Genomic DNA, 57671 nt, shown 5'->3' with positions numbered 1-57671 from the left:
AAATCCACCAGCTAAATCTAACATTCCCTTTTTTGGTTCTTTATTACGAACAGTAAACAAGATTTTGTCATCTTTTTTAAGAATAACCGCCACCGCAGCAGCTACGTTTTGATAATAGACCAAATCGCAATTGTTGCATGTCATTTTTCTAAAGTCAAAGTGATCGATCGTATGTCCACAATTGGGACAAAACTTGAATGATTTTATCATTTCTTTTCTATTTAATGTAAAATCTGAAACAGATTCAGGATGATTAAACTATTTATTTCTCGGGTGAAATTTGATAATCGCATCTCGAATAAATTCTTGATCAACATGCGTATAAATTTCAGTCGTCGTAATACTTTCGTGTCCCAACATTAACTGAATTGCACGAAGATCTGCTCCATTTTTCAATAAATGAGTCGCAAAAGAATGACGAAATGTATGCGGACTAATTGTTTTTTTAACTCCAGCAATTATCGATAATTCTTTCACGATTGTAAAAATCATCACACGTGTCAGGTTTTTACCTCTTCTATTTAAGAACAAAAAATCTTCGAAACCAGCTTGTATAGGAAGATGAATACGAATACTTTCTTTGTACAAGTTAATATATTTTATCGTATAATCGCTAATCGGAACAAGTCTTTGTTTGTTTCCTTTCCCAATGACACGAATAAAACCATCATCAAAAAAGAGATCAGAAATTTTGAGATTTATCAATTCCGAAACACGCAAACCACAACCATAAAGCACTTCTATAATCGCACGATTGCGCTGTCCTTCTGGTTTTGATAAATCAATTACTTCAATCATTTTATCAATTTCTTTTTCAGAAAGTACATCAGGAAGTTTCATCCCAATTTTTGGAGTTTCGAGCAAAGAAGTTGGATTATCTTCTCTAAAATCTTCGAGTTGTAAGTACCCAAAAAAGCTTTTCAAGCCAGAAATAACACGCGCTTGCGAACGCACGCTATATTCACTCGATGCAAAATCGTGTACAAAATCCCTTAAATCATCTTGTGAATAATCTAAAGGTTGTTTATCAGAATAATTAATTAATTTTTGAATATCGCGTAGATAACCTTCAATTGTATTGGCAGAAACTCTTTTTTCTAATTTCAGATACATTTGATAGTCATACAAAGCATCTTTCCACAGCATTTACTTCGTTATTTTTTCAAGTTCAAAAATACGCTTTATCATTTCATCTTCGGGCATCCAAACTTGATAAAATGCACGAGAACCATATAAAGTTCCAGCAATTGTGGCTTTCATGTAGTTATCAACAGTTGTTGAAAAGACAGGGTTAAACTCATTTGAAGGAATTCCTAAAACACCTAAAAACTCATTTCTATACATCCCAGCACTAAAATATTTTAGATAAATTGCTTCGTTATGAAACATGAAAAAATCGTGAATTGAATAAATTTTCTTGAATAAAAAGTCATTAAAATAATTTGCATCTTGATTATAATACAACCAGTTCGAAACCGAATTTGTATCTAATGCAACAAACTCATCAGGAATAATTCCACCACCACCGTACACTTTTTTACCTGAAGGCGCTGTAAACTCTAAATCTTTATTGATTTTAATTGAGTCTTTACTATATAATTCACCCGATTTTAAACGTTTGTATAAATCGTCGCTGTATTTTGCCGTTTTTTTATCAAAAGGTTTTTGAATAGATCGTCCAGAAGGTGTGTAATAGTTTGCAACAGTCAAACGTACCTTAGTACCATCTCCTAAACTAATTTCGCGTTGCACCAAACCTTTACCAAACGAACGACGACCAACGATAATTCCACGTCCGTAATCTTGCAAAGCTCCCGCAACAATCTCACTCGAGGAAGCAGAATTTTCGTCCATTAAAACATAAATTTTCCCTTGCTCGAAAAGACCTCTATTTGTAGCGTAAATATATTTTTTACGTTTTTGTTTGTCTTGTGTGTAAACTATCAATTCGTTTTTCGTCAAAAATTCATCTGCAATTTCTTCTGCAATATGCATGATTCCTCCAGGATTTCCGCGTAAATCGAACACCAAAGTTTTCATGCCTTGATCCAATAAATTTTGTAAACCTTCGTGAACTTCATTTGCAGAATTTTCAGAAAAACGAGTCAATTTAAGATAACCAATATCTTTCGTTAACATATGTTTTCCAGTAACCGTAGGAATTGGAACAATAGTTCGATTTAGCGTAACAGAAACTGGTTTTCGATCGCGAATAACAGATAGTTTAACTTCCGATCCTTTCTTACCTTTCAATAAACCTTCTATTGTTTTATTATCTTTTGCAACCAAAGATTGATTATCTGCAGCAACTAATTGATCTCCAAACTCTAGTTTACCATAATTTTTCGTTCCAGGTAATGTACGTTCAACAACAATGGTGTCATTCATTGTACGAAATTGAATACCAATTCCAACAAATTCACCTTTCAATTGTTCTTCTGCCTTTTGTACAGAAGCTTTGTCGATATATGTGCTATGTGGATCTAGCTTGGCAACCATATAATGAATCGCATCATCAACCAAACTATCCGAATTAACATCGTTCACATATTCATTGTCAATCAAAGAAACTAATCGACGAATTTTTTGTTCGTTATCCGAATATTGCAAACCTACAATATCCTTGTTTTCATCGAACGCAAAGTCGTATTTTTTCCCAACCATAAAACCGATTAAGAAAATAATCATCACAACTAATACGATATTAATAACCTTGAAAAAACTTCTCATTAAAATGCTAACTGTATAATTCTTCTTCTGTAATTTGTCGAATTGTAATTCCTGATTTTTCTAAAAACTCTAACCCAGAAAGATCTTTGTATTGTTGAATGTAAACGATGCGCTTTATACCTGCTTGCAGAATAAGTTTGCTACAATCTGTACAAGGCGAAAGTGTAATATACAATGTCGCTCCTTCTGCAGATTGTGTAGACGTTGCACATTTTAGGATTGCATTTGCTTCGGCGTGCAAAACATGCCATTTTGTATTCCCTGCTTCGTCCTCGCATTTGTTCTCAAAACCACTTGGCGTACCATTGTAACCATCAGAAATAATCATTCGATTTTTAACAATAATTGCACCAACTTTTTTGCGTTCACAATAGGATAGATTCGCCCATTCAAAAGCCATTTTAAGATAAGCTTTATCGTAACGTAATAGTTTTTCAAAGTTTGTTTCCATTTGTAACTAAGCTTCTTCTTTGTTTTTTGTCCATAAAGGCGGAATAAAAAATGGTAATGGATTTCGGAAAAATGCTTTTAATGTATGTGAAATCATCGTAAAAATCTTATAAAAAGGAATATTATTAGATCGCATTGCCATTAATAATGATAAGATAAAACTAACTAAGAAGTTGCTCCAACCAACCATGAAAATTGCAATAAAACCTATAATCATTGGTCCAATATCAAAATGATAGCCCATTCCTCCAATACCAATCGCGAAGTTTCCTGAAACGAAAGTAATATGTCGAATATCGAAAGGTTGACCTGTAAAATCCCCAATCAAAAAGGCACATCCCATCATAAAACCGAATGCAACATTACCGACAACTCCTCCCATATTTTTCTCAAACCAATTCGAAATTCTTCTTCTTCTACGTTCTGAAAATGATTTCTTCAAAATTGGATGATTATAAATACGTTCTGGAATATTATGAAAACGTTGATTATTAATTGTAATTCCCGAAATTAATCCTGAAAGGAATAAGAAGACTCCAGCAATTGCTCCGAAGTAAAAAATATGCCAATCCATTGTCACCACTTCTTCCCAATAATGATAAGCTTTAGAATATTTTAAAACTTCTAATCCTAAGATTTCGTTGAGTAAATAAAATATTCCTAATGAAACCACAAAACCCGCAACAACATTTCCTAAAAAAGCAATCATTTGGCTTCTTACTAATTGCGCAAATAAAGTTGTAAAATCTTTCACATTCAGTTCAGAACCAGAAGTTGGCACAAGCGAACGAGCTAAACGAGCCGCTGTCATAGAAGGCTGTTTTGTAGCAAGCGTCATATGTGTCAAATAAATCGTACAGAAACCAACAGCGTAATTAATACTAAAGAAAAAAGCTTTAAACAATGGCGATGTATCATGTATATTTCCAATTCCGGTTTTGATAAAACACAAAAAAGAAACAATAAAGCCACCTCCACAAGCTGTCCAAAACATCTTATTATACTCTTTGGCTGTCTGCGTAATATATTTTTCGCCCGTTTTACCATTATGATAAGTCACTAAGAAAGTGATTAAATAAACCGTAGAACCTAACTGATTACTCATAAAATTCTTTGGTGCATAAAATTCAACCCATTTCTTTGTTGCAAGACTATAGAAAGAAATTATTCCGTGTAATCTTAGTTCATTATAACTATTTAAAATTGTTTGCAAACGAACTAATTGTTGTTGCAAACGATTGATTTTTGATGCAACTTTCAATGAAATTCCTTTGTAATCTTTTTGTGTTAAAATATCGTTTAACAAATGTTTACATTTCGAAATACTTTCTTTAATTTCTAACATATCAAAGCCAGCTTGTGGATTTTCGATAATGTTACTAATCTGCATCGAAAGTTTAGAGAATGGATTATCAAGATAATTAACCTCGTTACTATAACGCATCATTTCTTTGTCCGAAAACCCACCAGTAATACGAACCGTCAAAATAGAAATTGCTTGTAAAAGCTGATTTTGAATATTATTAACGTTTCCTTTAAAATTATCTGGTTCGATATCTTGATACAATACTTCGAAAAATTTTCGCCAACGATCTCTTGGAATAATTCGGATTGCTGATAAGTTTTTCGAATTATAAAAAATCTCATTTACCACAGAAGTTAATTCATTATTATCTTCAATATCCGGTAAAAGAGAATCCATTATTTTCTTTCTAAAAATGGATAATAAATTATCTTCCAGATGAATTCCACTATCTACTAAATAGCTAACGAAATTGATTTTCCCGAATGTATTTTGAAGTTCTTCGCGAAAAATTAATCGATATGTAGGGTTATTTTGAAGTTTAGAAATTAGATCATCTATAAAAGAAATTGAATCTGGATAATCTTTTCTTGCTTTCTCTAATAATCTTAGAAAAAAGCTCTTCTCGTATTTTTTATTTTGATCAAATATAGAGTCTAAAGCCATATTTTAATTTCTTCATTCAGAGTACAAAAGTAAAAAACTTATACTACCTAAGCAGTATAAATCAACAGAAATAAAAAAGTGATTCTTGATGAACCACTTTTTATATATTTAGAATTTAAAATTTTTCTTATCTATTGCTGGGTTGATTTTTATGTCATTAAATTTAATCACATATTCTCCTCCATCAACTGGTTTTCCTACCACTTTTGTGGCAAAAGATAATCCGTTATACGTCTTGAAATTAGAGTAATAAAGTGTTTCGTCTTTATTTTTTTCCATTACAATTTCGTACGAATTTTTATCAAAACAATATATTGTAGAATTTGTATTTTTTGTTAATTCTATTTTGTAACAGCTATTATTTTGATCGTATTTATCTACACCTAAGTATTTTACTTTAAATCCTTTTTGTTTATATTTCAAAATATCCGAATCAAAAGAGTCTGGTTTATAATCTTTTACAGCTACATTTTTCTTAGCAACTTCACTGTATGTCCATCCCATTCTACCATCATATCCTTCGTTCAAGATTTCTTTTCCATTCATCACAAACACTACTTTTTTGTTGTAAGGGCGTTGATGATAAACAATCATTGGATAAGAATCTCCAACATTTATAATGGCTTCTCCTTTTAGGATAATACTGTTCAAATTATTCCAAGCTGCTTCTCCTCCTGTTTTTTGAATATGAGTTTCGATTATTTTCTCTGCATTTTGTGCAAATGTAGTCACAGAAAATAATGAAATCATAAGCGCGCTAAACGTCAATTTCGACATAAGAACTTTTTTAATTTTTAACAATCTGTCGAACAAGATATAAAAACTAATTTAAAGTTCTGTAAAGAAATATTGTCTTTTAGTCTTTTTTAACTTCTATATGAGCCCAATTTTCACCTCTTAAAATACGGTAAACCTGACCTTGAGAAATATTAAATTGTTTTGCTAGTGTAGAAATTTTTGTTTTTCTATTTGGATCAATTAATTTCTTTTTCAGACGAATAACTTGTGCTTCTGTCAACTTACTATTTGGAATACTGTCTAAACGAGAACGTCCTTTCATCATTCTAAATAAATCCTTGTTGTGCTCTTTCCATTCGTCCAATGTTGCCCATTTCAAATTATCCATTGCGTTGTTTAATTTGTTATGATCCAAATGCACTACATATTCTTTATTGTCTTTATTTGGTAAAAAAGTTTCGGCAACCATTTTATGTACATATTTAGCTGTACGTTTTCCGTCTGCTTTTGTTACCCAAATCGCACGATAACCATTGTTAATCGCTCCTTCTAAGATTTTGTATTTATCTTGTCCTGTGTATAATTTTTTTACAAGACCATCTTTTGAAACTAAAAAGGATCTTTTTTCAATTAATCCTTCTGCTTCGTATTCTTTCCATGAATCACTCATAATCACTATTTTACTTATTTACTCCATTTTACAACAACATTCATACCGAAATATTTTTTTAAGTATTAATTAACTTAATTATTTCATTTCCACGTCAAGTATAGCTGATTTTAGGGCAAATATAAATCATAAAAAGTTTAAAGATTATTTTTTAACAATAGTGGATAAGTACTTTTTTGCACGCTCTAAATCTTCTGGTGTATCAATTCCTACTCCTATCGATTCGGTTTCAATCACTTTAATCTTCATTCCATATTCCAAATAACGTAATTGTTCTAATTTTTCTGCACGCTCATTTTGACGCATTTCAAGTGTTGAAAACTTCAACAAAGCTTCTTTTCTAAACGCATAAATCCCTAAATGACGAAAATAATTTGGTGTAAAATTAGTTTCACGTGCAAATGGAATTGCTGAACGCGAAAAATAAAATGCAAAATCGTTAATATCAGTGACCACTTTTACAAAATTAGGATTGTTAATATCTTCTTCCTTTGTAATGGATTCTTTTAAAGTCACCACATCTACAGTTTTTCCCAATTCTCCATCAAAAGAGGATAAAATATCTGCCAAAGCTTTTTCGTTCACAAATGGTTCATCGCCTTGCACATTCAAGATAATATCACATTCTATATCTTGTATAGCTTCAGCAATTCTATCACTTCCTGTTTCGTGATCTTTGATACTCATGATTGCTTTTCCGTTGTGCGAAACAATTTCATCAAAAATTAAATCAGAATCTGTCACCACAAAAACATCGTCAAACAAATTAGTAGCGACAACATTTTCGTACGTCATTCTTATCACAGTTTTATCGCCCAATTGTTGCATCAATTTACCTGGAAAACGTGTTGCTGCATAACGAGCTGGAATTACGGCTATTTTTTTCACAATTTTTAATTTCAAATTTCTGTAAATTTAAAATAGATTCGGCTGAAATGCTTCTTTAATCAACAAAATAATTATAGTATCTTTGCTAAAATAAATTTTCTGTATGAAGATTGCTTTCAAAATTTTGTTATTTTTGATTTCTTTAGGATTAATATATATCTTAATCAACGAGTTAAAAATTCAAGGATAAAGAAAAATTTATGTCAAAAACAACTCAACATTCGTTAGCGATTTTACTATCTCACGATATGCTTAGTTATATTACCAAAACAACCGACGGAGAAACGACTTCGTACTCGGATGTGTATGACTATTCGGTAGATTTTACAAATCTTAACAAAACGGAAATTGAGATTGAACATGAATTGCGTTCTAATTTGACTTTGCTACAAGAATATGATTATGTGCATATTTGTTTTTTGTCGACAACTGTAAATGTTGTTCCAAATCACTTTGCGCACAAACCTTTTGAGGAATTGTTATCACTTTCTAACTATAGTCCTGTAAAATTAGCGATCGATTGTCCTTTGGAAAATGTAGATGCATCAATTATCTACAATATTCATTATCCACTAAAAGATATTTTGCTTTCATTACCGAATTTGCAAAATGCGCGTTTGTATCATTCGGGCAAATTCTTGGTAGATTATGGAATGATTAATTCTAAAAACGATGAAATTTATATCAATTTAATGCATCAAAAATTAGAAGTTTGCGTGTTGAGCAATGGAGAATTTATTTTTTATAATCTATTTGAAACAAAAACGAAAGAAGACTTTTTGTTTTACATTTTGTATACATTAAATCAATTAAATATTAGTCCAAATACCGTTTCATTGTATGCTTTTGGCGATATCTTAAATTCGCCAGATTTTTACGAAACTTTACAAAAATATGTGCGTCATATTTCGTTTAACGAAGCAGACAAACAACTTGGGCAATATTTTACATTATATAAATTATTCGAATGCGAATCATTTCAGGAACATTAAAAGGAAAAAGAATCACAGCACCAACCAACTTGCCGGTGCGTCCAACAACAGACTTCGCGAAAGAAGCTTTATTTAATATCTTAAACAACGAATGGTATTTCGACGAAATTACCGTTTTAGATTTATTCTCTGGAATTGGAAGTATTTCATTAGAATTTGCTTCACGTGGAGCAAAAAAAGTAACTTCGGTTGATAATTTCTACGGTTGTGTAAAATTTTTGGACGAAACAGCGAAACAATTAAAATTAGATGATATTATTTCTACTGTAAAAAGTGATGTCATTAAATATTTGGACAAGCAACCAATCAAAAAGTTTGATATTATTTTTGCTGATCCTCCTTACGATTTGGATGTAGAAACTTACAAAAAAATCCCAAATTTGGTTATCGATAATCAATGGTTAGAAGAAGGTGGAAATTTTGTTTTAGAACACCCATCAAGCATTTCTTTTGAAGAGCATCCAAACTTTGTACAACACAAAAAATACGGAAACGTACACTTCTCTTTTTTCGAGTAAACATCCATTTTCTTAAAATATTTAACAAAATCGACTGATAGATGATATCTATCAGTCGATTTCTTTTTTTTATTTATACTAAGTCTAATTAAATTTGCACTATTAATTTTATTTAGAATAAATATATATAACATATGAAACGAAATAATCTTCTACTTGCGTCAATTACTCTGCTTAGTTTTTCTACGGCATTTGCTCAAGAAACAACGAAAGAGAAAAAAGATTCAATTAGCAATCTACAAGAAGTTGAAATTTTTGGAGATCGTAACAAGAATCAAAGAGGTTTAGAAACAATTACACGTTTTCCTGCAAATCCTCAAAATCAAGTTCAATCTATTTCAATTATTTCTGAAAAGTTAATTGAAGAACAAGGTGCACAAACAATTACAGATGCTACTCGTAATGTACCAGGTGTTACGTTATTTGGAAGTTATGGAGGTATTCGCGAGTCGATGTCTATTCGTGGATATAGAGGAGTTCCTGTCTTAAAAAATGGTGTTCGTATGGACTCTGATTTCCGTACAGGATCTGCTGTTATTGATATGGCTGGTGTAGAATCTATTCAAGTTATTCGTGGTTCTGCTGCGGTTACACAAGGAATTGGAAATGGATTAGGTTCTGCTGGAGGTGTAATTAACGTTACAACAAAAACGCCACGTTACATCAACCAAGGACATATTTCTGCTCAATATGGAAGCTGGAATACTTTCCGTTCTACATATGATATTCAACGAACAGTTACAGAAGATAAAAATTTAGCTTTCCGTTTAACAGGTTCATATAACAATGGAGATAGTTATAGAGATGTTATTAACAGTAATTCTTTCTATGTAAATCCATCTATGGCTTGGAAAATTGATGATAAAACTGAATTTGTTGCTGAGTTTGATTATTACAAAGGAGATAAAACGCCAGATCGTGGAACTATCAATTTAGGAGATAATTTTACTGAAGCTTTATACGATATCGGTGATAAATTTATGGGATATGATATCGATAATACCGAAATCAAAAACTATTCTTACGCTGCTCGTATTACAAGACAGTTAACAAATAATATTAGTGCTAGAGTTGCTTACTTTAGTAACTTCTACAACAGTGACCAATTAGGAGCAACGTTAGCTTCACCAAAAGGAAGTACAGAATATAACATTCGTAATCGTGGATTAGGTCGTTCTTTTAGAGATGATAGAAACTCGACTTTACAAATTGACTTGATTGGTAAAGATATGAGATTTGGTGATTTCAAATGGAATTGGCAAGCTGGATATGATTATACAATCAACCGTTTAGAAACAAGAACTGCAGATGGTATCGGAACTATTGATCAAATTGATGTTTTCAAAGATATTAACCATTCGATCAACTTAACTCCTGAGCAAGAAGCTAAATTAGCTTGGAACAAAGACAAAACAAATCTATCAAGAGGTTATTCTTACGGATTTATGACACAACATCATTTCTCTTATAAAGATTTAATCACATTTGTTGGAGGTTTACGTTATAGCTATTTAATCGATAACCACGATGGTGTTGTAGATCCTGTTGTTGGTTTAGTTGTTTCTCCTTGGAGAAATGTAAATGCTTACATTACTTATGCAACAAACACAAGTTTACGCTCTGCTTTAAACATTATGACTGATGGAAGCAAAGCTGGACCTTCTGTTACAGATCAAGTAGAAGTTGGTGTTAAAACACAATGGTTCAACGACCGTTTACGTGCAAACGTAGTTTACTTCAACATGAACAACGATAACTTAACATTCGAAACATACGAAAATCAAACAGCAACTGGTTTATACGAAAAAGCTGGTAATTTGAGACGTAAAGGTATCGAGTTTGAAGTTGCTGGTCGTCCATTACCAAACTTACAAGTTATGTTAGGATATGCATACTTAGATGCTGGTTACCACGATTCTCCTCAATATGTAGAAGATTCAAGACCATCTAATGCGCCTTACAATACAGCAAATGCTTGGGTTCAATATAAATTTATTGAAAATAATTTCTTGAATGGTTTCACTGTTTCTGCTGGTGTTTACTACGTAGGTTCAAGACCATCTAACGAACAAAGTTTAGATCGTGATGCTCATGGTAATTTCTACGGAGGAAGCAAACCTTTCTTATTGCCAGATTATTATACATTAAATGCGCAAGTTGGATATTCTATGAAAAGATTTGACTTCCGTTTATTCTTTAATAACATTACAGATCAGTTAGGATACAATTCTTACTTCCGTGGAGGTTACATCAACCAAATCGATCCATTTAATATGGCTGCACAAGTAAATTTCAAATTCTAATTTTCTCAGAGTTAAACATATTTTTAGCATTTATTTAATAGGAAAACGACAGTTTTATAAACTGTCGTTTTTATTTTGGATAGAATTGACTAACTTTCGTCAAAATTTTTCTTAAAACATGAAAACAAAAATTACTGCTTTATTGATATTCTTTTGTTCGATTTTTACATTTGCACAAACAGAAAATACGCTAAAATCTATTCCAGAATTTTCTTTTGTAAAAATGCAATCCGAAGGAATTTTCAGTTCAAAAGATATCAAAAAAGGAAAACAAACGTTAATCGTTTTATATTCGCCAACATGTATTCACTGCCAATTAGCCTTGAATCATTTTAGCAATAATTACGAAGAACATTTAAAAAACACTCAGATTATTTTGGTTTCTGAATACGAAGCAAAAGACGCTATCCCTTTCCTAAAAGAGCACGCATCTAATTTTGTAAACAATAAAAATGTAGAATTATTATATGATTCTAATTACGAATTTGGTCCAATTTTTCAACCAACTTCTATTCCTACATTTTATTTATTCGACAAGGATAAAAATCTTGTTACAATCAAAAAAGGTTCTGTAGAAGCAAATCAAATTTTTAAATATTTGAAATAATTTAAAAATTAATCCATAAAAAAAATCCACTCAATTGAGTGGATTTTTTTGTTATATCTAATCGATGATTATTTACCTTGTTGTGCTTGAGCTTCGAATTGTTTTTGTAATTCTTTAATTTGCTCTTCAGATAAACCTTGTCCTCCTTGCGCACCTGGTTGACCTTGTGGCGCTGGTTGACCTTCTTTAAAGTCTACTAATTCTACTTCGAACTCTAATGCTTGGTTTGGTCCAATTTGTCCTCCAGGAGCTCCCATTTCACCGTAACCTAAGTTAGCTGGAATATAGAATTTGTATTTAGATCCTTTAGACATTAATTGTAAACCTTCTGACCATCCTGGAATAACTTGGTTCAAAGGAAATTCTACACCTCCTTTAGCTTCAGGGTTTTTATCTGTACTGTCAAAAGTTTTACCAGTAGCTAAAATTTTACCAGTATATTTTACTTTAACAATACTATTAATGTTTGGTTTAGCACCTGTTCCTTCTTTTTCTACAACATAAACTAATCCAGAAGCAGTTGTTTTAGCACCAGAAGTTTTTTTCTTCTCGTCTACTAATTTTTTAGACTCGTCTGCATTTTTCTTAACCAAGTTTTGTTGGTGATTTTTTGCATACGTATCTAAAATTCCCATTCCCGCTTCTTGTGTAATCAACAATTTTTTGTGACGTACAACATCCATAATCCCTTGAACAATAATATCCTTGTCCATTTGATCTAATTGTTGTTGGTTAATAACCGTCTCAATTTGCTGACCAACTTGTTGACCAATCGCGTAAGATTCTCTACCTTCTTTACCTGCTTTTAAGTAATCGCGGATCCCTTTTTCTAATTGATCGTAGTTGATACTATCAGTTTCAACTAAACGTCCTCCAAGACCTTTGATTTGCTCACCAAGACCAGTTCCGAAAGCATAAGAAGCTTTTTGATCTTCGCTTTCTAATTTGTCTACAGATTTTCCTTTGTTACAAGACACTAACGACGCAACAACAAAAATCCCTAAAAGAACTTTTTTCATTATTTATAAAAATTTATTGCAAGTTTAATAAGAAACTTTCATTAATCATACAAATCTAAACCAAATTCTTCTTTTAATTTTAACAAAATCGGGTTTTTATCTGATAATTTCTCAAATTTTTCTTTGTTTGATAAGATATGATTCGTTGCTTCCTTCTCAGAAAACTTAATTTGAATACTAAAATAGTGATTCTTAAGGAATGCTCTCAAACTATTTCTGATTCGATCACGGTATTCCTCAAATTCTTGTTCCGATGAATGAGAAGTAAATTCGAAAATAATTTCATCACCTTCCAAGCCAAGTTCAGTTGTCATCAAAGCATTATAGGACGGAATATTATGTTCGATTTTTAATCGATCCAAAAATCTTTTCCAGCCTTCTTTTACTTGATCCAATGTAAACTTTTCTCGAGGCAAATCATTTCGTAAAATCTCCTCTTGATGTTCTTCTACTTTTGCTCCAGGCAAAGCCATCTTAAGACTAAACGACGAATTACCATTTGTTCTAATCGGTTTTGAAGCACGCGTATATTCTTTGACTTCTTCTGAAATCGAAGTTTTAACGTGTTGCGTATTTACCTGTTGTGAAGTTTGTCCATTTTGAGGAATAGAATTATTTTGCTGAATTTGAAGAACTTCAATTTTAGAAGTTTGTTGTTCAGAAAAATAAAACGTTGGCGGAACTATCCTATACTTTTTTTTTTAAGCCCGTTTTCTTCTGCCGTTAACGAAGCCAATTGCATCAATGCAATTTCAACTGTTAAACGAGGATTCTTACTCGATTTGTAGTTTAAATCGGCCTCATTACAAATTTCAATTGCTCCAAATAAAAACGTTGCTGAACATTTTTGTGCATGCTCCAAATATTTTGCTTTTATACGCTCACCAACTTCCAACAAACTTACTGTATTAGCTGTTTTCGCCATCAATAAATCTCGGAAATGAGCGCCCAAACCGCAAATAAATAAATGTGCATCAAAACCTTTGTTCAAAATATCATTCAATTGCAACATCGCTTGCGGAATATCATTTTCCAAACACGCGTCTGTCATCTTGAAGTAATAATCGTAATCTAATACATTCAAGTTTTCTGCTACTGAAGAATAGGTCAAATTTTTATTGGTAAAAGTTGACATTCTATCAAAGATTGATAAAGAATCGCGTAACGCACCATCTGCTTTTTGAGCAATCAAATGCAATGCATCATCTTCAAAAGTTACTTGTTCTTTTTCAGCAACATTTTTCAAATGCCCTTTGATGTCTTCAACTCCAATTCGTTTGAAATCATAAATCTGACAACGAGAAAGAATAGTAGGAATAATTTTATGTTTTTCTGTAGTTGCCAAAATGAAAATAGCGTGCGCTGGTGGCTCTTCTAAGGTTTTCAGAAACGCATTGAAAGCAGCTGTTGACAACATATGAACCTCATCAATAATGTAGACACGATATTTCCCAATTTGAGGAACAATACGTACTTGATCGATTAAATTTCTGATATCATCAACCGAATTATTAGATGCCGCATCCAACTCAAAAATATTGAAAGCAAAATCTTGATCGCCTTCTACTCCATTTTCTTCGTTGATTTTACGTGCTAAAATTCGAGCACATGTTGTTTTTCCAACACCTCTTGGTCCACAAAATAAAAGAGCTTGTGGCAATTGATTTGACTTTATCGCTTGCTCCAAAGTATTTGTAATAGACGCTTGTCCAACTACATCTTCAAAATTTAACGGGCGATATTTTCTGGCTGAAACAACAAAATTTTCCATACTATTGGCAAATATAATGGTTATAATTTTAAGAATTAAATCTATTCATTTTTTTTAATTTTTTTTCTGTCAAAACGAATGTTAAAAAACAAAAGGTAGTCATACAACCTAGTGAAATAATTGAAGCAAAGATGTAATTTATTTCAAATAAAAGTCCTGATAAGGCAATTAATAAAAAAATTACTCCAAAATAAAACATAATTTTTCTGGAATATTTTTGTGCAAAATTCCAATTCTCAATATTTTTCATTGATAAGTTTGACCTATAACCATATAATGGATTAATATTTTTTGCAGGAAAAATTAATTGTACAATTCCCATAATTATAAATATTAGACCAAATAATAAGGATAAAATAAAAAAAGGGCTTTCTGTATTCATCATAAAAAAAAATTAAATCATCTTAGTCTTTATCATTTTATATAAAATTAAATACTTTTCGTTAGATTCGTACTTTTAGATTTATTATTTTTGCTTCAATTATACTCAACCTTAAAATGGCTATAAAAAACACACAGGAAACACCAAAAACTCCTAAAAAACAAATCGTCAAAACAATTATAGGTATACTGTTTTTAGTAATCGGTTTATTACTATTAGCTTCGTTTATTTCTTATTTTTTTAATGGTTTTATGGATCAGAGCCAAATCTCTGATTTATTAGATAAAAGTCAAACCGCCGAAAATATTTTCGGGAAGTTTGGCGCATTATTAGGTGAAACATTCATTTTGCAAGGAATCGGAATTGTTTCATTTTTTGTCCCAGTCTTCTTTATTCTCTTAGGAGTTAAAGTTGCTACAAATTGGAAAAAAATTAAGCCTTTCACAACGCTTTATCAAAGCATTTTCTTCATGATTTGGTTGCCAATATTTTTTGGTTGTATTTTACCAACTCAACACATGTTTTCTGGCGTAATGGGATTTGAAATTAATGATTTCCTAAATAGCTTTATTGGTAAATGGGGTGTAATTTTATTGCTTTTCGTTAGTTTATTGATTTATTGTGTCATTCATTTCCGAATGACGTATCAATCTATCCAAGAAAAAATGGAAGAACGTGCGAAACAAAAAGAAATTGAGCGCATAGAAAAAGAGCAAGAAAAAATCAAGAGAGAACAGCTTGAATTAAGAAAACGTAAGGAAAAAGAAGAACAAGAAAAGATAAATAAATTCAATCAAGATGCTGAAAAGCAACAAGAAGATAGTTTATCGCAAGAATTAGAATTGATAGAACAACAAGAGAAAGAAGCAATTCAATCTCATAAAGTAAATCCAAACGAAGCATTTCATCAAGAATTTAAAATTAATCAACCAAAAGAGGAAGAAACAATCGAAGAAACTCCACTTAATATTACAGAATTAGTGGTTGAAGATTTGGCAGATGATGAGGAAGAAAATAATCAAGTAGATTTTTTATCAATTAATGATGAAGAAAATTTAGAAACAGAAATTCAACCAACTCAAAACTCTTCTGAAAATGGATTAGAATTAAAAGTTCAACACGTTGATGAAGAAGAAGAATTTGAAGCGACTTCTGCTCGATTGGTACAAGAGCAAGGTGAATACAATCAACGTTTAGATTTACCAAATTATCAATTTCCTCCTATTTCATTGTTAAAAAAATATGACAACGGAAATACCTTAATTGATCAAAAAGAATTAGAAACGAACAAAAATAGAATTGTCGAAACCTTAGGAAACTATGGAATCGGAATCGATGAAATTTCTGCAACAATCGGTCCTACAGTTACATTGTACGAAATTGTACCAAAAGCTGGTGTTCGTATTTCTAAAATCAAAAATCTTGAGGACGATATTGCCTTAAGTTTGGCTGCGCTTGGTATTCGTATTATTGCACCGATTCCTGGAAAAGGAACAATTGGTATTGAGGTTCCAAATTCTAATCCTTCGATGGTTTCCATGCATTCGGTAATTGCTTCTCAAAAGTTCCAAAATGCTGATATGGAATTGCCAATTGCTTTCGGGAAAACAATTACGAACGAAACCTTTGTTGCCGATTTAGCAAAAATGCCTCATTTGTTGATGGCTGGTGCAACGGGACAAGGTAAATCGGTTGGTTTGAATGCAATTATCGCTTCGTTAATCTATAAAAAACATCCATCTGAATTAAAATTTGTGATGGTCGATCCAAAGAAAGTTGAGCTTACTTTATATTCTAAAATCGAGCGTCATTATTTAGCAAAATTACCAGATTCGGAAGAAGCAATTATCACAGATAATACAAAAGTAATTAACACGTTAAATTCACTTTGTATTGAAATGGATGATCGTTACGAATTATTGAAAAATGCTTTCGTTCGAAATATCAAAGAATATAACGCGAAGTTCAAACAACGTAAATTAAATCCAGAAGCTGGTCACAGATTCTTACCATATATTGTATTAATCGTGGATGAGTTTGCAGATTTGATTATGACAGCTGGTAAAGAAGTTGAATTACCGATTGCTCGTTTAGCTCAGTTGGCTCGTGCTGTTGGTATTCACTTGATTGTTGCAACTCAACGTCCGTCTGTAAATGTGATTACAGGAACAATTAAAGCCAATTTCCCAGGACGTGTCGCTTTCCGTGTAACGTCAAAAATCGATTCGAGAACGATTTTAGATTCGCAAGGAGCCGATCAATTAATTGGTAAAGGTGATATGTTGTACACCACTGGAAACGAATTAATTCGCTTACAATGTGCGTTTGTTGATACACCAGAAGTCGATAAAATCACCGAATTTATTGGTGAACAACGTGGTTATCCAGATGCAATGCATTTACCAGAATATGTTGGTGAAGAAGGTGGATCTAATTTAGATATTGATTTATCTGATCGTGATGTACTTTTTGAAGATGCTGCACGATTAATTGTAATGAATCAACAAGGTTCCGCGTCTTTATTACAACGAAAATTAAAATTAGGATATAATCGCGCCGGACGATTAATTGATCAATTGGAAGCTGCTGGAATTGTTGGTCCTTTCGAAGGAAGTAAAGCAAGACAGGTATTGATACAAGATGACATGAGTTTGGAACAGTTGTTGAATAATTTGAACTAAAATTTATTAAAAACAGATAGAAAATTAAATTGTATGAAAAAGATAATCTATTCTTTCATACTCTTATTAGTAGGGGTTGGAACATTAAACGCTCAATCAGCAAAACAAATCTTAGACAAAGTTTACGCTAAATATACCAACGCAAACTCGTATTACATCAAATTTGATTTTAGCCATAATGCAAATGGAAAATCAACAAGTCGTTCGGGAGAAGTTTTTGCAATGAAGCAAAAATTTAACTTGAATGTAGGCGATATCAACCAAATTTTTACAGGAACAAAATTATATACAATTGCAAAAGATGACAAAGAAGTAACTATTTCTGATGCATCTAACACAGATGATTTCTTAACACCAACTAAAGTTTTGAACACGTATCGTACTAATTTCACCTACGCTTTAACAGATAAAAAAACGGTTGGAGGAAAAACAATTCAGTATATAAAATTAACTCCAACTAAAACTTCAACAATCAAATATTCGGTTTTAGGAGTCAATACAGCGAATAATGAAATCTACGATTACAAGGAATATGGTAAAAATGGTGATACAACATCAATCATTGTAAAAGATTACGTTCAAAATTTACTTATTCACAAAAGTTACTTTAACTTTGACCAAAAGAAATATAAGTCGCAAGGCTATATGATTACTCAATTATAATCAATGTTAAAAAAACTTGACTGGTATATAATCAAGACCTTTTTAGGTCCATTTTTTTTCATATTTAGTGTTCTATTTTTCATCTTTATCGTGCAATTTGCATGGCAACAAATGGAAAAATTTGTTGGAAAAGGTTTAGAATGGTACACTATTACCGAATTACTTTTTTGGTTAGGAATTAACGTTATTCAGCTTGTATTACCGCTTACAATCCTTTTGGGGTCTATCATGACCATGGGAGGTTTTGGAGAACGATACGAATTAGCTGCAATGAAAGCGTCTGGAATTTCACTTACCAGAATCCTTGCACCATTGTTTACGTTAGTTGCTTTAATGTCTGTCGGATTGTATTTTTTCGGGGACAAAGTAATGCCTTATTCCCAACAAAAAGCGCGAACAATGTACTTCAATATCTTACAAACCAAACCAACGGTAAGTATGAAAGAAGGCGTTTTTATCGAAACCGTTCCAGGATTTCAAATGAAAATAAATAAAGTTTCGGGTGAAAATTCAGAAAAATTAGAAGATGTTTTTGTTCATCAAAATGCACCGTTTGGTGAAAATACGATGACAATTATTTCTAAAAGAGGAAATCTTGCGCCAGACAAAAACGATAATCATTATCTAAAAATGGAACTTTTTGATGGAATTGCTTATACCGATAATATCAAAAATAAAAACTTTGATCAACGCAAACGTCAAGAAAATCAATATACTAAATTTGATACATTAAACTATTATATTGACATTTCGGATATTTTAAATTCTGGTAAAGACGAAGACCCAGGAAACTCTTATAAATATTTGGACGGAAAAGGTTTAAGACATCTTATCGATTCATTAAACACAGATTATAAGAAGTATTACAAAGATTTGAAAACGAATATGTTTAATCAAAACTATTTCTATTCAATCAAAATAAAAGATATTGATACGGTAAAAACAAATATGATTTTTGACTTGAAAGAGCGAAATCGTCAAGAACAAGATCAAGTGCTTAATCAAGCTATACAAATGGTAAATCGTGATCAAGAAAATATGACGTTTTCTGAACAAGAAATTGTAAACAGAGAAAAGTTATATTCAAAAGTAAATATTCATTACCAACGAAATTTCTCGTATGCAGTAACATGTATTATTTTCTTTTTGATTGGATCATCATTAGGTGCAATCGTAAAAAAAGGAGGAATTGGAATGCCAGTTGTCATCTCAATTATCATTTTCGTTATTTATTTCATTCTTAATTTCTCGGCAGAAAATATGGCGAAAAACGGAAAATTAGATCCAACTTTTGCCGCTTGGGCAGCTAATATTATTGCGCTTCCGTTCTCTATTTTGTTTAGTTACAAAGCCAATCAAGATTCTGGATTATTTGATATCAGTATTTACGTTGATCCAATTGTAAAATACTTTAATAAGTTTAAGAAAACAAACAAAAACGAGGAGCATTCTCGTTATCAATAACATAAAACAATGGAAAATAGATCATCTCAATTAAACACAATTGAAGAAGCTTTAGAAGATTTAAAACAAGGAAAAGTTATCATTGTAGTTGACGATGAAGATCGTGAAAATGAAGGAGATTTCCTATGTATCGCCGAATTTGCAACGCCAGAAGTTATTAACTTTATGGTTACGCACGGACGCGGATTAGTTTGTACACCACTTACACAACAAAGATGTAAAGCATTAGGTTTGGACCTTATGGTTGGGCACAATACTGCAATTTACGAAACTAATTTTACGGTTTCTGTGGATCTACAAGGTCACGGATGTACGACAGGAATTTCGGCTTCTGATCGTTCTAAAACTATTCAAGCTTTAATTGACGAAAATACAAATCCAGATGATTTAGGAAAACCAGGACATATTTTCCCATTAATTGCAAAAGATGGTGGAGTTTTGGTTCGAATGGGACATACAGAAGCTGCTGTTGATTTGGCACGCATGGCAGGATATTATCCTGCTGGATGTATTGTCGAAATCTTGAAAGAAGATGGAGAAATGGCTCGCTTGCCAGAATTGTTAGAGATTGCAAAGAAATTTGATCTTAAAATTGTTTCGATTGAAGATTTGATTGCTTACCGATTAGAAAATGAATCCTTGGTAAAACGTATCGAGCAATTTCCTGCAAAAACAAGATTCGGAGAATATGAATTAATCGCTTATCAACAAACAACAAATAATCAAGTTCACTTCGCTTTGAAAAAAGGAAAATGGACAAAAGATGATGTAGTTCCAGTTCGTGTAAAATCGACAAATAGCTACTATGATTTGTTTAGCGCTTTACAAAACGGCGAAACACCATTGTTAGAAAAAACAATGAACATCATCAATGAAGAAGAAAAAGGTGTTGTAATTTTTATTAATAACATTCAAAGTTCTGAGTTGATTGAACAAAAATTAGAGATTTTCAAAAGTTTTTCTGAAGGAAAATCTAAATCAGGTGTTTTACCAGCCGATGAAAAAGATCACGGAATTGGCTCTCAAATCATCAAAGATTTAGGCATCCAAAAAATGAATTTGATTACACGCACTTTAGAAGAACCACATACGACGCAATACGGTTTGGAAATTGTAAAATGTACTAAATTGTAAGAAATAATTCATCACAATATACAAAAGCAGTTCTGAGAAGAGCTGCTTTTTTTTTTGAATCATTTTGTAACTTTTTGATTAAATTGACATCTCATATAAAAACACAATATGCAAAATAAAACTTTAGCTTTAATATTTTTTATTCTTACGAGTATTTCATTTGGACAAAATTCAATAGCTAATAAAATTTACACTTCTGATATAGATAATTTCTGGATAGCTTTTGATAGTATTCAAACTACAAATAATTATTCACAAAAAATAAAATTCATTAATACTTTATACATTGATAAAGGGACAAAAGGTTTAAAATCCTTTATGAAAGTAAGAGATTATAATGATACTCTTTATATTAAACTTATTGATAATTATCCTAAGTTTTGGAATTCTATTAGACCTAATACACTTACCATAAAAAATAAAACAAAAGAATTAACTAAAGCTGTAAAAAAACTAAAAAAACTATATCCTGAGCTAAAAGAAGGAGAAATGTATTTTACAATTGGTGGCTTGCGTTCAGGTGGAACTTTATATGAAAATATGGTTTTAGTTGGTTCTGAAATCGCTACAGGAATTCCAAAAACAGATGTTTCAGAATTTGAAAATGATTGGCTAAAAAATGTTTTTGCGAAGCAATCACTTGATAATATTATTTCACTAAATATTCATGAATATGTACACACACAACAAAAACCAAATGAAAACAACTCATTATTACACCATACCCTAAAAGAAGGTTCGTGCGATTTTATTACAGAGCTTGTTTTAGGAGAACCAATTGAAAAACAATATATTTTTTATGGAAAACAGCACTTCGATGATTTGAAAAAACAATTTAAAGAAGAGATGTTTATAGATGATTTTTCAAATTGGTTATACAATGGAGGACAAAAGGGTGAAGCTGCTGATCTGGGATATTTTATTGGATATGAAATATGTAAATCATATTACAATCAAGCTAAAAATAAAAAACAAGCGATAAAAGATATTATTGAACTGAATTATCAAGATGAAAAAGAAGTTGAAAATTTTCTAAGAAAATCTGGTTTTTACGAAGAAGGTTTTGATAAAGATCAATTAATAAAAGAATACGAAAAAAAACAACCTTATATCATAAAAATTGAGCCTTTCGAAAATGGTTCAACAAATATAGATTCATCTATCAAAGAATTTAAAATTATATTTTCTAAACCAATGAATCCAAAAGAATATTCAATAAGATTCTCAAAAAAAGGAAAAGAGTATAGTCCTAAGTTTACAAAAATCAATTTCTCTAATGATAACACTACATTCGTAATAACTATGGAATTAACTCCAACTAAAGAATATGAATTTGTAATTTCAAATGGTTTCAAATCAGAAGATGGCTACCCATTAAAATTAGACAACAATGAATTAATTATTAATTTTAAAACTCAATAATACAAAAAAAGCTTCTCGAAATCGAGAAGCTTTCTTATTAATAATCATCATAATATTTAATGCGCATAATGTTTACGAGAAACAAAATGCAGAATTTTTTGAACTAATTTCGTGTTTTTATAAAGATTCCAGTTCATTAATAAAACACTGAACAAAATTACTGCCAAACCGTAAATTTGCAAATGAGTTACGACATCATCTGTAAAAAAATAACTCAATGCAACGGCTACAATAGGGTTTACATACGCATAAGTAGAAACTTCCACAGCTGGTCGATATTGCAACAACCAAACGTAAGAACCAAAAGCAAGAATAGAGCCAAAAGTTGTTAAATAAACCATTGCCAACCAATCTTCTGTCACTACATTCGCAAAATTGAAATTAGCATATTCTCCATTGAAGATTGCAACTGTATTAAACAAAACACCAGCAGTAATCATTTGCCAAGCCGTTTTGACCATGATGTTCAAATCTTCTTTTGGCTTTGTAACTTCTTTTTTCTGCTTTTCTGTTACATATTTTGAATACAAAGAACCTAACGTCCAAGCAATCGAACAAAAGATCAGAACAATCAACCCAATCATATTTAAGAACTGCTGATCTGCATCTGCGTGCACAGTGATTGTTTGTTCATAGAATAACATCAAAACTCCAACAAAACCTAACAAAACACCTAAAATCGTAGGAATACTTGAAAAATTTTGTTTCCATTTCGGTTTATCTAACACAATAAACCAAATTGCTGCCGATGCTGCCATAATTGCAACAATTCCACTTGGTAAAAATTGTTCGGACCAAATAATCCCAGCCATATCAATAAACAACAACATAAAACCTGTAAACATACATTGTTTCACTATTTGTTTATCCCACAGCTTGTAACCTTTCAATTTACAATATCCCATCAACATTGTGCTCGCCGCAATAAAGCGAAACGAACCCAAAATAAACGGACTAAAACCATGCAAAGCCTTATCTATAAAAAAATAAGTTGATCCCCAAACTACATAAACCACGAAATACGCTGCAATAATCAGTCACTTACTTGGTTGATTCCCTTTCATTCAATCTCTATTTTTTAAATCGTTGGTATAACGATATTTTGTTCTTCTTTTATTGTTTGTAAAACTATAGTTGTACGCGTAGAAGTGATTCCGCCAATTTTACTCAAATGTTTGCGCATCAATTCCACCAAACCTTCGTTATCAGAAGTTCTCACTTTGATTAGATAACCATCTTCTCCAGCAATATCATGAACCTCTAAAACTTCTGGAATTTCGGCAAGTTGTCTTCCTACTGTTTCATCGCCGATAATATCTACGGTCTTGATAAACATATACGAAAGTAATTTTTGTCCAACTGCCACTGGATTTATTTTTGCGTGATAAGCCAAAATAACTTGCTTATTTTCAAGCTTTTTCACACGTTCTAATATTCCAGAAGGTGCCATTCCCAATTCTCTTGCGATATCTGCATTGTTAATGCGTGCATTATCTTGCATTAATCGCATGATTTTCAAATCAGTAGCATCTAAATTAAATTCTATCTTTTCCATTTCGACTGCAAAATTAAGATTATTTTGAATAATATTCAAAAAATATATTAAAAATTGTATCTTATTCTTGATATTATTTTAAACTGTAAATTAAATTCATTTTAAATTCCAGAAAAAACATCTTTATTCAAAAGAAAAGGCTGCTCAAAATTGAGCAGCCTTTCTATTATTTTAAAAAATTTCGGTTAGAGAATTAGTTTCCTCCTTCTTCCATTTTCTTTTTCAATGCAGCTAATTCATCGATATCTCCTAAAGTAGAAGTTTCGATTGTATTAGATGAATTGTTGTTGTTATTGTTGTTAGATGATCTCTCAGCTTTAACTTCTTCCTCACGGAAAGTTGCTGTATGAGAAACTACTACACGACGGAATTCTTTGTTGAACTCGATAACTTTGAAAGATGTTTCTTCACCTTTTTTGATACGAGATCCGTCTTCTTTCTCTAATGTACGAGCTGGAGCGAAAGCTTCAACGTCAGCATCTTCGAATTGAACTGTAGCACCTTTGTCAAATACATCAACTGCAACTCCTGTGTGAACTGTACCTACTGCATATTTAGCTTCGTACTGATCCCATGGGTTTTCAGTTAATTGTTTGTGACCTAAAGATAAACGACGAGCTTCTACGTCTAATTCTAAAACTACTACGTCTAAGATATCATCAACTGCACAGAATTCTGATGGGTGTTTGATTTTCTTAGTCCAAGATAAGTCAGAAATGTAGATTAATCCGTCAACACCTTCTTCTAATTCTACGAATACACCGAAGTTAGTGAAATTACGAACTTTACCTTTGTGAGTAGAACCTACTGGGTATTTAGTTGTAATATCTGTCCAAGGATCTGGAGTTAATTGTTTGATACCTAAAGACATTTTTCTTTCTTCTCTATCTAAAGTTAAAACTACTGCTTCAACCTCATCACCTACTTTTACGAAATCTTGAGCAGAACGTAAGTGAGTAGACCATGACATTTCAGAAACGTGGATTAAACCTTCTACACCTGGAGCAACCTCAACGAATGCACCGTAGTCAGCTAAAACAACTACTTTTCCTTTAACTTTATCACCAACTTTGATATCAGCATCTAAAGCATCCCATGGATGAGCTTCTAATTGTTTAATACCTAATTGGATACGAGATTTATCTTCGTCGAAATCTAAGATTACAACGTTGATTTTTTGTCCATCTTCTAAGATTTCAGATGGGTGGTTGATACGAGACCAAGATAAGTCAGTAATGTGGATTAAACCGTCAACACCTCCTAAGTCTACGAATACACCGTAAGATGTGATGTTTTTAACTTCACCTTCTAATACTTGTCCTTTCTCTAATTGAGCAACGATTTCTTTTTTCTGAACCTCGATATCAGCCTCGATTAACGCTTTGTGAGAAACTACTACGTTTTTGAATTCTGGGTTGATTTTAACAACTTTGAACTCCATAGTTTTTCCTACGAATTGTTCGTAATCACGGATTGGTTTAACATCGATTTGAGAACCTGGTAAGAAAGCTTCAATTCCGAATACGTCAACGATCATACCACCTTTAGTACGAGCTTTGATGTAACCGTTAACGATTTCTTGAGAATCGTGTGCTTTATTAACAGCATCCCATGCATTTAATGTACGAGCTTTTTTGTGAGATAAAATTAATTGACCATTTTTATCTTCACGTTGATCAACCATTACTTCAACGATATCCCCTACTTTCAAGTCTGAGTTGTAACGGAATTCGTTTAATGAAATAACACCTTCTGATTTGAAGTTGATATCTACGATAGCTTCTTTATCTGTAATACGTACAACTTGTCCTTTGAATACTTCATTCTCATGTAAGTCTTCTAAAGTTGTATCGTACATTTGCTCTAATTCAGCTTTTTCTTTACGATCTTCTTCGTTTAATCCTGATTCGAAAGATTCCCAATCAAATGATTCTGGCGCTACGTTTGCATTAGCAGACGCATCTAATACTGGAGTGTTTAATACAACTTCTTGTACCTCCTCTTGTTTTGTTTCTTTAGACATAATTCTAAAAATTTGTATCTCAATCTATTTTATTTCGGAATCTTCAAATGCAAATAAATGACCGAGAGATGTTTAACTTAATAATTAATCGCTTGATTCCTAAACCATTTTAGCGAGTGCAAAGATAAACAATTATATTTTAATATTTGGAATAATTTTAGATTCAACTCAAAGAAATTTAAGATTTTATAAAGAAATTACACACTTGTTTATTCGTAACTTGTAATCGAATCTCAACTTTATGGATAGTCTAAAGAAAATAAAACGATTTTCTAAAATCGTAAAAGTCGTTTCTAAATATGGTTTTGAAGAAATTCTTTCTCGCGGAAACGATTTATTTCATTCTGACCAAAACAACGAATTTTTCAACCAATCATTCAATCAACGTTTCCGAATGGCTTTGGAAGAACTTGGTCCGACCTATATAAAATTTGGACAATTATTGAGTAATCGAAAAGATTTGGTTCCCGAATCTTTGGTTGAAGAACTAAAAAAATTACAAGATAATGTTCCGCCAGAAGAAATTGACATCAAACAAAAAATTAGAGACGAATTTGGAATAGAACCTGACGAACATTTTCTTTTTATAGAAGAACAACCTTTTGCTGCAGCAAGTATTTCGCAAGTTTATCGCGCAACTTTATTAAATGGTGAAAAAGTTGTTTTCAAAGTAAAACGATCTAATATTCAGAAAATAATTGAATCTGATTTAGCCCTGATTCGAGATATTGTTCATTTTTTGGAAAAAAAATATGAGAAACTTCAAAAATTATTCATTTCTGAAATCGAAAAATCATTTGAAAATTCAATTCTGAAAGAACTTTCATTAACTAATGAATTTCAAAATATTGAACGATTCAGGAAAAACTTCGAGAATAGTAAAGATGTTTATGTGCCAAAAACGTACGAAGATTATTCGAACAACAATTTTCTTTGCATGGAATTCATAGAAGGTTTCAAGGTAAATGATGTTGAACAGTTAGAAGCTTTAGGAGTTGACCCGAAAAAAATCGTACAGAAAGGTTTTGATGTTTATTTGAAACAATTACTTGATGATGGATTTTTTCATGCTGATCCACATCCCGGAAATATTTTTATTTTAAAAGATGGACGTTTAGCTTTTATAGATTTTGGTTCGATGGGAATTTTAGCCATCAACGAAAAAGAAGCTTTAGAAAATGTAGTGATTGATTTTGGATTAAAAAATCCGAAACGAATTGTTCGTTCACTCAAAAAAATGGCAATTAAACATTATATCGAAAACGAAAAACAATTAGAACGTGATATTGCAGATATTTTCGATTATTTAGAATACAATACTGTTGATACGATAGAAGTTCAAATCATCATCAAAAAATTCAATCATATTCTGCAACGAAATCATGTTTTATTACCCGAATATGTTTACATTTTACTACGCGGAATTGCACTTATAGAAGGAATTGGACAACAATTACATGCTGATCTTAATGTACAACGTTCAATGCGTCCGTATGCGGTAAAATTGGCTCGACAAAAATTTCATCCAAAATATTTGAGTAAAAAAGCAATTGATAATTTCAAAGATATTCAAGATTTAATCAACGATTTACCAGAAGACACCTTAAAATTAATTGAAAAAGTAAACAATGATAAATTGGCTTTAAACTTCAAGATTGACCAAATAGATAATATTCAGAAATTAATAAAAGATAGTATCAATAAACTTGTTTTAGCTATTCTTACTTTAGCTTTTGGAATTGGAGCAAGTATGCTTGCGAATACGACTGTTCGTCCCATAGTTTTGGATATGCCGTTACTTTCTTGGATTGGCTATTTGTTATCTATTTTTACAGCTGGTTGCATCATTATATTGGTTTTTAGAAAGAAATAATTTTAATCCTAATTTCATAAAAATAAAATAGCCTCCTCAATGAGGTGGCTATTTCTATTGTAAGCTATTCAAGAATTATTTTTTCTTTTTTGTAGCTGGTTTTACAACTTTAGTTTCTGTAACTACCGCTGTTTTTGGTAATACCTCAACACGTCTGTTTTTTTGGTAACACTCTTCAGTGTTTTCAGTACATAATAATTGAGATTTTCCTAATCCACGAGGAGTTAAACGAGCTTTATCAACTCCACCTCTTTCAGCTAAAATATTAACTAACGCTTGAGCACGTTTTAAAGATAATGTTTTGTTGTAAGCATCTTTACCTCTTTGATCAGCATGTCCGTCAATGTAGAAGTTTTTCGCTTTTAAATCATCAGAATTTAAAATTTGAGCTGCTACACGTACGTCTTCGTAAGAAGAAGGAACAATTTTATCAGAGTTGTACTCGAATAAGATGTTAGATAAACGTTTTGCTACGTGAACTTCTGTCCATGGACATCCGTTATTTTCTTTTGGTCCTTTTTCTGTTGGACAAGCATCATCTTTATCTGGAATACCATCTCCATCTGTATCTGGACAACCTTGGAATTCAGCTAAACCATATTCGTTTGGACAAGCATCATCTTTATCTAAGATTCCGTCTCCATCTGTATCTGGCCAAGGACATCCATTGTTTTCTACTGGACCAGCAACTTCTGGACAAGCATCATCTTTATCTGGAACTCCGTCACCATCTGTATCTGGACAACCTTGGAATTCAGCTAAACCAAATTCTGTTGGACAAGCATCATCTTTATCAAAGATTCCGTCTCCATCTGTATCTGGACATCCGTTTGTTGCAGGATCTCCTGTAGCGATACCTGGAGTATCTGGACATGCATCTTCGTCATCAGGAATACCATCATTATCTCTATCTTGTTTTCCGAAACGGAAAGTAACACCTACTGTGTGTTGGAAGAAATCGAAATAATTGTTTCCTCCGTAAGCTGGTAACCAGTTGTAATCAGAAGCAACATTTAAACCGAAGTTCTTAGTAAACCAAAAGTTAATACCACCTCCTAAAGAAGCTACAAAGTGATTTTTCTCTAAATCTTCTGCTTCAGTAATTTGGTATGTACCTCCATTTTCGTTACCGTAGTAAGCTGTCAATGGAAATTGTAATCCTGTGTAATCGTATCTGTGGTAACCAGCACCTACACGGATATATGGATCAAACCAAGAATCTTCTTTTAAGATATAACCATTAGCTAACTTATAACGTAAACCTAAACCAGCGTTAATGAATAACTCATCTTTAATAGCTAATCTGTTGTTATCAACTTCACCTACAGAAGCAGTTAAATCAACATCAAAAGATCTGTTTAAGTTACGAATAATAGATAATTTAGATAAAGGAGGAACGATATCCCAATTATCTGTTTTGAAATACTGGTTGAATGGTCCAGTCACTGAGTTGTGATCAACTGCGTGAGCACCAACTGTAATTGCCCAAGGATTCTTAGAATTCTGAGCATCTACAAAAGAATTACCCGCTAGGAATAATACTACTGCAGATAATAATAGATTAAACTTTTTCATTATCAAATATTTAGCGTTTTAAATATATTAAATTTTACTTAATTTTATACAATTATAAGACAAATTTAAGAATTCTTTATCATTCTATCCAAATCTCTTTTCAAATCTTTTCCTTTTATTGTGTTTCTTTTGTCAAAAAGTTTCTTCCCTTTTGCCAAATATATCTTCAATTTTGCCAACCCTTTATTGTTTATAAATAGCGTGGTTGCTACAATCGTTAATCCAGTCTCTTTCGTTTTGCGTTCTAATTTTCTCAACTCAGATTTTTGTAATAAAAGTTTTCTGTCTCGTCTAGTTTTATGATTAAAGTATGTTCCCCAATCATATTCGTCAATAAACATATTGACAATATAGAGTTCTCCATCCTTCATTTGACAAAAACTTTCGGTAATCGAAGCTTTTCCCATTCGGATAGATTTTATTTCAGTCCCAAATAATTGGATGCCGGCTTCGTAAGAATCTAATAATTCATACTCAAACCTTGCACGTTTATTCTTAATCGTAACTTCTTTCTGCACTTTATTTTATTCCAATTAAAATTTGTAACTTTGCCGGAAGGTCAAACAAACATCATACCAAAAATTATGTTAAATGTTTCTAATTTATCGCTTCAATTCGGCAAGCGTGTACTTTTCGACGAAGTTAATATAAAATTTACAAATGGCAACTGTTACGGGATAATTGGTGCCAATGGAGCAGGAAAATCTACTTTCTTAAAAATATTATCAGGTGAAATCGATCCAACTTCAGGACAAGTTAGTCTTGAAAAAGGAAAACGTATGTCTGTTTTAGAACAGAATCACTTCAAATATGACGAATATACAGTATTGGATACTGTTTTACGTGGAAATAAAGTATTATACGATATTAAAGAACGTATGGATGCTTTATATGCTAAACCAGATTTTTCTGAAGAAGATGGTATCAAAGCAGGAGAATTAGGTGTCGTTTATGAAGAAATGAACGGATGGAATGCAGAATCTGATGCTGCTACATTATTATCGAATGTAGGAATTGATTCGGATATGCATTATACATTAATGGGAGATTTAGATAATAAAGCGAAAGTTCGTATTTTGATTGCTCAAGCTTTATTTGGAAATCCTGACGTGTTAATCTTAGATGAGCCTACCAACGAATTGGACGTTAATACAATTCAATGGTTAGAGGATTTCTTAGGTAATTTCGAGAATACTGTAATCGTTGTATCGCACGACCGTCACTTCTTAGACGCAGTTTGTACGCATATTTGTGATTTAGATTTCTCTAAATTAAACCTATATTCTGGTAACTATACATTCTGGTACGAGTCTTCTCAGTTAGCTGCAAAACAACGTGCGCAACAAAACAAAAAAGCAGAAGAAAAGAAAAAGGAATTACAAGATTTCATTGCTCGTTTCTCTTCTAACGTTGCTAAAGCAAAACAAACGACTTCTCGTAAAAAAATGATCGAGAAATTAAATATCGAAGATATCAAACCTTCTTCTCGTCGATATCCAGCACTTATCTGGGAACAATCGCGTGAGGCTGGTGATCAAATCTTAGAAGTAAACAATTTATCTGCTTCTGTAGATGGAGAAGTTTTATTTAAAGATGCGAACATCAACTTGAAAAAAGGTGATAAAATTGGTATTTTCTCTCGTAACTCGAAAGCAGTTTCTCAATTTTTCGAAATTCTTTCAGGAAAAGCTCAGCCAGATTCTGGAGATTTTACTTGGGGAATTACAACAACACAAGCGTATTTACCTTTAGATAATACAGATTTCTTCAAAGAAGATATCAACTTGGTTGATTGGTTACGTCAATATACAGAATCAGACGATGAACGTCACGAAGAATTTATGCGTGGTTTCTTAGGGAAAATGTTATTCTCTGGAGACGAAGCTCTTAAAAAATCTTCTGTTTTATCAGGAGGTGAAAAAATGCGTTGTATGTTCTCTCGCATGATGTTATTACGTGCAAACGTATTATTGTTAGACGAGCCAACAGGTCACTTAGACTTAGAATCGATTACAGCATTGAATAATTCTTTGGTTAATTTCAAAGGAACAATTTTAATGGGTTCTCATGACCACGAATTGATTCAAACAACTTGTAACCGTATTATCGAGTTAACTCCAAACGGAATCATCGATCGTTATATGACGTATGATGAATTCTTAGATGATCCAAAAGTAAAAGAATTAAAAGCAAAATATTACGCTTAATAATTTCTTTCACCATATTTCTAAAAATCCAGAAGGTTCTACTTTCTGGATTTTTTTATTCATAAATTATTCTATCTTTGAGTTAGAATTTTTCGCATGATTCAACTTCCTACCATATTACTTTATCTCGTTATTGCATTGATTATTTTTCTAATCATTATGATTACATATTTAATCCATTCATTAAAATCTGAGAAAAAAATAAGTCATGAGCAAACGCAACGTTTAGACAATTTATCTACAAAAGTTGATGAGTTAAAATTGGAGTCATACGAAGCAAAATTGAATCCACATTTGTTCAAAATATTCTCAATTCGATTCAATCCAATGCGTACCAAACCTATTATACGATTGATAAATTAGCTAATTTATTGGATTATATTTTGTACGAAAGCAAAGACAATTTTGTGACGATAAAAGATGAAATAGATTTCACTAAAAACTTTATTGAAATTAATAAAGTAAAAGTTTCGCCTTTGTTTGATTTTCAAGTTAAAACGAAAATTGATGAAACTTCACCTTACTATCAAGAAAAAATTATTTTACCTTTATTAAGTATTGATTTTATTGAAAATGCTTTCAAACATACCGATTTTCAACAAGCCAATTCATTTATAAAAATTATGCTTGAACTGAATAATAAATCATTTCAAATTCAGGTAATGAATAAAATTTCTCCAAAAAATAGTTTGAAAAAAGAAACTGGCGGACATGGAAGTCAATCATTAGAACACCGCTTGAAAATGGTTTACGACGACGATTTCTTACTTTCTAAAACTATTGAACAGGATATTTTTGTAGCCAACTTAAAAATAAATTTACATGAGTTTTACACTAAAATGCATACTAATTGACGACGAAATTCTTGGGTTAAAGTACCTGAAAATGTTGTGTGAACAAATGGAAGACATCGAAGTTGTGAAAGCTTATGTTGATCCTGAATTATTCATTAACGAAATCGAAAATCTTGATTTTGACTTTTGTATTTTAGATATCGAAATGCCTAAAATAAATGGTTTACAAATCGCTAATTTATTAAAAGAAAAACCGTTTATTTTTTCCACTGCTTATAAGGAATATGCTGTTGATGCTTTTGATTTAGACGCGACAGATTATATTCAAAAACCAATCAAAAAAGAGCGTTTACAACAAGCTGTTGACAAAGTAAAAAAACGTTTACAAAATAATTTTTCGACACCAAATAATTTTGTACAATTAAATTCAGACAAAGGAAAAATTTTGTTGCAGTTTAATCAAATTTTGTACATTACAACTTCTAGTGTTGACAGCCGTGATAAAGTGGTTTATTATCAAGATTTATCGTTCTTAATTTTGAAAAATATCACACTCGATGCATTATCAGAAATGTTACCCGAAAAAGATTTTGTCCGCATCAATAAACGAGAAATAATTAGCTTGCATCATATTAAATATTTTCACTCAGACAATGTTACTTTAGATGTTTTATCAAAAGAAAATAAAGAAATTAATTTGGTGTTAAGTGAAGTTTACAAAGCTAATTTTATTGCTCAAATTTCAATTTGATTACAAAAAAAATCCATTTCATTACATTTTACTCAAGTTTAAAAAATATTGATATTTTTCTGTAAATTAATTTCTGACTTTTGTTAAAAATTAACGCCATGAAAAAATCGACAAGAAATTCTATTTTTTATATAATAACCATTCTACTTTGTTCAATCATGATGTATTTTATTGTGATTAAAGCAGAAGAAATGGAAGCTGGGAAACATGTTGTTCATGCTGCAAATGGAAGCAATTACTTCAATGATTTCATCAACAGTATTACACATAATATTGGACACCCTCTTGCTATTTTATTAGCACAAATTGTGACCATTATATTTACCGCAAGAGTTTTTGGATGGATATTTAATAAAATTGGACAACCAACTGTAATTGGAGAAATTATTGCAGGTATTTTCCTTGGTCCTTCTTTCATTGGAATGCATTTCCCAGAATTTTTCGGAGATCTTTTCCCAAAAGAATCATTAAGAAACTTAGAATTTATCAGTCAAATCGGTTTGATTCTATTCATGTATGTCATCGGAATGGAATTAGACCTTAAAGTGCTAAAGAAAAATGCACAAGACGCCATAGTTATTAGTCACGCGAGTATCATTATTCCATTTACACTTGGTTTAGCTCTAGCTGGATTAATTTATATGGAATTTGCTCCAGAAGGAATTAACTTTCTATCATTTGCCCTTTTTATCGGAATTTCGATGAGTATTACAGCCTTTCCCGTTCTGGCTCGTATTGTACAAGAACGCGGGATTAGCAAAACTCGTTTAGGTTCTATTGTAATTACTTGCGCTGCTGCCGACGATATCACGGCTTGGTGTTTATTAGCCGCGGTTATCGCAATTGTAAAAGCTGGCTCATTCATCAGTTCATTGTATGTTATTTTACTAGCAATTGTTTACGTTATCGCGATGGTTCGTTTCGTTCGTCCTTTCCTAAAGAGAATTGCAGACGTACATTCGAGCAAAACAACGCTTACAAAACCTATCATTGGAATCTTTTTCTTGGTCTTAATTATTTCTTCATACTTAAGTGAAATCATAGGAATTCATGCATTATTTGGAGCTTTTTTAGCTGGAACAATTATGCCTGAAAATGTGAAATTTAGAAATTTATTCATCGAAAAAATAGAAGATGTTTCATTGGTTTTATTACTTCCGCTGTTCTTTGTTTTTACAGGTTTAAGAACACAAATTGGATTATTAGATAGTCCACATTTATGGCAAACTGCGGGAATGATTATTTTGGTAGCTGTAACAGGAAAATTTGTTGGAAGTGCAGTAGCCGCTAAATTTGTTGGGCAAAACTGGAGAGACAGTTTGACCATTGGTGCCTTAATGAATACACGAGGTTTGATGGAATTAGTCGTGTTAAACATTGGATATGATTTAGGTGTCTTAACACCAGAAGTTTTCGCTATGATGGTGATAATGGCTTTGGTCACAACTTTTATGACAGGTCCAGCTTTAGATTTAATCAATTGGATTTTTCGAAAACAAAAGACAGAAAATGAACTTTCTGAAATTAGTCAAAGTCAGAAATATAAAATATTAATTGATTTTCAAACACCTGAAAAAGGTGCTGAATTGTTACGAATAGCTAATAGCTTTATCAAAAAACAAGACGAAAACTCACTTGTTTCCGCAATTCATGTGATGAAAAGTAGCGAAGTGCAACATTTCAATCTTGAAGATAGAGAAGCAGAAATTTTTGAACCGATTATTGAGGTTTCCGAAGAATTACATCAAGATGTAACAACCATGTTCAAAGTTTCTACAGATATGGTTTTTGAGACAATTGATATTGCACAAAAAGGTGATTACGATTTGATGTTGATGGGTGTTAGAAATTCTATTTATTCAGGTTCGTTATTAGGAAATATTTTAGGATTTACGACAAAAATTATCGATCCAGATATTTTGATTGGTCAAGTTACTGGAAAAGAAAACATGTTTGATCATTCAATTTTCAACGAAAGAACGAAACAATTATTGAACAAATCAACAGTTCCTGTTGGTGTTGTTTTGGATAAAAATTTCACAAAAGCTGAAAAAGTTTTTCTTCCTCTTTTCGGAAATAAAGATGCCGATTTACTGAAATATGCACAACGTTTAATCTCGAATAGCGAATCTCAAATTATTATTGTAGACGTGAGCGGTTACACAAAACGTCATTCAGAAGTAAAAGAAATTATTCGTAGTATCGAAAATATTGCTCCAAATCATATTAGTCTTTCGTACAAACAACAACTGGATAAAGAGTTTTTAGATGAAATGGATTTGATGATGATTAGTATGAAAAGTTGGAAAAACTTAATCGAAACAAAAAGTATTTGGATTTCCAATGTACCAACAACATTGATTATTTCGGAGTAAATCTTCTTCATTCAAGATTTATATATTCAATTACAAAAAATAAATCCAGCTTAAAAGCTGGATTTATTACTTTATATTATTCAAATCGATTAAACATCAATTTTTGCATAGTGTGCATTTTTCTCGATAAACTCACGACGAGGCGGTACATCATCACCCATCAACATAGAGAACACGCGATCTGCTTCTGTTGCATTGTCAATCGTTACTTTACGCAACGTTCTGTGCTCTGGATTAAGAGTTGTATCCCATAATTGCTCTGCGTTCATTTCCCCAAGACCTTTGTATCGTTGAATTGTAACTCCTTTACCAGAACCATCTGTAGAAAATTCTGCAGTTAAACGTTCACGATCTTTTTCATCCCAAGCATATTCTGCTTTCGCTCCTTTTTTGATTAAATATAAAGGTGGCGTTGCAATGTAAATATGTCCTTGCTCAATCAATTCTTTCATGTAACGGAAGAAGAATGTCAAAATTAATGTCGCGATGTGAGAACCGTCGACATCGGCATCGGTCATAATTACAACCTTGTGGTAACGTAATTTTGAAATATTAAGTGCTTTCGAATCTTCTTCAGTTCCGATTGTTACACCTAAAGCTGTATAAATATTTTTAATCTCTTCGTTATCCAAAACTTTGTGCGCCATCGCTTTCTCTACATTCAAAATCTTACCACGCAATGGTAAAATTGCTTGAAAATGACGATCACGACCTTGTTTTGCCGTTCCTCCGGCAGAATCTCCCTCGACTAAGAATAACTCAGATTCTTCTGGCTTACGAGAAGAACAATCCGCTAATTTCCCTGGCAATCCGCTTCCTCCCATAGGATTTTTGCGTTGTACCATTTCACGAGCTTTCTTCGCTGCCTGACGAGCTTTTGCTGCTAAAATTACTTTATCAACAATTTGTTTTGCTTCTGTTGGATTCTCTTCTAAGAAATTCGTTAACATTTCTGCCACGATTTTATCAACCGCAGGAGAAACCTCAGAGTTTCCTAATTTCGTTTTCGTTTGACCTTCGAATTGAGGCTCCATTACTTTTACCGAAATCACTGCTGTTAATCCTTCACGGAAGTCATCTCCAACGATTTCAACTTTTTCTTTTGCAAGATTAAAGTTTTCTTCAGCATATTTTTTCAATGTACGTGTCAATGCACGACGGAAACCAGATAAATGTGTTCCACCTTCGTGTGTATTGATGTTATTTACATACGAATGTACATTTTCGTTATACGATGTATTGTATCGCATTGCAACCTCAACTGGAATTCCATCGCGTTCACCTTCCATGAAGATTACTTTGTCCATAATAGATTCGCGGCTACCGTCGATAAACTCAACAAATTCTTTTAATCCTTCTTTAGAATGAAAAGTTTCTGTTACAGGATTTCCATCAGCATCTTTTTCGCGTTCATCAACCAATACAATATTGATTCCTTTGTTCAAGAAAGCTAACTCACGCAAACGATTTGCTAAAGTAGAATAGTTATATGTTTGTACTTCTTGGAAAATTGTATCATCTGGCGTAAAAGTTACTGTTGTACCACTTTTATCAGTCGTTCCAACTTCTTTTACATCGTACAAAGGTTTCCCTTTCGAATATTCCTGAATATATTGTTTTCCGTTCTTGAAAACTTCTGCCGATAAATGGTTAGAAAGTGCATTAACACACGAAACTCCAACACCGTGCAAACCTCCAGAAACTTTGTACGTATCTTTATCAAACTTACCACCTGCACCAATTTTCGTCATTACAACTTCTAATGCAGATTTTCCTTCTTTTTTATGTAAGTCGACAGGAATACCACGTCCGTTATCTTCGACACGAATCGAGTTTCCTTCTAAAATTGTTACCTTGATTGTATCACAGTATCCTGCTAAAGCTTCATCAATAGAGTTATCAACAACCTCGTAAACTAAGTGGTGTAATCCTCTAACTCCGACGTCTCCAATGTACATCGATGGACGAAGACGTACGTGCTCCATTCCTTCTAACGCTTGGATATTATCCGCCGTATATGTGTTATTACTCATAATATGTCTCTAACTTTTTAAAACAAACAAATATAGTGAATTTTGACGAGAAAACCTCTTAAAAAGAACTTAAAGTATTGGATAAAATAACGTTTTAAAATTTAATTTTTGGATTAATTCAATAATTATTGTGTTTAAACTTTTTTACTAAGCAAAACGTGATATAACTCTTTAATCTCTTTTTATTTTCATTTTTTTCTTGATAAAAAAACGAAACAAAAAAATCAAGGTTATAAATCTTTGACTAAAAATTATCAACACTTCGATAATGATTTAAAAATTCACATACGTTCATTAAATCATTTATAACCTACGCTTATTCAATTTTATTAACGTCAAAGCTTTAAATACCATTATTTTTAAACCTTAAAAAAAAGAAAAATAGCTGAATAATTAAAAATCACTATTTGAAAGTTTAAACAAGATTATTGTTAAAATAAAAAACCGAAATCAAATTGATTTCGGTTTTCAAGTATATAATTTCTATAAATTAAATATCTTTCTTTTCTAAATAAACGACTTTCTTCGTTTCGAAGAAATCTTCGTCAAAAAAGTTTTGAATATCAAACAAAACAGCATTTGGAAAACCTGCTAATTCTTCTGTCAAATCACCTCCTTTTAGATATAATAAGCCATTAGGAAAAGGATTAATCGCTTCTTTTTTAAATTTTCCTCGAATCCATTCTGCGAATCTTGGCATTGCTGTCACCGCACGAGAAACCACAAAATCGTATTTATCTGTTAATTCTTCGGCACGTTTTTGTTCTGCTTTTACGTTCGTCAAACCTAAACCGTCAGCCACACCTTTTACAACCTTGATTTTTTTTCCGATAGAATCTACCAAATGAAACTGAACATTCGGAAACAAAATTGCCAACGGAATTCCTGGTAAACCACCTCCAGTTCCTACATCCAGAACAGAAGAACCATCTGCAAATTCCATCACTTTTGCAATCGCTAAAGAATGTAAAATATGGTTCGTATAAATTTCATCAATATCTTTTCGAGAAACAACATTGATTTGATCGTTCCATTCTTTGTACAAATCACCAACTTTCGAAAATTGTTCGATTTGTTTTTCCGTTAAATCAGGAAAATATTTTAAAATTAAATCAATCATTGCTTAAATAATTTCTGAAACTCGCTGACAAACGTAATCTAACAACTTTGTATCGTCTTCTGTAAACGGATTAATTTTATGCGAATCGATATCAATTTGACCAATATTTTCTCCATTTTTGAAAATTGGAACAACAATTTCAGCTTTCGTTTCTATTGAACAAGCCAAATAATTATCTTGTGCATAAACGTCTGGCACAACAAAAGTTTCGTTAGATTCTGCCACTTGCCCACAAATTCCTTTACCATAAGGAATTATTGTATGATCGGTAGCTGCACCAACATAAGGTCCAAGTTTTAGTTCATTTTTATCTCCATTCTTGAAATAAAATCCCACCCAATTATAGTATTCAACTTCGTCACTCAACAATTGACAAATCTTTTGTAATCTATCTTCCGTAGAAATTGCGCTATCAATTATGACATCCACGCGTTTATGTAAATCTTGCATTTTGTTACTTCTAAAAAAGCAAATTTATTGATTAATCATAACTTAATCAAAAGTTGACGTTTTTCATTTATATTTGTTCAAGATTTTTTAACCAAATGAAAGAATTTAAACCTTTATTGTTATTCCTTGCACGTTTTTTAGGAACTTACATTATTTTAAGTTTAGCTTATAAATTGTATTTGGATCAATATTTACCGCACAATAACCCTGATCCGTTTACAAAATTAACGTCAGATGTAACAGCTTTTGGCTTGAACAAATGTGGTTTTTTTACTTTTTCTAATATTGCAGAAAATCAGCCTTGGATGCGTTTGGTAATGGACGGACAAGTGGCGTCTATTGTAAATGAAGGTTGTAATGCGATTTCTATTTTGATAATTTTCATAGCGTTTATCGTTGCTTTTTACACGAATTTCAAACAAACTTTTTTGTTTATTTTGTCTGGTTTAGCAATTCTTTTTGTGATGAATATTTCGAGAATTATGTTGTTAAATTATATTTTTAGATACCACGCAGAATATGGTAAAATGGCGCACGATTATCTATTCCCTGCAATTATTTATGGTTCAATCGTGATTCTTTGGATTGTTTGGATCAAATTTTTTGTAACAAAATACAATAAGCAAAATGCTAAATAAATATTTACGTTATGCAATTGCAGTTTTACTTGTTTTTGGATTAATATTAGTCCGAAAATTTGAAGATATTTTATTTTATGATCCTTTCTTAGAATACTTTCATTTTGTTGGACATTCAAAATTTCCTGAAATTGATTTACCAAAATTAAACGCAAGTCTGATGGTTCGCTATCTAATTAATACATTATTAACGGTATTAATTGTTTGGTTTATTTTCTGGAAAAAAAGTTACGTTAAATTCTCTATCATTATTATGATTATCGGATTAATCGTTCTTTTACCAATCTATAATTATTTGATTTCAACACATTTTTCATCAGGCGAAATGGTTTTATTTTATGTGAGAAGATTTCTCATTCAGCCCATGTTTTTATTAATTTTAGTTCCTTGTTTTTATTACCAAGAAATACAACATAAAAAAACGGTCGAAAATTAATTTTCGACCGTTTTTTATTTTTTATTTTGACTTTGAAAAATATCTTCCAAAAATTTTATTTTTTCTTCTTCAGACATCGGTTTTTCTCCATTATCATTTAAAGTAATCCCTGTTAATTTATTATTACGAACCGAAAATAATAAATATGAATTTAAATCTATATTTCCTTTTACTTTCTCCTTAAATATTCTCCAAATTATATAATTAGAGTTTCTCTTTAATTCTGATACTAATACTTTTTCTCCGGTTTTCCAATAATCAGTCTCCCATTTATAATATTTCTCTAAAAGTTCACTTTCAGACAAACCTGTTTCATAAAATTCATATTTTTCTGGTTTCGCTACGACAATCATTAAGCTAACATCGGTTTTCTTATTAACAAAATGATATTGACTTGAACTTTTAAGTTGTCCTTTATGTTCCCATTTTCCAGGGAATTCAAAATATTCTTCATTAATGATATAATGAGAAACTTTTTGAGCATTAACAAAATTTGAAAAAAATAATATTACAAAAAGAAATGTAATTTTTAAAAAACTATTTGCTTTCATAATTACAATCCCGATTCTTCTTTTTCTTGTTGCGCATCTAACTTTGCTTGCTCTTTTGCAGCTGCTTCTTGTGCTTTTTGTTCTGCAACTTTACGTTTTTCTTCGTTTGCAATTTCTGCATTCGCTTTGTTCACTGCTTTGTATTTGTACAACCAACCTAAGAATCCACCAAGTATAAATCCAACTCCAGCACCTCCTGTTATTCCGACTAAAAATTCTTTGTCCGCAAATAATCTTGAGATATCTAAATTTGTAAAATAGTACATTGCAACGCTAATCGCAATCAACAAAAATCCAATAAAAGTAGAATAGGTCATCGTTATATGTTTTTAAAATAAATCTTGTAACATTCTTTGGCGAACAGCTTCGTACAAAATCGCTCCAGCCGCAACCGAAACATTCAGTGAAGCAGTTTGTCCAGCCATAGGCAATTTAATAATTTTATCCGAAATTTTAATAATAGAATCCGAAACTCCATCTTCCTCACTTCCCATCACAATAGCTGCAGGAACAGAGAAATCTGCATCATAAATAAATTCTGCTGATTTTTCAGAAGCACTAAAAATTGAGATTCCAGCCGATTGTAAATATTTAATAACATTCACTAAATTTCCTTCTTTACAAACCGGAATATTGTACAACGCTCCTGTCGAAGTTTTGATCGCATCTGCATTTACAGAAGCCGAACCTTTTGCTGGAATAATAATTGCATCAACACCAACACATTCTGCTGTACGAGCGATTGCACCAAAATTACGAACATCAGAAACACGATCTAAAATCAAGATAAAAGGTGTTTTTCCTTGTTCCCAAATTTGAGGTAATACATTTTCGATTGAATCAAATTCGATTGGCGAAATAAATGCATAGACTCCTTGGTGATTTTTTCCTGTAAAACGATTTAGTTTTTCTACAGGTACATAACTTACAGGAATTTCATATTCAGTGATTAATTTTCTCAATTCAGAAAAAATTTCACCTTGTAAACCTTTTTGAATAAAAATTTTGTCGATTGTTTTCCCTGCTTCAATCGCTTCTATTACTGGTCTTAAACCAAAAATTCCCGCTTCGTTTTTCATAAGTGCAAAGATAAAAAATTATACGTAACTATTTACCTATCCTTCTCTTCAATTGTTGTAAATAATTTGGAAAGCTCATATACAACATGCAACCAATAACAATTAGCGAAATCATTGAGATTAAATTTAGTTTGATATGAACAATTTTTGACACAAAAACAACCACCAAAACAACATTAAATAAAGTTTGGAAATAAAAATGTTGCGCAATTTTTCGTCCAAAATCTGATTTGCTATACGAAGCAAAAAACATAAAAAGCACTAAAATTGTAAAAATTAAACTAATTTTCATTCTAAAAAAAATCACTAAATTTGAAAGGTTAAATATACTCAAAATGCAACAATATCACGATTTATGTAAAAAGGTTTTAGCAGAAGGCGCTTTTAAAGAAGACAGAACGGGAACAGGAACTAAAAGTATTTTTGGTTACCAAATGCGTTTCGATTTGTCGAAAGGTTTCCCTTTGGTGACGACTAAAAAATTACATTTAAAATCGATTATCTACGAATTGTTGTGGTTTTTGAAAGGTGATACGAATATCAAATATTTAACAGATAATGGTGTAAGAATATGGAACGAATGGGCTGACGAAAATGGTGATTTAGGTCCTATTTATGGTCATCAATGGCGTTCATGGGGGAAACCAAATGGAGAAGTTGTTGACCAAATTAAAGTTGCGATTGATCAAATAAAAAATAATCCTGATTCACGTAGAATTATAGTTTCTGCTTGGAATGTTGGAGAATTAGATCAAATGGCTTTAGCTCCATGTCATGCATTTTTTCAGTTTTATGTGAATGATGGAAAATTATCGTTGCAATTGTATCAACGTAGTGCAGATATTTTCTTAGGTGTTCCATTCAATATTGCGTCATATGCGTTATTACAAATGATGGTTGCACAAGTTTGTGATTTAGAAGTCGGCGATTTTGTGCATACTTTTGGAGATGCACATATTTACAAAAATCATTTTGAACAAGTTGAACTACAATTAACACGCGAACCTTTTCCTCTTCCAACAATGAAAATCAATCCGAATGTAAAGGATATTTTTGATTTTACATACGAAGATTTCGAATTAGAAAATTATCAAGCTCATCCTCACATCAAAGGAATTGTAGCAGTTTAATCATAAAAAAACACTTAAAGTCTCCAAATTGGAGGCTTTTTTTGTAACTTTTCGAGAAAATTATCAACCAATAGAAATAAATTTTTACGATGAAAAAACGAATCCTTTGGCTTTCATCAGCCTTTATTATATCAAGTCTTACTTATGCGCAAGTAATGACGCCACCGCCGAGTTATAACGAAAACCAAACGAACAAATTAGATATTTATCGTGCAGAAGCAGAACGAATTAATAATCTTGTTCATACCAAATTGGATCTTAAATTTGATTATGCAAAAGAGCACGTTTTAGGTGAAGCTTGGGTAACATTGAAACCACATTTCTATGCTACAAACAAAGTTACATTAGACGCAAAAGCAATGTTGATTAGCGAAGTCGCTTTGGTAAATGGTGCTACAAAAAAAAAATTAAATTATAAATACGATGATTTACAATTAGTCATCGATTTGGATAAAGAATACAAAAAAGATCAAGAATATACACTTTACATCAAGTATACAGCGCGTCCAAACGAAGTAAAACAAGAAGGAAGTGCGGCCATAAACGATGCAAAAGGTGTTTATTTTATCAATGCAAAAGGTGAACGACCAAATTATCCAACTCAAATTTGGACACAAGGCGAAACTGAATCTTCTTCTTGTTGGTTCCCGACAATTGATAAAACGAATCAAAAAACTTCACAAGAAATCACGTTAACATATCCTGATAAATATGTTTCATTATCAAATGGAACAATGAAATCTTCGAAGAAAAATTCGGACGGAACAAAAACTGATTATTGGAAATTTGATAAAAAACATGCGCCATATTTATTCTTTTTCGGGATTGGAGATTACGCAGTCATCAATGATAAATGGAAAAATATCAATGTTGATTATTACGTAGAACCAGAATATAAAGATGTTGCAAAGCAAATTTTTGGTAATACACCAGAAATGATTCAGTTCTTTTCTGATAGATTAAACTATCCTTATCCTTGGGATAAATATGCACAAATGACGGCTCGCGAATATGTTTCTGGAGCTATGGAAAATACAACAGCTTCTTTATTTCATGATGGTGTTCAGCAAAAAGCTGGTCAATTAGTCGATGAAAACACTGCTGAATATGTTATTGCGCACGAATTATTTCACCATTGGTTTGGAGATTTAGTTACGGCTGAAAGTTGGGGAAATTTAACAGTGAATGAATCGTTTGCTAATTATTCTGAATATTTATGGTTTGAATATAAATACGGAAAAGAGAAAGCGGATGAGCATCGTTACAACGAAATGTTTGGTTATAAACAAGGCGATGGACCAACGAAAAATTTGGTTCGAGTTCATTACAATTCTCGCGAAGACATGTTTGATGGTGTTTCGTACAACAAAGGTGGAATTATCTTACATATGTTGAGAAACTTCTTAGGAGATGATGCTTTCTTCAAAGGTTTGAACAAATATTTGAAAGATAATGAATACGGAAAAGCTGAATCTACTCAATTACGATTGGCTTTGGAAGAAGTTTCTGGTCGTGACTTAAATTGGTTTTTCAATCAATGGTATTACGAAAATGGTCATCCAAAATTAACAGTTGTTTCAGATTATTCTTCAGCAAATAAAAAAATAAAAGTTGTTGTTCGTCAAGATGCTTCAAAATTATTTGAATTTCCTTTTGCGATTGATATTGTCGAAAATGGAAAAACAACGCGTCAACAAGTTTGGGTTCCAAAACAAGCCGAAACTGTTTTCGAATTTGCAGCAAACCAAAAACCTGATGTCGTTATTCCAAATGCGGATCAAGTTTTATTAGCAGATATCGACGATAAAAAACCTGTTGAAGATTTTATTGCGCAATACAAAGCTGGAAAAGGAAATTACACGACACGTTTATTAGCGATTGAAGCAATGGCAAATGCGCAAGCAACTAATCCAAAAGCGGCTGATGCCTTGGTTAATGCTTTAGATGATTCATTTGATGGATTAAGAATTTATGCGATTCATAAATTGGACACAAAATCAAAAACGATTGTTGATAAAGCTTCATCAAAATTAAAACAATTGGCTTCTAATGATCCTAAAACATTGGTTCAAGCGGCTGCTTTAAGTGCTTTGAATGATGCCAATATTTATGATGTAGCAATTTTCGAGAAAGCTTCAAAAAGCCCTTCATTTAGTGTTCAAGGAGCCTCGTTAACTGGAATCTTAAAAAATAATCCTTCAAAAATTAATGATTTAACAACTAATCTTGATAATGAAGTGATTAAAGGTTCACCAGATTTAGCAATGGCATTAGTTCCGACTTGGATCAAAAATAATCAATTGGATAAAGCTGCTTTAATTTCGGAATCTGCTGCGATGTATGAATTCGTAAAATTCCAAGATCCAGAAAAAGGAAAAATTGCTGAACAAGCTTTCAATTGGATTATGAACAATGACACACCAGATGCAACGGCTGAAATTGCTAAAACATATTCGCGTTATTATCCATATTTGAAAGAACAAAATCCACAAGCAGGACAAGCTGTGAAAATGATGGCTGAAAAAGCATTGCAAGTAAAAACGAATGCTGCAAAAACAATTAAATCAGCAACTATTGCAAAACAAGTGGAGCAATTACAAGATGCTATAAATAAAATGAAATAATTCACTAAAATTATTATATTTGTTAAGCTATCCTTGCAAGAGGATAGCTTTTTTTACCTTATAACTTATGATAAACATTGTAGTAGCAAAAGCAAGCAACAACGTAATTGGTGCAAAAAATGATTTGATTTGGCATTTACCAAATGATCTGAAACATTTCAAAAGTATAACTTCTGGGCATCCTATTATTATGGGACGAAAAACGTTCGAATCATTGGGTAGACCTTTACCAAATCGTACCAATATTGTTGTGACAAGAGATCAGAATTGGAATACAGAAGGTATCGAAATTGCGTCTTCTTTACCAAAAGCAATAGAAGTTGCGAAAAAAATTGACGATGATATTTACATTATCGGTGGTGGAAATATTTACAAACAAGCGATGGAATTTACTGATATTTTGTACATCACAGAAGTTCATCACGAATTTGATGGAGACACTTATTTCCCAGAAATAGACTTGGACGAATGGGAAGAAGTAGAACGAGAAGATTTCAAAAAAGATGAAAAACATCCATATGCTTACTCGTTTGTGACGTATAAAAGAATAGATTAGAAACTTTCGTGCATAAAAAAAGCAAGAATTTTGATTCTTGCTTTTATATTTTTTACACCTTAATGTTTTACATCTTGTACTTCGTCTGGATTGTGTTTGTATTTGAACACAATTGCGAACAATACCGTAACAACTAATGCGTAGCCTGCGAAAATAAACCAAGAATGTCTCCATCCTTCTAGCTGCAATGTCAAATCAGTTTGACTATACACTAAATGATTCACGATGTATTGTGCAATTAACATTCCGATTGTTGCTCCAAAACCATTGGTCATCATCATAAAAACTCCTTGTGCAGAAGAACGAATTTCTTCGTTTGTTTCTTTGTCTACATACAACGAACCTGATACATTGAAAAAATCGAAAGCGATTCCGTAAACAATCATTGATAAGATAAACATCCAAACGCCAGATCCTGGATCTCCTAATCCAAATAATCCGAAACGTAAGACCCAACCTACCATTGCCATCAACATCACGATTTTGATTCCGAATCGTTTTAGCACGAAAGGAATTAATAAAATACACAATGTTTCAGAAACTTGAGACAACGAAATTAAAGCATTTGCATTACTTGCTCCCCACGTATTGGCATAATCTGGAATATCCTTAAACGTTGTGATAAATGGATTTGCATATCCATTTGTAATTTGCAAAGAAACGCCTAAAAGCATTGAAAAGATAAAGAAAATTGCCATTTTTCTATCTTTAAATAATGCAAAAGCTTTTAAACCAAATGCATCAGAAATAGATTGTTTTTCAGAACTTTTGTTAACTGGGCAATTAGGTAATAAGAAACTGTATAAAAACAATATAACTCCTAAAAATCCAGATACAAAGAACTGATAATAATTGGATTGAAAACTTACGAATGTTGGATCACTTGAAAAGTTAAATCCAAAAACACCATCTTTAAATCCAGAGAAATTAACAAATAACATCGCTACAATAAAACCAACTGTTCCAAACGTTCTGATTGGAGGAAAGGATTTGATTGTGTCTAAATTATTTTGTTTTAAAATTGTGTAGGCTGTTGAGTTAGAAAGGGCGATTGTTGGCATAAAGAACGCCACACTAACCGAATAAAGTGCGAAGATTGTTGTAAAATCTACATCGTTTCCAGCTGTCATTCCGTAATAACCTGCTGCAAACATAAAAATCGCAGCTAATAAATGATTCAATCCCAACAAACGTTGTACAGGAATCCATCTATCCGCTACAATACCCATTATTGCGGGCATAAAAATCGACACAATACCTTGCATCGCGTAAAAAAGACCAATTTTTGGACCTAAGCCAACTGATCCTAAGTAATTTCCCATAGAGGTTAGGTATGCTCCCCATACCGCAAACTCAAGGAAACTCATGATTGTAAGTCTAAGCTTTACAGACATAATTATTTGAAATAGTTATTAGTTTCCCATGTTATCGATTTGATCACGAAGGCGAGCTGCCAATTCATAATCTTCATTCTTCACAGCTTTTTCCATCTCAGTTTCAAGTTCAGATTTTGTCCAACCTTCATATTCGTTGATATCAGACAAATCATTTTCCAAACCAGCCAAGATATCCAAATCATCTTCGAAGTTATTTGCTGCGCGACGTATATTTTCTTCTTCTTCAATAACGTCCAAATGAATTCCAGCTTTTTCTACAACATTATCATAGGCATAGATAGGTGCATTGAAACGAACAGCCAATGCAATTGCATCAGAAGTTCTCGAATCAATCTCGGCACGTTGTCCATCATCATTCACAAAAACAATATTCGAATAAAAAACACCATCTTCTAATTTATAAATATAAATAGAATCAACATTCAATTGAAATTCTTTTCCTAATGAAATAAACAAATCGTGTGTTAATGGACGAGGTGGATTAATATCTTTCTCTAAAGCTAATGCGATTGATTGTGCCTCAAAGCTCCCAATAATAATTGGCAACTTTCTTCCTCCTACATTTTCCTCTAGAATCAACGCATATGCGCCAGTCTGAGTTTGACTGTAAGATATTCCTTTAATATTTAATCTAATTAAATTGTCCATTTGGGCGTAAATCTATGAAAAACTGATGAATATTTAATCTTTTTTTAATGAATAAAAAAAATCCGAACCACCTAAATGATTCGGATTGAATTTATAATCTTAAAATGATTAAGCTTGACCTTTATATTTTTTTAACTCTTCAGTTAATTTAGGAACAATCTCAAAAGCATCTCCTACGATTCCGTAATCAGCCGCTTTAAAGAAAGGCGCTTCTGGATCATTGTTGATGACAACAATTGTTTTAGATCCATTAACTCCAGCTAAGTGCTGAATAGCTCCTGAAATACCAACTGCGATATATAAATTTGGCGCAATTGCTTTTCCTGTTTGTCCTACGTGCTCAGCATGCGGTCTCCAACCAATATCAGCAACTGGTTTAGATGATGCTGTAGCAGCTCCTAAAACTTTTGCTAAATCTTCGATCATTCCCCAGTTTTCAGGACCTTTCATTCCACGACCTGCAGAAACAACAATATCCGCTTCTTTCAAATCGATTTTATCAGAAGAAGCCATTTCTGTTGAAACAACTTTTACTTTTGCATCTGCATCAGAAACTGATACTGAAGCTGATTCTTCTGAACCTGAAACTGCATTTTCTTTTGCTCCGAATGCGTTTTGTAGAACTGTAACTACAACTTTTCCTGAAACTGCAACAGTTTCTACTCCTTTTCCAGAGAATGCTTTACGTGCAACTGTGAATGGAGAAACTGCTGTTGGAGATTTTTCTACATTTGTTACTAAAGATGCTCCTGTTTTGTATGCTAAAACTGGTGCTATAGTCGCTCCTTCGTTTGTTGATGGTAAAACCACAACATCTCCTTGAGCAACTTCAGCCAAAGCTTTTGCGTAAGAATTTGCATCAAATTTTGCTAAAGCTGCATTATCAACTTTAACTACTTTAGATGCTCCATATTTATATAATTCGTCAGCAGTAGCATTTCCAAAAACGATTGCTGTAACAGTATCTCCAGCAACATCAGCTGTAGCTTTTGCGTAAGAAACTGCTTCTAATCCTGCTTTTTTATATTTTCCGTCGTGTGACTCTGCGTATACAAAAATTGCCATTTTTTAATTTCTTTTTAGGTGAATAATTAGATTACTTTAGCTTCTTCGTGTAATAATCTTACCAATTCTGCTACATTGTCTTTGTCGATTAATGTTACATTACCTCTTTCAGCAGGTTTTACATAACCAACAACTTCAACTTTAGTTTCTGTCGCTTCTGGTGCAACAACTGCGATTTGTTTTGTACGCGCTTGCATAATTCCACGCATATTAGGAATTCTTAATGCAGCCTCGTCAACCAATCCTTTTTGTCCTGCGATAACAGCTGGTAAAGTAACTTCTACAGTTTCTTTTCCTCCGTCAATTTCACGAACAGCTTTTGCAGAAGAACCTTCTACATCAAGACCGATACATCCGTTTACAAAACCATAATCTAACATTGCAGCAACTAATCCTGGTACAGAACCTCCATTATAATCAATTGATTCTTTTCCTGTCAATACTAAATCAAAACCACCATCTTTAGCAGCTTTTGCGATTTGTGTAGCAACAAAGAAATCATCGCGAGCATCAGCATCAATACGAATTCCATCATTCGCACCAATCGCTAAAGCTTTACGCATAACTGGATCTACAGTTGCATCTCCAACAGTTAAAATTGTAACAGTAGCTCCTTGTTTTTCTTGTAACTCTACTGCTTTATTTAAACTAAATTCGTCGTGCGGGTTAATAACGAACTGAACACCATTTTTATCAAATGATTTTCCGTCAGCTGTGAAGTTGATTTTTGCTGTAGTATCTGGTACACTACTAATACAAACTAATATCTTCATAATTTTGTGTTTACTTTTTCTTTTATGTAAAAATAACTAATTTATTTTATTATGCAAGCATAACATTGTTAATTCTTTACTAAGTCGTTACTTTTCGCTTTCAATTGTTTTTTATAAACTGAATTTGAAACCAATACACTTAGTTCGTACAATAACCAAAGAGGAATTGTAACTAAAATCATACTGTACACATCGTTTGGTGTAATTGCAGCTGCAATCACTAATACAACAATAAATGCGTGTTTACGGTATTCTTTCAAAAATTTTGGTGTTAAGATTCCAATACTCGTTAAGAAGTAAACGAAAACAGGCATCAAAAACATAACTCCCATCGATAATAATAATTGAACAAATAAATCGATATAACTTGGCAACGTCCATGTATTTCCTACACCAAAAGGATCGTAAGTGAATAAAAATTGTGTACACAATGGTAGCAACATATAGTAACTAAATAAGACTCCTGTTACAAAGAAAAACGAAACAGCGAAAATGGTAAATCCTGCATATTTTCGTTCAGCTTCTTTTAATGCTGGTTTTACAAATCGCCAAATTTCAAAAATAATATAAGGAATTGCGATAATTACACCACACACAATTACTGCAAAAAATTGTGAAGTGATCTGTCCTGATGGATTAAGATTGGTCAATTCTTTCGAAATATCAAATGATTCGGTATAAATTTTTCCGAAACCTGTTAATTCACCAAATTGATTAAAAATATCAAACGTTGGAAAAGTTGATTTTAATGGAGCCATAATCACATGTTCCACCAATTCGTCCCAATAAATAGCGACTGCAATAGATGTAATCACAATTGATAAAATAGAACGAACCAAATGTCCTCTCAACTCACCAATATGAGCCAAAAATGACATACTCGATTTTGTATTATCTGCCATACGCTTATTCGATTCCTTCGTTTAAAATTGAGTGAATATCCAAAATTCCATAATAATGATTTTCTTCATCAACCACCACCAATTGTCCAATACTGTTGTGACGAAGAATCGCTAAAGCTTCTCTTGCTTTTTCAGCTTTTTTGATTGTTTTCGGATTCATTGAAGCAATATCTTTCGCAGTTAAATGTGCAAAAGTTTCATTATTTAATAACATTCGGCGCAAATCTCCATCTGTTATCACACCAACAATTTTATCATTATCAATCACAACTGTAATTCCATGACGACCTGATGTTAATGAATTAATGACTTCTGTAATCGAAGAATCTGGATGCACAGAAGGTTTTCTTTCTGGATCAACAATATTTTCTACTGTCCACAATAATCGTTTTCCTAAAGCTCCACCTGGATGATATTTTGCAAAATCGTTTTGTGTAAACGCTCTCAATTTCATCAAAGCTACCGCCAATGCATCACCCATTACCAATTGAGCCGTTGTAGAAGTTGTTGGTGCCAAATTTACGGGACAAGCTTCTTTATCAATATTAACATCCAAAACAATGTCTGAATTTTTTGCTAATTCTGATTTCAAATTTGATGTTAAACCAATCAAAACTGATGCATATTGTTTAAGAATCGGAGCCAAATATGTAATCTCTGGCGTATTTCCACTTTTCGAAATACAAATCACCACATCTTCTGGTCGTACAAGACCCAAATCGCCATGAATAGCTTCCGTCGCATGTAAAAATTGACTTGGAGTTCCGGTAGAATTTAAGGTTGCTACAATTTTATTTGCAATGTGTGCACTCTTTCCTACTCCAACAACTACCAACTTTCCTTTCGTGTTATATATCGCATTTACCGCATCAACAAAAGACTCGCTAATACGAGAAGCTATTGCTTCCAGCGCTTGAATTTCTTCTCGAAATACCCCTTGCGCTATTTGTATTAATTCTGAATTTTCCACAATAAAATTTCTATTGTCTATTTTTAAAATTTTTCGTACTTTTACTCTCCTTTTTTATTTACACTCAATTATATATAAATCATATAAAATTTATGTGTATATTTAAGAGTTATCAAATATAGGAACTATTTAATTTATAATATTAATTTTAGTCTTTTGTGTAGATGGAAGCCACTTCGAAAAACTTAACATCTTACCTAAAAAAATATTTTGGTTTCGACCAATTTAAAGGACAGCAGCACGAAATCATTACAAGCTTACTAAATAAAGAAGATGTATTTGTTTTGATGCCAACTGGAGGAGGTAAGTCTTTATGTTATCAATTACCGGCATTAATGTCAGATGGAGTCGCGATTATTGTGTCCCCTTTAATCGCGCTGATGAAGAATCAAGTAGACGCTATACGTGGAATTTCTGAAAATGATGGAATTGCCCACGTATTAAACTCATCTTTAAACAAGTCAGAAACGAAAACAGTTATGACAGATATTAAAGATGGAGTAACTAAAATGTTGTACGTTGCACCCGAATCTTTGACAAAAGAAGAATACATCGATTTCTTTAAATCGGTAAAAATTTCTTTTTTTGCTATTGATGAAGCGCACTGTATTTCTGAATGGGGACACGATTTTCGACCAGAATATCGTAATCTAAAAGCGATTATCAACAAAATTGGTGATGCGCCAATTATTGCTTTAACTGCAACAGCAACACCAAAAGTACAAGAAGATATTCAGAAAACTTTGGGAATGCAAAGCGCTAAAGTTTTTAAAGATTCTTTTAATCGTATGAATTTATTTTACGAAATCCGCCCAAAGGTTGATCAAGACAAACAAATCATCAAATTTATCAAACAAAACGATGGTAAATCTGGTGTCATTTATTGCTTGAGTCGTAAAAAAGTTGAAGAAATTACGCAACTTTTACAAGTAAACGGAATCAATGCCATTCCTTACCATGCAGGTTTAGACGCCAAAACACGTAGCAAACATCAAGATATGTTTTTGATGGAAGATGCAAGTGTCGTTGTCGCTACAATTGCTTTCGGAATGGGAATTGACAAGCCAGATGTACGTTTTGTGATGCATTACGATATGCCAAAATCGTTAGAAAGTTATTACCAAGAAACTGGTCGTGCAGGTCGCGATGGTGGTGAAGGTGTTTGTATTGCTTTCTATGATTATAAAGATATCGAAAAGTTAGAAAAATTCTTAGCAAGTAAACCTGTTGCAGAACGCGAAGTTGGAATGCAATTACTTTCTGAGGTTGTAGCATATGCCGAAACTTCGATGTCGCGTCGTAAATTTTTGTTACATTATTTTGGAGAAGAATTCGACGACAAAAACGGCGAAGGGGCAAATATGGACGACAATATGCGCAATCCTAAAAAAATGATTGAAGCAAAAGATGATGCAGTAATTGCATTAGATGTTGTTCAGAAAACAAATCAAAAATTAAAATTAAATGATGTTGTAAATGTTATAGTTGGTAAAGAAACTTCTATTACAAAATCATATAATTTGAGCTCTGAAGATTTCTTCGGAATTGGAAAAGCAAAAGAAGATTATTATTGGAAATCTATTTTACGCCAATTAATTGTACGTAATTTATTAGAGAAAGAAATCGAATCATATGGTATTTTAAAAATTACCAAATCTGGAAAAGATTTCATTAGTAAGCCAACTTCTTTTGAAATTGCCGAAGATATTGATTTCAAAAAATTATTATCAGAAGGTAGCTTTGAAAAAGAAGAAACATCTTCTGCACCTATTGCTTTTGATGATGTTTTATTGAAACAATTGAAAGATTTACGTAAAAAAATCTCTAAAAAACATCAAATTCCACCTTTTGCAGTTTTCCAAGATTCGAGTTTAGATGATATGACAATGCAATATCCAACAACAGTTAAGGAGTTAACAAATGTGTTTGGTGTTGGAGAAGGGAAAGCTCAGAAATTCGGAAAAGAATTTGTAGATTTTATTGCGCAATATGTTAAAGACAACGACGTTATTCGACCTGAAGATATGGTGATTAAACAAGTTGCTGACAAATCGAGTCACAAAGTTTATATCATTCAATCGACAGACAGAAAGTTAAATCTTGAAGATGTTGCGGAAGCAAAAAATATGACGATGAGCGATTTACTTTCAGAAATGGAAAGTATCGTTTATCAAGGAACAAAATTAAATATCAATTATTATATTGACGAAGTTTTGGACGAAGATCAACAAGAGGAAATTTATGAATTCTTGATGGACGCAGATTCTGACTCAATGTCATCATTATTAGATGAATTTGGTGACGATTATGATGAAGAAGAATTACGTTTAATGCGTATCAAATTCATCAGTGAAGTCGCAAATTAAACCATACAAAAAATAAACTTTCAGCCCAAGGAATGCTTATCTTTGGGCTTAATTATTACAAGAAAAATGAACAATAAAGCAATATTAATGATTTTGGACGGATGGGGAATTGGACCAAACCCTGCTGTTTCTGCAATCGCGCAAGCAAATACACCTTTTGTAGATAGCTGTTTCGAGAAATTTCCACATTCTACGTTGGATACGTTTGGTTTAGCCGTTGGTTTACCAGAAGGACAAATGGGGAATTCGGAAGTTGGACATATGAATTTGGGTGCTGGACGCGTAGTTTTCCAAAACTTAGTTCGAATCAATATGGCGGTTGAAAACGGAACGTTACAAAACGAACCTATCTTAAAAGATGCTTTTCAATATGCTTTAGAGTATAACAAAAAAGTACATTTCATTGGTTTAGTTTCTGATGGTGGTGTACACTCACATATCAATCATTTGAAAGGTTTGTTAGATGCAGCAAATCAATCAGGTTTACAACAAAATGTTTTTGTACATGCTTTCACAGATGGTCGTGACACCGATCCAAAATCTGGCGAAGGATTTATCACAGAATTGATGAATCACATGACAAAATCAACAGGAGAAATCGCTTCGATTACTGGTCGTTATTATGCAATGGATCGTGATAAACGTTGGGAACGTGTGAAATTAGCATTCGATGCAATGGTAAATACAGTTGGTAAAACAACAACAAATCCATTAGAAGCAATTCGTGCATCTTATAATGAAGGCGTAACAGATGAATTCATCAAACCGATTATTGTAACGGATGGAAATGGTCAACCAAAAGCTAAAATCGAGAATGATGATGTAGTGATTTGTTTCAATTTTAGAACTGATCGTGGACGTGAAATCACAGAAGTTTTAACGCAACATGATTTTCCAGAATTTGGAATGCATAAATTAAATCTAAAATATATCACTCTTACAGAATATGATGCTACATATACTGGAGTTGCGGTAATTTTTGATGAGAAAAATATTGTAAATACGTTAGGAGAAGTTATTTCTAATGCTGGTCGTAAGCAAATTCGTATTGCTGAAACTGAAAAATATCCACACGTAACATTTTTCTTCAATGGTGGTCGCGAAGAACCTTTCGTTGGTGAATCTCGTGTTTTATGTGCTTCGCCAAGAGATGTTGCTACTTACGATTTGAAACCAGAAATGGCTGCATATGATATTACAAATGCAATTGTACCAGAAATCGAAAAAGAATCAGCGGATTTCATTTGTCTTAACTTCGCTAATACAGATATGGTTGGACATACAGGTGTTATGTCTGCGGCAATAAAAGCTGCTGAAGTAGTAGATTCTTGTGCGGAGAAAATTGTAAATGCAGCTTTAGAACATGGTTACAATGTGGTGATTTTGGCTGATCACGGAAATTCAGATTTTATGATGAACGAAGATGGATCACCGAATACGCAACATACAACGAATCCTGTTCCATTTATTTTGGCTCAGAAAAATATCGAATGGAATGTTGAGCATGGTAAACTTGGAGATATTGCACCAACTATCTTAACTTTGATGGGAATTGAAATTCCAACTGAAATGACTGGAAACATTATTGTTCAAAAAAAATAACCTAAATAACTTTAAATACTTACAAACATGATTAATAAAATTATTGCTGTTGACTTTGATGGAACTGTGGTAGATGATAAATATCCAGAAATTGGAAAAGCTAAAATCTTCGCTTTCGAAACATTGAAACAATTACAAAACGACGGATATCGCCTTACTTTATGGACTTATCGTAGTGGTAAATATTTAGACGAAGCTGTTGAGTTTTGCAAACAAAATGGTATAGAGTTTTATGCCATCAACAATAGTTTTGACGGAGAGGATTTTGATAAAAATACGCAAAGTCGAAAAATAAATGCCGATATCTTTATCGACGATAGAAATTTAGGAGGTTTCCCAGGTTGGAGTGACGTTTATCAAATCATTACAAAAAAGATTGAATTAAGTGTTCACGCAAACGGGCAAAAAGCTCCTGAGAAGAAAAAGAAAAGAGGATTTTTCGGATTATGATACATTTAAAAAGTAAAGAAGAATTAGAACTAATGTACCTAAGCGCTCAATTGGTTTCAAAAACCTTGGGTATGTTAGCCAAAGAAGTAGTGCCTGGTGTTACAACCAATCATTTAGATAAATTAGGAGGCGAATTTATTCGCGACAATGGTGGATATCCTGCATTTTTAGGAATGTACGATTTCCCTAAAAACCTTTGTATTTCTCCAAATCAACAAGTTGTTCATGGAATTCCAAACGATGAACCACTTAACGAAGGAGATATTGTTTCGGTAGATTGTGGTGTTTATATGAATGATTTTTACGGAGATCACGCTTATACATTTGCAGTTGGTGAAGTAGATGCTGAAACTGAAAAATTATTACGCATTACAAAAGAATCTATGTTCAAAGGAATAGAACAAATGAAAAAAGGTAATCGCGTAGGTGATATCGGTTTTGCAATTCAACAATATTGTGAAAAAGAAGGTTACGGAATCGTTCGTGAATTAGTTGGACACGGATTAGGTCGTAAAATGCACGAAGAACCACAAGTTCCGAATTATGGACGTCGTGGATCTGGTAAAAAAATTGAAGAAGGAATGGTGTTAGCCATCGAACCAATGGTAAATATGGGAACTGAAAAAGTCTTCTTTCATCCAGATGGTTGGACGGTTACAACGCGCGATGATAAATATTCGGCTCACTTCGAACACGATGTTTGTGTAGTGGATGGCGAACCAAAATTATTGTCAACTTATCAGTTTATTTACGATGCTTTAGGAATCGTATCTGACGAAGAAAAACCATTTTTATTCAAACCTTAAGAAAACTTTTGTGAAAAAGCTTTTAAAAAAAATCATGAATATTCTACCTCGTCCTTTATTAATACAAGGTAGTTATATTATTCGTCCTGTTTTAGTTTGGTTTATGAAAGGAAATCGCTTCGTAGACCCAATTGATGGACAAGGTTATTATAGTTTGTTGCCTTATGGTTACGAAAAACAGCGTGATAATGTACTTTCACCCGGAACTTTTTCATTAGAAAGACATCGCTTGATGTGGTTGTACCTAAAAAATGAAACGTCTTTCTTTACTGAAAAAGCTAAAGTTTTGCACATTGCTCCAGAGCAATCTTTTATCAAGCGTTTTCGTGCGATGAAGAATTTAGAATACATCACAAGTGATATAGAATCGCCTTTGGCAGATGTAAAAGCAGATATCTGCGATTTACCTTTTGGTGATGATACATTTGATATCATTTTTTGTAATCACGTTTTGGAACATATTCCTGACGATCACAAAGCGATGAGCGAATTATTTCGTGTCATGAAACCAGGAGGTTGGG

The 57671-nt window shown here is 32.3% G+C and carries 55 protein-coding genes (2 of these 55 cut by a window edge); 25 read left to right on the top strand and 30 right to left on the bottom strand.

All coding sequences use genetic code 11. The features are described 5' to 3' along the window. From B3578_RS05765 to kdsB, 8 genes are all read right to left on the bottom strand, one after another. Positions 1-210, bottom strand: the start of a protein-coding gene (locus B3578_RS05765) for an NUDIX hydrolase (protein ID WP_291047248.1). 306 nt of this gene lie to the left of the window's left edge; only the first 210 of its 516 coding nucleotides appear in the window; it begins with the start codon at positions 208-210; its stop codon lies off the left edge, out of view. A 48-nt stretch (positions 211-258) separates the two neighbouring features. After that, a complete protein-coding gene (gene xerD, locus B3578_RS05760; RefSeq protein ID WP_180905186.1) occupies positions 259-1146 on the bottom strand; it encodes a site-specific tyrosine recombinase XerD in 888 nt (295 codons plus the stop codon). Next, the gene (locus tag B3578_RS05755) at positions 1147-2730 is read right to left on the bottom strand and encodes a S41 family peptidase (protein ID WP_291047245.1); all 1584 of its coding nucleotides are present in this window, start codon (positions 2728-2730) and stop codon (positions 1147-1149) included. A 7-nt stretch (positions 2731-2737) separates the two neighbouring features. Then, on the bottom strand, positions 2738-3181 hold the full coding sequence (locus B3578_RS05750; RefSeq protein ID WP_291047243.1) for a deoxycytidylate deaminase: 444 nt from the start codon (positions 3179-3181) through the stop codon (positions 2738-2740). A gap of 6 nt (positions 3182-3187) precedes the next feature. After that, on the bottom strand, positions 3188-5149 hold the full coding sequence (locus B3578_RS05745) for a site-specific recombinase Gcr (protein WP_280035452.1): 1962 nt from the start codon (positions 5147-5149) through the stop codon (positions 3188-3190). 108 nt (positions 5150-5257) lie between these two features. Next, positions 5258-5926: a LolA family protein gene (locus B3578_RS05740; protein WP_221627915.1), complete on the bottom strand. Its 669-nt coding sequence runs from the start codon at positions 5924-5926 to the stop codon at positions 5258-5260. A gap of 79 nt (positions 5927-6005) precedes the next feature. Beyond that, positions 6006-6557, bottom strand: a complete 552-nt coding sequence (locus tag B3578_RS05735; RefSeq protein ID WP_038332702.1) for an HNH endonuclease — start codon at positions 6555-6557, stop codon at positions 6006-6008. Between the two features lie 144 nt (positions 6558-6701). Next, entirely contained in the window at positions 6702-7445 is a 744-nt protein-coding gene (gene kdsB, locus B3578_RS05730; RefSeq protein WP_221854531.1) for a 3-deoxy-manno-octulosonate cytidylyltransferase, read from the bottom strand. A 200-nt stretch (positions 7446-7645) separates the two neighbouring features. Between kdsB and B3578_RS05725 the strand changes: the two genes are divergently transcribed. From B3578_RS05725 to B3578_RS05710, 4 genes are all read left to right on the top strand, one after another. After that, positions 7646-8437, top strand: a complete 792-nt coding sequence (locus tag B3578_RS05725; protein ID WP_180905191.1) for a DUF3822 family protein — start codon at positions 7646-7648, stop codon at positions 8435-8437. Further along, on the top strand, positions 8413-8955 hold the full coding sequence (locus B3578_RS05720; RefSeq protein ID WP_280049619.1) for an RsmD family RNA methyltransferase: 543 nt from the start codon (positions 8413-8415) through the stop codon (positions 8953-8955). The genes B3578_RS05725 and B3578_RS05720 overlap by 25 nt, the downstream gene beginning before the upstream one ends. Before the next feature lie 134 nt (positions 8956-9089). Further along, positions 9090-11258, top strand: a complete 2169-nt coding sequence (locus tag B3578_RS05715; protein WP_291047235.1) for a TonB-dependent siderophore receptor — start codon at positions 9090-9092, stop codon at positions 11256-11258. A gap of 118 nt (positions 11259-11376) precedes the next feature. After that, positions 11377-11865, top strand: a complete 489-nt coding sequence (locus tag B3578_RS05710; RefSeq protein ID WP_219034399.1) for a TlpA family protein disulfide reductase — start codon at positions 11377-11379, stop codon at positions 11863-11865. 68 nt (positions 11866-11933) lie between these two features. Here the strand turns inward: B3578_RS05710 and B3578_RS05705 are convergent, their stop codons facing one another. The 4 genes from B3578_RS05705 to B3578_RS05690 form a co-directional block, all read right to left on the bottom strand. Continuing rightward, positions 11934-12884, bottom strand: coding sequence for an FKBP-type peptidyl-prolyl cis-trans isomerase (locus tag B3578_RS05705; protein WP_125349774.1), 951 nt, complete (start codon positions 12882-12884; stop codon positions 11934-11936). 41 nt (positions 12885-12925) lie between these two features. Then, positions 12926-13357, bottom strand: a complete 432-nt coding sequence (locus B3578_RS05700) for a hypothetical protein (RefSeq protein ID WP_115001825.1) — start codon at positions 13355-13357, stop codon at positions 12926-12928. 209 nt (positions 13358-13566) lie between these two features. Next, the gene (gene dnaX / locus B3578_RS05695; protein WP_115001827.1) at positions 13567-14655 is read right to left on the bottom strand and encodes a DNA polymerase III subunit gamma/tau; all 1089 of its coding nucleotides are present in this window, start codon (positions 14653-14655) and stop codon (positions 13567-13569) included. Positions 14656-14683: 28 nt separating this feature from the next. Next, positions 14684-15040, bottom strand: coding sequence for an SdpI family protein (locus B3578_RS05690; protein WP_286495544.1), 357 nt, complete (start codon positions 15038-15040; stop codon positions 14684-14686). A 113-nt stretch (positions 15041-15153) separates the two neighbouring features. On the opposite strand from B3578_RS05690, the gene B3578_RS05685 reads away from it, so the two are divergent. The 5 genes from B3578_RS05685 (at position 15154) to B3578_RS05665 (ending at position 22401) form a co-directional block, all read left to right on the top strand. Continuing rightward, positions 15154-17718 (top strand): FtsK/SpoIIIE family DNA translocase, encoded by a 2565-nt coding sequence (locus B3578_RS05685; protein WP_291047234.1) that lies wholly within the window; start codon positions 15154-15156, stop codon positions 17716-17718. Positions 17719-17751: 33 nt separating this feature from the next. Then, entirely contained in the window at positions 17752-18381 is a 630-nt protein-coding gene (locus tag B3578_RS05680; protein WP_221854525.1) for a LolA family protein, read from the top strand. Between the two features lie 3 nt (positions 18382-18384). Continuing rightward, on the top strand, positions 18385-19845 hold the full coding sequence (locus B3578_RS05675; RefSeq protein WP_291047232.1) for an LptF/LptG family permease: 1461 nt from the start codon (positions 18385-18387) through the stop codon (positions 19843-19845). Between the two features lie 9 nt (positions 19846-19854). Next, positions 19855-20979, top strand: a complete 1125-nt coding sequence (gene ribB, locus B3578_RS05670; RefSeq protein WP_291047230.1) for a 3,4-dihydroxy-2-butanone-4-phosphate synthase — start codon at positions 19855-19857, stop codon at positions 20977-20979. A gap of 108 nt (positions 20980-21087) precedes the next feature. Next, complete coding sequence (locus B3578_RS05665; RefSeq protein WP_219034404.1) at positions 21088-22401, top strand: Ig-like domain-containing protein; 1314 nt, start codon at positions 21088-21090, stop codon at positions 22399-22401. A gap of 56 nt (positions 22402-22457) precedes the next feature. On the opposite strand, the gene B3578_RS05660 is transcribed toward B3578_RS05665, so the two are convergent. The 3 genes from B3578_RS05660 to rpsA all read right to left on the bottom strand — a co-directional run bounded on the left by B3578_RS05660 (position 22458) and on the right by rpsA (position 25979). Beyond that, positions 22458-23417, bottom strand: a complete 960-nt coding sequence (locus B3578_RS05660; protein WP_291047227.1) for an EamA family transporter — start codon at positions 23415-23417, stop codon at positions 22458-22460. 62 nt (positions 23418-23479) lie between these two features. After that, positions 23480-23956, bottom strand: a complete 477-nt coding sequence (locus B3578_RS05655; RefSeq protein ID WP_038332665.1) for an Lrp/AsnC family transcriptional regulator — start codon at positions 23954-23956, stop codon at positions 23480-23482. A gap of 193 nt (positions 23957-24149) precedes the next feature. Continuing rightward, the gene (rpsA, locus tag B3578_RS05650; RefSeq protein ID WP_219034405.1) at positions 24150-25979 is read right to left on the bottom strand and encodes a 30S ribosomal protein S1; all 1830 of its coding nucleotides are present in this window, start codon (positions 25977-25979) and stop codon (positions 24150-24152) included. A gap of 241 nt (positions 25980-26220) precedes the next feature. Here rpsA and B3578_RS05645 point away from each other — a divergent pair, with 241 nt between their 5' ends. Then, the gene (locus B3578_RS05645; RefSeq protein WP_291047223.1) at positions 26221-27852 is read left to right on the top strand and encodes an ABC1 kinase family protein; all 1632 of its coding nucleotides are present in this window, start codon (positions 26221-26223) and stop codon (positions 27850-27852) included. A 75-nt stretch (positions 27853-27927) separates the two neighbouring features. Here the strand turns inward: B3578_RS05645 and B3578_RS05640 are convergent, their stop codons facing one another. Both B3578_RS05640 and smpB read right to left on the bottom strand, forming a co-directional pair. Continuing rightward, the gene (locus B3578_RS05640; RefSeq protein WP_291047221.1) at positions 27928-29427 is read right to left on the bottom strand and encodes an OmpA family protein; all 1500 of its coding nucleotides are present in this window, start codon (positions 29425-29427) and stop codon (positions 27928-27930) included. 65 nt (positions 29428-29492) lie between these two features. Next, a complete protein-coding gene (gene smpB / locus B3578_RS05635) occupies positions 29493-29945 on the bottom strand; it encodes an SsrA-binding protein SmpB (RefSeq protein ID WP_038332657.1) in 453 nt (150 codons plus the stop codon). Between the two features lie 66 nt (positions 29946-30011). Here smpB and B3578_RS05630 point away from each other — a divergent pair, with 66 nt between their 5' ends. From B3578_RS05630 to B3578_RS05610, 5 genes are all read left to right on the top strand, one after another. After that, the gene (locus tag B3578_RS05630) at positions 30012-31634 is read left to right on the top strand and encodes an ABC-F family ATP-binding cassette domain-containing protein (protein ID WP_038332655.1); all 1623 of its coding nucleotides are present in this window, start codon (positions 30012-30014) and stop codon (positions 31632-31634) included. Between the two features lie 96 nt (positions 31635-31730). Beyond that, on the top strand, positions 31731-31997 hold the full coding sequence (locus B3578_RS05625; protein ID WP_291047219.1) for a hypothetical protein: 267 nt from the start codon (positions 31731-31733) through the stop codon (positions 31995-31997). Continuing rightward, complete coding sequence (locus B3578_RS05620) at positions 31895-32488, top strand: histidine kinase (protein WP_349676195.1); 594 nt, start codon at positions 31895-31897, stop codon at positions 32486-32488. The genes B3578_RS05625 and B3578_RS05620 overlap by 103 nt, the downstream gene beginning before the upstream one ends. Before the next feature lie 31 nt (positions 32489-32519). After that, positions 32520-33179: a LytR/AlgR family response regulator transcription factor gene (locus tag B3578_RS05615; protein WP_291047217.1), complete on the top strand. Its 660-nt coding sequence runs from the start codon at positions 32520-32522 to the stop codon at positions 33177-33179. Positions 33180-33277: 98 nt separating this feature from the next. Further along, positions 33278-35554 carry a cation:proton antiporter gene (locus B3578_RS05610; protein ID WP_291047216.1) on the top strand — a complete coding sequence of 759 codons (2277 nt, stop codon included), beginning with the start codon at positions 33278-33280 and terminating at the stop codon, positions 35552-35554. A gap of 89 nt (positions 35555-35643) precedes the next feature. On the opposite strand, the gene gyrB is transcribed toward B3578_RS05610, so the two are convergent. The 3 genes from gyrB to B3578_RS05595 all read right to left on the bottom strand — a co-directional run bounded on the left by gyrB (position 35644) and on the right by B3578_RS05595 (position 39157). Then, a complete protein-coding gene (gene gyrB / locus B3578_RS05605) occupies positions 35644-37587 on the bottom strand; it encodes a DNA topoisomerase (ATP-hydrolyzing) subunit B (protein ID WP_291047214.1) in 1944 nt (647 codons plus the stop codon). Between the two features lie 490 nt (positions 37588-38077). After that, positions 38078-38704: a 16S rRNA (guanine(527)-N(7))-methyltransferase RsmG gene (gene rsmG, locus B3578_RS05600; RefSeq protein ID WP_125349806.1), complete on the bottom strand. Its 627-nt coding sequence runs from the start codon at positions 38702-38704 to the stop codon at positions 38078-38080. A 6-nt stretch (positions 38705-38710) separates the two neighbouring features. Continuing rightward, complete coding sequence (locus B3578_RS05595; protein ID WP_038332644.1) at positions 38711-39157, bottom strand: GAF domain-containing protein; 447 nt, start codon at positions 39155-39157, stop codon at positions 38711-38713. Between the two features lie 95 nt (positions 39158-39252). Here B3578_RS05595 and xrtF point away from each other — a divergent pair, with 95 nt between their 5' ends. Both xrtF and B3578_RS05585 read left to right on the top strand, forming a co-directional pair. After that, entirely contained in the window at positions 39253-39795 is a 543-nt protein-coding gene (xrtF, locus tag B3578_RS05590; RefSeq protein ID WP_221854516.1) for an exosortase family protein XrtF, read from the top strand. Beyond that, a complete protein-coding gene (locus tag B3578_RS05585) occupies positions 39785-40231 on the top strand; it encodes an exosortase F system-associated membrane protein (protein WP_125349788.1) in 447 nt (148 codons plus the stop codon). The genes xrtF and B3578_RS05585 overlap by 11 nt, the downstream gene beginning before the upstream one ends. A gap of 14 nt (positions 40232-40245) precedes the next feature. On the opposite strand, the gene B3578_RS05580 is transcribed toward B3578_RS05585, so the two are convergent. Genes B3578_RS05580 through B3578_RS05565 form a run of 4 tightly spaced genes read right to left on the bottom strand, consistent with a single transcriptional unit; the run spans position 40246 to position 42153 of the window. Next, entirely contained in the window at positions 40246-40782 is a 537-nt protein-coding gene (locus tag B3578_RS05580; protein ID WP_286495525.1) for a hypothetical protein, read from the bottom strand. A 2-nt stretch (positions 40783-40784) separates the two neighbouring features. Next, positions 40785-41099, bottom strand: a complete 315-nt coding sequence (locus B3578_RS05575; RefSeq protein WP_219034412.1) for a hypothetical protein — start codon at positions 41097-41099, stop codon at positions 40785-40787. 12 nt (positions 41100-41111) lie between these two features. After that, positions 41112-41861, bottom strand: coding sequence for a 23S rRNA (guanosine(2251)-2'-O)-methyltransferase RlmB (rlmB, locus tag B3578_RS05570; protein WP_219034413.1), 750 nt, complete (start codon positions 41859-41861; stop codon positions 41112-41114). A gap of 28 nt (positions 41862-41889) precedes the next feature. Further along, positions 41890-42153 carry a hypothetical protein gene (locus B3578_RS05565; RefSeq protein ID WP_221854513.1) on the bottom strand — a complete coding sequence of 88 codons (264 nt, stop codon included), beginning with the start codon at positions 42151-42153 and terminating at the stop codon, positions 41890-41892. Between the two features lie 43 nt (positions 42154-42196). On the opposite strand from B3578_RS05565, the gene B3578_RS05560 reads away from it, so the two are divergent. From B3578_RS05560 to B3578_RS05550, 3 genes are all read left to right on the top strand, one after another. Next, positions 42197-42991 (top strand): thymidylate synthase, encoded by a 795-nt coding sequence (locus B3578_RS05560; protein WP_180905207.1) that lies wholly within the window; start codon positions 42197-42199, stop codon positions 42989-42991. Positions 42992-43080: 89 nt separating this feature from the next. Next, positions 43081-45615, top strand: coding sequence for a M1 family metallopeptidase (locus B3578_RS05555; protein ID WP_286495522.1), 2535 nt, complete (start codon positions 43081-43083; stop codon positions 45613-45615). Positions 45616-45682: 67 nt separating this feature from the next. Then, positions 45683-46171, top strand: a complete 489-nt coding sequence (locus B3578_RS05550) for a dihydrofolate reductase (protein WP_115001867.1) — start codon at positions 45683-45685, stop codon at positions 46169-46171. A 59-nt stretch (positions 46172-46230) separates the two neighbouring features. On the opposite strand, the gene B3578_RS05545 is transcribed toward B3578_RS05550, so the two are convergent. The 6 genes from B3578_RS05545 to B3578_RS05520 form a co-directional block, all read right to left on the bottom strand. Next, positions 46231-47565, bottom strand: coding sequence for an MFS transporter (locus tag B3578_RS05545; protein ID WP_180905208.1), 1335 nt, complete (start codon positions 47563-47565; stop codon positions 46231-46233). 18 nt (positions 47566-47583) lie between these two features. After that, on the bottom strand, positions 47584-48216 hold the full coding sequence (locus B3578_RS05540; RefSeq protein ID WP_038332620.1) for a bifunctional nuclease family protein: 633 nt from the start codon (positions 48214-48216) through the stop codon (positions 47584-47586). A 108-nt stretch (positions 48217-48324) separates the two neighbouring features. Then, a complete protein-coding gene (locus B3578_RS05535; protein ID WP_115001872.1) occupies positions 48325-49281 on the bottom strand; it encodes an electron transfer flavoprotein subunit alpha/FixB family protein in 957 nt (318 codons plus the stop codon). Between the two features lie 26 nt (positions 49282-49307). After that, a complete protein-coding gene (locus B3578_RS05530; RefSeq protein ID WP_115001874.1) occupies positions 49308-50054 on the bottom strand; it encodes an electron transfer flavoprotein subunit beta/FixA family protein in 747 nt (248 codons plus the stop codon). A gap of 68 nt (positions 50055-50122) precedes the next feature. Next, positions 50123-50956: a twin-arginine translocase subunit TatC gene (gene tatC, locus B3578_RS05525; RefSeq protein WP_115001876.1), complete on the bottom strand. Its 834-nt coding sequence runs from the start codon at positions 50954-50956 to the stop codon at positions 50123-50125. A 4-nt stretch (positions 50957-50960) separates the two neighbouring features. Then, positions 50961-51926: a KpsF/GutQ family sugar-phosphate isomerase gene (locus B3578_RS05520; protein WP_125349795.1), complete on the bottom strand. Its 966-nt coding sequence runs from the start codon at positions 51924-51926 to the stop codon at positions 50961-50963. A gap of 164 nt (positions 51927-52090) precedes the next feature. Between B3578_RS05520 and recQ the strand changes: the two genes are divergently transcribed. From recQ to B3578_RS05495, 5 genes are all read left to right on the top strand, one after another. Then, positions 52091-54292, top strand: a complete 2202-nt coding sequence (gene recQ / locus B3578_RS05515) for a DNA helicase RecQ (protein ID WP_291047205.1) — start codon at positions 52091-52093, stop codon at positions 54290-54292. A gap of 66 nt (positions 54293-54358) precedes the next feature. Further along, positions 54359-55894 carry a 2,3-bisphosphoglycerate-independent phosphoglycerate mutase gene (gpmI, locus tag B3578_RS05510; RefSeq protein ID WP_291047204.1) on the top strand — a complete coding sequence of 512 codons (1536 nt, stop codon included), beginning with the start codon at positions 54359-54361 and terminating at the stop codon, positions 55892-55894. 27 nt (positions 55895-55921) lie between these two features. Further along, positions 55922-56344 (top strand): BT0820 family HAD-type phosphatase, encoded by a 423-nt coding sequence (locus tag B3578_RS05505; protein ID WP_280045217.1) that lies wholly within the window; start codon positions 55922-55924, stop codon positions 56342-56344. Next, a complete protein-coding gene (map, locus tag B3578_RS05500) occupies positions 56341-57150 on the top strand; it encodes a type I methionyl aminopeptidase (protein WP_115001887.1) in 810 nt (269 codons plus the stop codon). The genes B3578_RS05505 and map overlap by 4 nt, the downstream gene beginning before the upstream one ends. Positions 57151-57184: 34 nt before the next feature. Beyond that, on the top strand, positions 57185-57671 hold the 5' portion of the coding sequence (locus B3578_RS05495) for a class I SAM-dependent methyltransferase (protein WP_257468107.1). Its footprint extends 263 nt past the window's final position; 487 of the gene's 750 nt are visible here — the first part of the coding sequence; it begins with the start codon at positions 57185-57187; its stop codon lies beyond the right edge, outside the window.

The sequence above is a fragment of the Empedobacter sp. UBA1574 genome (assembly GCF_002322895.1).
GTDB classification, from domain to species: domain Bacteria; phylum Bacteroidota; class Bacteroidia; order Flavobacteriales; family Weeksellaceae; genus Empedobacter; species Empedobacter falsenii_B.
Note: the sequence above shows the minus strand (reverse complement) of the source record. Positions and strands in the feature narration are given on the sequence as shown.

Excerpts from the sequence above, each read along its gene's own strand:
- B3578_RS05740 (WP_221627915.1), bottom strand. The coding sequence starts at position 5,926 with ATGTCGAAATTGACGTTTAGCGCGCTTATGATTTCATTATTTTCTGTG.
- dnaX (WP_115001827.1), bottom strand. The coding sequence starts at position 14,655 with ATGGAAAATTTTGTTGTTTCAGCCAGAAAATATCGCCCGTTAAATTTT.
- B3578_RS05505 (WP_280045217.1), top strand. The coding sequence starts at position 55,922 with ATGATTAATAAAATTATTGCTGTTGACTTTGATGGAACTGTGGTAGAT.
- B3578_RS05530 (WP_115001874.1), bottom strand. The coding sequence starts at position 50,054 with ATGAAGATATTAGTTTGTATTAGTAGTGTACCAGATACTACAGCAAAA.
- B3578_RS05560 (WP_180905207.1), top strand. The coding sequence starts at position 42,197 with ATGCAACAATATCACGATTTATGTAAAAAGGTTTTAGCAGAAGGCGCT.
- B3578_RS05575 (WP_219034412.1), bottom strand. The coding sequence starts at position 41,099 with ATGACCTATTCTACTTTTATTGGATTTTTGTTGATTGCGATTAGCGTT.
- xrtF (WP_221854516.1), top strand. The coding sequence starts at position 39,253 with ATGAAAGAATTTAAACCTTTATTGTTATTCCTTGCACGTTTTTTAGGA.
- B3578_RS05710 (WP_219034399.1), top strand. The coding sequence starts at position 11,377 with ATGAAAACAAAAATTACTGCTTTATTGATATTCTTTTGTTCGATTTTT.
- B3578_RS05550 (WP_115001867.1), top strand. The coding sequence starts at position 45,683 with ATGATAAACATTGTAGTAGCAAAAGCAAGCAACAACGTAATTGGTGCA.
- B3578_RS05540 (WP_038332620.1), bottom strand. The coding sequence starts at position 48,216 with ATGGACAATTTAATTAGATTAAATATTAAAGGAATATCTTACAGTCAA.
- B3578_RS05720 (WP_280049619.1), top strand. The coding sequence starts at position 8,413 with ATGCGAATCATTTCAGGAACATTAAAAGGAAAAAGAATCACAGCACCA.
- B3578_RS05690 (WP_286495544.1), bottom strand. The coding sequence starts at position 15,040 with ATGATGAATACAGAAAGCCCTTTTTTTATTTTATCCTTATTATTTGGT.
- B3578_RS05750 (WP_291047243.1), bottom strand. The coding sequence starts at position 3,181 with ATGGAAACAAACTTTGAAAAACTATTACGTTACGATAAAGCTTATCTT.
- B3578_RS05545 (WP_180905208.1), bottom strand. The coding sequence starts at position 47,565 with ATGTCTGTAAAGCTTAGACTTACAATCATGAGTTTCCTTGAGTTTGCG.
- B3578_RS05700 (WP_115001825.1), bottom strand. The coding sequence starts at position 13,357 with ATGGCTTTGCCTGGAGCAAAAGTAGAAGAACATCAAGAGGAGATTTTA.
- B3578_RS05625 (WP_291047219.1), top strand. The coding sequence starts at position 31,731 with ATGATTCAACTTCCTACCATATTACTTTATCTCGTTATTGCATTGATT.
- B3578_RS05665 (WP_219034404.1), top strand. The coding sequence starts at position 21,088 with ATGCAAAATAAAACTTTAGCTTTAATATTTTTTATTCTTACGAGTATT.
- B3578_RS05735 (WP_038332702.1), bottom strand. The coding sequence starts at position 6,557 with ATGAGTGATTCATGGAAAGAATACGAAGCAGAAGGATTAATTGAAAAA.
- B3578_RS05755 (WP_291047245.1), bottom strand. The coding sequence starts at position 2,730 with ATGAGAAGTTTTTTCAAGGTTATTAATATCGTATTAGTTGTGATGATT.
- recQ (WP_291047205.1), top strand. The coding sequence starts at position 52,091 with ATGGAAGCCACTTCGAAAAACTTAACATCTTACCTAAAAAAATATTTT.
- B3578_RS05615 (WP_291047217.1), top strand. The coding sequence starts at position 32,520 with ATGTTGTGTGAACAAATGGAAGACATCGAAGTTGTGAAAGCTTATGTT.
- B3578_RS05595 (WP_038332644.1), bottom strand. The coding sequence starts at position 39,157 with ATGCAAGATTTACATAAACGCGTGGATGTCATAATTGATAGCGCAATT.
- B3578_RS05640 (WP_291047221.1), bottom strand. The coding sequence starts at position 29,427 with ATGAAAAAGTTTAATCTATTATTATCTGCAGTAGTATTATTCCTAGCG.
- B3578_RS05680 (WP_221854525.1), top strand. The coding sequence starts at position 17,752 with ATGAAAAAGATAATCTATTCTTTCATACTCTTATTAGTAGGGGTTGGA.
- B3578_RS05580 (WP_286495525.1), bottom strand. The coding sequence starts at position 40,782 with ATGAAAGCAAATAGTTTTTTAAAAATTACATTTCTTTTTGTAATATTA.
- B3578_RS05715 (WP_291047235.1), top strand. The coding sequence starts at position 9,090 with ATGAAACGAAATAATCTTCTACTTGCGTCAATTACTCTGCTTAGTTTT.
- ribB (WP_291047230.1), top strand. The coding sequence starts at position 19,855 with ATGGAAAATAGATCATCTCAATTAAACACAATTGAAGAAGCTTTAGAA.
- B3578_RS05645 (WP_291047223.1), top strand. The coding sequence starts at position 26,221 with ATGGATAGTCTAAAGAAAATAAAACGATTTTCTAAAATCGTAAAAGTC.
- map (WP_115001887.1), top strand. The coding sequence starts at position 56,341 with ATGATACATTTAAAAAGTAAAGAAGAATTAGAACTAATGTACCTAAGC.
- B3578_RS05745 (WP_280035452.1), bottom strand. The coding sequence starts at position 5,149 with ATGGCTTTAGACTCTATATTTGATCAAAATAAAAAATACGAGAAGAGC.
- rpsA (WP_219034405.1), bottom strand. The coding sequence starts at position 25,979 with ATGTCTAAAGAAACAAAACAAGAGGAGGTACAAGAAGTTGTATTAAAC.
- B3578_RS05705 (WP_125349774.1), bottom strand. The coding sequence starts at position 12,884 with ATGAAAAAAGTTCTTTTAGGGATTTTTGTTGTTGCGTCGTTAGTGTCT.
- gpmI (WP_291047204.1), top strand. The coding sequence starts at position 54,359 with ATGAACAATAAAGCAATATTAATGATTTTGGACGGATGGGGAATTGGA.
- B3578_RS05535 (WP_115001872.1), bottom strand. The coding sequence starts at position 49,281 with ATGGCAATTTTTGTATACGCAGAGTCACACGACGGAAAATATAAAAAA.
- B3578_RS05565 (WP_221854513.1), bottom strand. The coding sequence starts at position 42,153 with ATGAAAATTAGTTTAATTTTTACAATTTTAGTGCTTTTTATGTTTTTT.
- B3578_RS05630 (WP_038332655.1), top strand. The coding sequence starts at position 30,012 with ATGTTAAATGTTTCTAATTTATCGCTTCAATTCGGCAAGCGTGTACTT.
- B3578_RS05675 (WP_291047232.1), top strand. The coding sequence starts at position 18,385 with ATGTTAAAAAAACTTGACTGGTATATAATCAAGACCTTTTTAGGTCCA.
- B3578_RS05655 (WP_038332665.1), bottom strand. The coding sequence starts at position 23,956 with ATGGAAAAGATAGAATTTAATTTAGATGCTACTGATTTGAAAATCATG.
- B3578_RS05685 (WP_291047234.1), top strand. The coding sequence starts at position 15,154 with ATGGCTATAAAAAACACACAGGAAACACCAAAAACTCCTAAAAAACAA.
- rlmB (WP_219034413.1), bottom strand. The coding sequence starts at position 41,861 with ATGAAAAACGAAGCGGGAATTTTTGGTTTAAGACCAGTAATAGAAGCG.
- gyrB (WP_291047214.1), bottom strand. The coding sequence starts at position 37,587 with ATGAGTAATAACACATATACGGCGGATAATATCCAAGCGTTAGAAGGA.
- B3578_RS05725 (WP_180905191.1), top strand. The coding sequence starts at position 7,646 with ATGTCAAAAACAACTCAACATTCGTTAGCGATTTTACTATCTCACGAT.
- B3578_RS05585 (WP_125349788.1), top strand. The coding sequence starts at position 39,785 with ATGCTAAATAAATATTTACGTTATGCAATTGCAGTTTTACTTGTTTTT.
- xerD (WP_180905186.1), bottom strand. The coding sequence starts at position 1,146 with ATGCTGTGGAAAGATGCTTTGTATGACTATCAAATGTATCTGAAATTA.
- B3578_RS05610 (WP_291047216.1), top strand. The coding sequence starts at position 33,278 with ATGAAAAAATCGACAAGAAATTCTATTTTTTATATAATAACCATTCTA.
- B3578_RS05555 (WP_286495522.1), top strand. The coding sequence starts at position 43,081 with ATGAAAAAACGAATCCTTTGGCTTTCATCAGCCTTTATTATATCAAGT.
- tatC (WP_115001876.1), bottom strand. The coding sequence starts at position 50,956 with ATGGCAGATAATACAAAATCGAGTATGTCATTTTTGGCTCATATTGGT.